Genomic DNA, 42872 nt, shown 5'->3' with positions numbered 1-42872 from the left:
AATCCACCTCAGAACTCCGTTCATCCACCTTTGAACTGGATGAATCCACCTCAGATACTCGTTCATCCACCTTTGAACTGGATGAATCCACCTCAGATACTCGTTCATCCACCTTTGAACTGGATGAATCCACCTCAGAACTCCGTTCATCCACCTCTGAACTGGATGAATCCGCCTTAAAGACTGGTTTTGTAAAAGTAGACCATCGGTGCGTTAGCCTCCCGCGTAACACACCCTACGAAAATTGTTAGCAAGGATGCAGTTAAAGCTTTGGTGTCAGCTTAGTGCTGGAAAATGAAACTTGTATGATCGTTGTTAAAGTTCCTCTTTCGCAATATTATGAGCGAATTACAGACTCAACTAGCAACCGATAGCTGGATAACAGCAACTTGGGATGAATATATCCAAATAATTGAAAATCCTGACTACGAAAAAGCCAAGGGCTACTACCACAATGGACAGATGAGGATTGAAATGCCGCCAATCGGGAATGACCATGCCAGCGACCATACAATTATTATCTTTGCTGTTAACTTGTTTGCGAGCATTAAAGGCATTGCTCTAAATGGCAAGGATAATTGTACATATCGGAAAACAGGCTTTAAGGAAGCTCAACCTGATGTGTCTTATTATATTGGTGAAAATGCTGGTGTTATTCCTTACGGCACTTCTATCATCAACCTAGATATCTATCCACCACCAGATTTAGTTATTGAAGTGGCTAATACCTCACTTGCTGACGATCAAGGTGAAAAACGACTTTTATACGAAGATTTAGGAGTGAAAGAATACTGGATTTTAAATGTCCAGAATGTCCAAGTTATGGCTTTTGCTATTGAAAACCAAGGTAGTAGGCGGATTACAGAATCTCAGGTATTACCAAGATTAGCTATTTCTTTATTAAACGATGCATTACGGCAAACTCGTCAAATAAATCAAAGTCAAGTTGGTGCTTGGTTGTCAACCCAATTTCAGCAATAATTACAAACTGCTTTGCGGTAGAGAATGGGGAGCAGGGAAAAAGAAAAGGATACAGAGCAACTAAAGCGCGATCACACTATAGCAATCCTATCTGATTTGTGAGAATTGCCAGCCGTAGATTCCCAACTTCTCAAAAAAGTCGGGGATCTTGTTTCTCACGAATGGTTCAAGATTGCACGAATATACTGTGGCTAAAGTCACCCTTTCAGGTGAAGACATACAGAAATACGAATGCCTAGTATTAAGGAAGATTAAGCAACTGTGAAGTTTATTAGGCGTCTAATTGTTAGTTAACTTATACAAATTTAATCCCAAAGCTTTAACAACTCCGTACTCTCCGCTTGTCCTCTAACTAAAAAATATTCTTATACAGCAAGATTTACAGGTTTCTATAATATGGCTACGCACATAGAAATTCCAGTTATTGGCAAAGTTAAGTATCCATTGCGCTGGCTGATAGGGCTAATGGCGGGGAGTGCTTTGGTTGTGGGTACTATAACAACTTACACCTTGGTAAATCAAGGGACAAACAAAGAAGATATTGCTCAACTAACTGTGCCAGTTGCAGCCCAAAACGTCACGTTGCGGATTACAGCTAGTGGCAAAGTCGTGCCAGTTCAGAGCGTAAATATTAGTCCAAAGAATCCCGGAGTGCTGTCGCAATTATACGTGGAACAAGGCGATCGCATTCAACAAGGGCAAATTCTCGCCCGCATGGATAGTGCCGGTATTGAGGCTCAAAGGAGCCAGTACCGTGCTAACTTAGCCCAAAGTCAAGCACAGCTAGCCCAAGCTCTTGCTGGTAGTCGTCCTCAAGAAATCGCTCAAGCGAGGGCCCGATTAGCCCAAGCTCAAGCCCAATTAGCTGCGGCTAAGGCTGGTAATCGTCCCCAAGAAATTGCTCAAGCTCAATCTCAAGTGGATGCGGCTCAAGCAAGGGTGAATTACACCAGCGAACAAGTTAATCGTTACCAATATCTATATAAAGAAGGAGCAGAGAAAAAACAATTACTCGATCAAGCCATCAGCGACGACAAAAGTGCTAGAGCCAATTTAGAAGAAGCGAAAAAACGATTGTCGTTAGTCCAAAGTGGGACTCGGAGTGAAGAAATTGAGCAACGCCAAGCCGCTGTTAACGAAGCACGGGCAGCATTGGTACTGTTAGAAGATGGCACCCGTTCTGAAGAAATTGTCCAGCGTCAAGCGGCTGTTGCATCCGCTGAGGCTCAGTTAAAGGGTGTACAAGTGCAGTTAGAAGATACTATTATTCGCGCTCCTTTGTCGGGAATTGTCACCCAAAAGTATGCCGAACCAGGTGCGTTTGTCACACCCACTACCTCTGCTTCTACTAGTGCGTCGGCAACTTCTAGTTCAATTGTCGCTGTAGCAAGGGGTTTAGAAATTTTAGCTCAAGTTCCCGAAGCCGATCTTGGCAGAATAAAACAGGGACAGCAGGTGGAAATTGTCGCCGATGCCTATCCCGATCGAGTTTTTAAAGGTCATGTGCGTCTGATTGCTCCAGAAGCAGTGGTGGAACAAGGTGTGACATCCTTTCAGGTGCGGGTTGCTATCGATACTGGCATAGATAAACTGCGTTCTGGCTTAAATGTGGATCTGACTTTTTTAGGCGATCGCGTTAATAATGCCTTGGTGTTACCAACGGTGTCAATCGTCACCGAAAAGGGTAAAACTGGCGTACTCGTACCAGATGCAAAGAATAAACCCCAGTTCCGCGAAGTTACAGTTGGGGCACAAATCCAAAACCAAACTCAGATTTTAGGGGGAGTTAAAGAAGGCGATCGCATTTTTGTTAACCCACCCAAAGACTACAAAATTGAAAAGGCCAAAGAACAAAATAATTCGTAATTCGTAATTTAAGATATGAATTTCCTCGAAAGCATGAATATGGCGGGGAAAACCCTGCTATCAAATAAGCTGCGTAGCGCTCTCACGATGTTGGGTATAGTTATTGGCAATGCCTCAGTGATTGCCATGATTGGCATTGGTGAAGGTGGGCAAAAATACGTTAATAAACAGTTGCAGTCATTAGGGCCAAATGTGCTATTTGTACTGCCAGGTAATCAAGAAACTCAACGGATATCCTTTGAAGTGCCAAAAACTCTAGTGTTGCAAGATGCTGAAGCGATCGCTTCTCAAGTCCCAACAGTAGTAGGAGTTGCACCAGAGTTAAACAGAAGACAGGTAGTTACATACCGCAACAGAAACACCGATGTCAACATCATTGGCACAACTCCCAGTTTTCTATCTGTGCGGGATTTTGAAACTGCTAAAGGCAGGTTTTTCTCTGAGGTAGACATCAAGCGAAGCAACCAAGTGGTAGTGCTGGGTGGAGACTTGGCAGAAAAACTATTCGGTAATAGTAATCCTGTAGGACAGCAATTGCGAGTTGGAAATACCAGCTTTCAAGTGATTGGAACGTTAACAGCCAAAGGTTCCAGCGTGGGAGCAGATTATGATGATGCTGCCTTAATACCAATCACCACATCAGCGAACCGACTTGTGGGCAAGAATTCTCCTTATGGTATCGCCTTAGATTATCTCGTTGCTGCCGCTCGTGATTCCGAAAGTGTGGATGCAGCAGAATTTCAAATTACTAATTTGCTGCGTTTACGGCACAAAATTAATGGTGAAGATGACTTTACTCTTCGCACCCAGAAAGATGCTTTGCAAACTGTCGGTCAAATTACAGGTGCATTGACAATTATGCTAGCTGCGATCGCAGGTATATCCCTGTTCGTCGGCGGCATTGGCATCATGAATATTATGCTAGTCTCCGTCACCGAACGCACCCAAGAAATCGGATTGCGAAAAGCGATCGGGGCAACTGAGCAAGATATTTTGCTACAGTTCATCATTGAGGCAGTGATTGTTTCTGCGGCTGGCGGCTTAGTTGGGACTGCGGTTGGTGTCAGTGGCATCCTATTAGTGGGAGTCTTGACTCCTTTGGAAGCGAGTCTTTCTCCTGTAGCGATTACTATGGCTGTTGGTGTCTCTGGGGCTATTGGTTTATTCTTTGGCGTTGTTCCTGCACGTCGAGCTGCTAAACTCGACCCCATTGTGGCTTTGAGAAGTGCTTAGTAGGTATTGAGCCGAGAGACAAGTAAAAACCTGCAAGATGGTCTGGAGACTGTTAATATACATACCTTTCAGAAATTTTTAAGTAAAATTTGCAGGAGAGCGCAAATCTTGGGTTTACGTAAATTTAGCCAAGTTATTTATAAAAATATAATAAGTAGTTAATTATTAAAAGTTGGATGAAACTGACATAAGAATAGAGACAATTGTATAGAAATAGACCACGCGGTAGGGGTGCAAGACCTTGCGCCCCTACGACAGGTGTGGTTCAAATACATAAAAACTGCTGTAATCTTCCTGATTAGGTTGAGTTAGGGAGATGTCTGCTAAATAATTTACTAAATCACTTTAACTGTTGAAATCCAACAGCACCTCAGCTAACTCTTCTAGTTAGAGCGATCAATAAAGGCTTCGATGCGCGATCGCAACAACCCATTGAAGTAATTTTGCTGAAAAACGGGAAGACTATGGTTAATCCCTAATGGGGAAATTTCTATAAAAATCCTGAACAGCAAAATGCTCAAAAAATCTCTACTTAACTATTTAATTTTACCTTTCTCTCTAGTGCCCTGGCTCTGTGTAGGAACGCTTTTTGATTCCCAAGCCAATGCTTTACCAGGACAAAGTACAGAAGAGGTAGGCACTTGGATTAAAGCACATCCGACACTCCGCCCCAGGAGAGGGGAACAATTATTTGTGCAAAAGACTGATACTGCTGCCCAACGATTTACTTTTCAAGCGTCGGTATTGCCTCCTGGTAGGGTGGAGTTTTCTAAAGACCGTGGCACAATTCGGACTGAACGCATTACTATGTATGATGCTATTAACGGCATGACATTTACGCGTCTCCAAGAATCCTTGCGGGTGATTTATGGTTTGGAGATTTATCAAGACTACGATCGCGCCCAAGTCGTGTATCAATATCCCAACCAGAAGGTAGTTAATTCGGCGCGTCTGGCTAAAACTCCGATTCGGGAAGCCTTAAAGGGAGAATTACGAGTAGGCGATCGCTATGTATATTGGGTGGAAGTTGCCCAACCCAAGAATGGCAAAGCTTTTACCGGTCAAATGACAGTTTTGCTCAAAACTGACCTAGACAAGTTAGAAAATGAACTGCAAATTCGTTAATGGGCATCTGAGTGCTGAGTGCTGAGTGCTGAGTTAGAAGTGAAGTAAGCAATTATTTTCCTTGCCCTCTCTGCTCCTCTGCTCCCCTGCTCCCTCATCTCTTCCCCAACTCCATCTGAGCTAAGGTTTGCCATATACCCGAAAAGATACTTTCAGCTGCTAAGGAAATTCGTAGTAAATCTTCTTTGAGTAGTGGTGGCCAATCAACTCCGGCTTTACGCCCTGCACCAAATAGCTGTTGCGCCTTAATGCTTAACTGATAAAGGGCTAAAGCCAGTTCTCGATCTAGGCTCTTTGCATCTTTGAGGGCTTCAAACACCACTTTCAATGCCAACAAAATCGAAGTGATCTGACCGGGTATCGGCGGCTTGCCCTGTTTCATACGCGTTAACAGCGCATCTGGGTTTTCCTCGGTTGTGATTGTCTGATCTATGAGGAGTTTCCTAGCTGTTTCGTAATTCATGTAGTCAGTTTAGCGTACATTTTGTTTCAGCAGTAATACTTAATTAAAAAGTAATAAAACGGCTTTCTAGTTATTTATAGCAATCTCTGATGATTTATGAAATGATAGGCGTGGGGAAAATGATCGGCAATTGACGATGCTCTAGGTTAACCAGATAGACTGAATATAATATCTTTGAAAAATACACCTTATTAGGAATTACAAGTCAAATGATCTCACCGAATTTACTAGAACTTGAGCGCTCCATCCTTGCCTTGTCTATGGAAGAACAACTTTGGCTGTTAGAAAGTATTGTTCGACAAATCCGCGAAAGGGAGTATGTAAAAGATGAATTGGCTGATGCTAACAATCTAGAACAACTGCAAGTGAAAACTATCGAGCCAAATATTCAAACACAAATTTCTACTATAAATGATGAATTTGCAATTTCAGAAATACTCTGATATGTATGAGTAAAAATTTTGAAATTGTCAAAGTTAAAAAGTTAAATATACAAGTTATCAGTGAGCGATCGCAAAAAAATTGCTGAGTGCGATCGCAGTCTCTAAATTAATCATTTACATCGCGTTCAGCAATTTTATTCCGTAATAATAACAAGTTTTTGCGTAATCTAGATTGCCAAAATGTTTTAGTTTACACGGAGATGTAGCGATCACAAAATCAAATTATTAACCAAAATCCCCATAATTAAAATTATGGAGATATCCCTATTTACTTTTAATTTTGTTTCATCTACCTTTACGATTCAACCCTATTATGGTATATAACTGTGGGAAATACGCTCTGATGATGTTGCTAATTATCAGTCAATAGGGACAATCTCGCAAAAGCGAATTTTAACGGTGCTTATTACATTGTTTAAAGTTATGTAGCCTTTTGATTACGGCCTATCAACCACTGCGGTAGACTATGCGTTGATTATGATTCTTTCGCAGAGAAGAACACTCGAAAGGAGCCGTTTTTTCAATGTCTCATACCGTAAAAATCTACGATACCTGCATTGGCTGCACCCAATGCGTCCGCGCTTGCCCTACTGATGTACTTGAGATGGTTCCTTGGGATGGCTGTAAAGCTGCTCAAATTGCCTCTTCACCCCGTACAGAAGACTGCGTGGGCTGTAAGCGTTGCGAAACTGCTTGTCCCACCGACTTTTTGAGCATCCGGGTTTACCTGGGCGCTGAAACAACTCGCAGTATGGGTCTAGCTTACTAAAAAGCTGAGTGCTGATCGGAGTGCTGAGTGCTGAGTGCTGAGTGCTGAGATAAAAAGAAGTAAATCAAAAATACAATTTTTTGGTTCTTCACTCGGAACTTGGAACTCGGAACTCAGCACTCTTGATGAAATCGCAATTTTAGATTGGGGATATAATCTCTGGGTATCTAAATCCTAGAAGCTGTATTTGTACCGTCAGGTCAAAAGCTGACAGGTAATCCACTGTAAAAAAACTTAAAATCCATAACAATACCTAGTGATAGAGGGAGTATTTTACTCCCTTTTTTCTTTGCAAAACGTCCACTTTATACTGCCTACTATACTGGATTTAATCATCCTGAAAAAAAGTGGCGTGAAGAATGTGCGGAATTGTTGGATATATAGGCACTCAAGCGGCGACAGACATTTTACTAGCTGGACTGGAAAAACTAGAGTACAGGGGCTACGATTCGGCTGGAATCGCCACTGTTTGGGAAGGTGAGGTAAATTGTGTGCGGGCAAAGGGCAAACTCCATAACCTGCGTTCTAAACTGGAACAAATAGAAACCCCTGCCCAAATTGGTATTGGTCATACACGCTGGGCAACTCATGGTAAACCAGAAGAGTATAATGCTCATCCCCATTTGGATACAGCAAAGCGAGTGGCAGTGGTGCAAAATGGCATTATTGAAAACTACCGCGAGTTACGCGAGGAACTCAAAGCAAAAGGACACGAATTTCGTTCTGAAACCGATACCGAAGTCATTCCCCATCTGATAGGCGAATTTTTAAAGAATCTTCCCCCCTCATCTCCCTTCCTAGAGGCAGTTCGCCAAGCCGTTAACCATTTGCGCGGGGCGTTTGCACTTGCAGTTATTTCTGCTGATTTCCCCGATGAATTGATTGTTGTTCGCCAACAAGCACCTTTAGTAATTGGTTTTGGGCAAGGGGAGTTATTTTGTGCGTCTGACACGCCTGCGATCGTTGCCTACACCCGTGCCGTACTACCTCTGGAAAATGGCGAAATTGCTCGCCTCACACCTTTGGGCGTTGAGATTTACAATTTTGCTGGCGACAGGTTGAAAAAACAACCACGCCTGCTCAACTTCAATCCGGCAATGGTAGAAAAGCAGGGATTCAAACACTTCATGCTCAAAGAAATCCATGAGCAACCAGGAGTAGTAAGAGCTAGTTTAGACGCTTACTTTAATCCAGCCGAATCTACCGAATCCCCAATCAATCTTGGTTTACCTGCGGATTTATATACCGATTTAGAACAAATTCAGATCCTCGCTTGTGGTACCAGTTGGCACGCAGCATTAATCGGAAAATATTTACTCGAACAACTAGCAGGAATTTCCACTCAAGTACATTACGCTTCTGAGTATCGCTATGCACCATCACCCGTGACGGCTAACACCTTGATTGTTGGCGTTACTCAATCAGGTGAAACAGCCGATACCCTAGCAGCTTTGACGATGGAAAAAGAACGTCGCCAGGGGAAAGAACCTAAATATCAAGCGCGACTACTGGGTATTACCAATCGTCCAGAAAGTAGCCTTGGTCATCTGGTACCGCATGTTATCAGTACCCTAGCGGGAATTGAAATTGGCGTAGCAGCGACAAAAACTTTCACTGCCCAACTGATGGCGTTTTATGCATTGGCATTGGATTTAGCAGCTCGTCGTCAGACAGTTTCAAAAGATATTTTAGAGAAAATTATTAATGGGTTGCGGCAAATTCCTAAAGAAATTGAGGCAACTTTAGAAAGTCAGGAACGTTTAACCGAACAGCTAGCCCACGAATTCGCTGAAACTCAAGATTTCATTTTTGTGGGTAGAGGAATTAACTTTCCTATTGCTTTGGAAGGGGCTTTGAAATTAAAAGAAATCAGCTACATTCACGCCGAAGGGTATCCGGCTGGAGAGATGAAACATGGCCCGATCGCACTTTTAGATGCGAAAGTACCAGTAGTTGCGATCGCAATACCTGGTAGCGTTTACGAAAAGGTTATTTCTAATGCCCAAGAAGCCAAAGCCAGAGATTCTCGGTTAATTGGCGTGACTCCCGTCAATGATGGCGAAGCTGCGGAAATCTTTAACGATCTTCTTCCCGTCTCTCATGTAGAAGAGTTACTTTCTCCAATTCTGACAGTTGTTCCTTTGCAATTATTGGCTTATCATATTGCCGCCCGTCGTGGTTTGGATGTCGATCAGCCTCGTAACCTTGCTAAAAGTGTCACTGTAGAATAGTATAATTTTATACTTTAAATAAAGGTATAATGGCTTCTGAAGAAGTTCTATGGCTTGCAGAAGCCATTTTTATGGCAATGATTATAAGTATAATATATTTATTAATTACTTAAGTAGGTATTCGCTGGATTTGCAGTAAAGGATAAAATTATCCAAATGCGATCGCAAAAACCTGAATGTATATTTTTACAACGTCTTTATCAGACAAGTCTGTAAAAACTTGACCGATAACATCCAAGTTATACCAATTTAATGTGAAGCTGCATAGAAAAGAGTTTCTAGGATAAAATTATAAGAAGAGACAGAAATCACCTGCTCAAAAGTAAGTTGGTCGAATAATTCTTGGATGCGATCGCATAAAGCGTGTAAAGAAGAGAAAAGTTGATTTTTGAGGGGTTTTTTCCGGAATTGCCAAAGTCTCTCAATGGGGTTGAGTTCAGGGGCTGACGGTGGTTGAAACAGAGGAATAATATTCTCTGGCCAACGAATCTTTGAACTTGTATGAGCAGGTGCTTGATCAATCTGTAAAATTGCATAATCCGAGCCTAATTGCACAGATAGCCAGTCTAAGAACTGTTGAAAACACTCACCATTGAGTTTTGGGTATTCATAGAGGACAGGACTTACGTAACTGGCACAGCGCGATCGCAATTTTATAGTACTTAAGTACTATGTCAAAGTGGCGTACCCAAAGGACATTGCTGAAATTAATAACAGTAATTGGCTGTGTTAAGTATTTTTCAAATTATGAGAAAATGAGTTGAGTATTCATAAAATAAATCTTGTAGTTTATGAGATTTACAAAACTTAATTATTGCCAGTATTTGTTAAGTAGTCAGATTAATTATACTCTCACAAACTTGGCAGATTATTTAGAGCAGATTAGTCATGATAAAATTAACCGTTATCTCAAGAATGAAAAGTTAACACCACGTTTGCTAAATAATTCGTCGCTCTACAGCATTGATTAAAATCTATGTTAGGCGCTCGCAACCATTAAATTATCAACATTTATGTACCTGTACTACCTGGTACTCCTTCACCACCTGTACCTGAAAAACCAAAATTATTCTCGTTAAACCATTCTGACTTGAGCAACGACCACCAAGCAGAGGTTAATCCAGCTAATACATAATCGTAAGGAAGCCACCCGTAACCTTCTACACCCCATTCAGTTCCCCAAGAATTCCTAACTAAAAATGCACCTTTTGAATATTGCTGACTATTAGCACATTTAACAAACTGAAAATCATCATAACCAACTGCTACAAGTGTATGTCCGCCAACAATCTTATCTTCTTGATAATTTGGAAACGGAATGTGACCTTTTTCGTTTGAGCTTTTGTAGATAGAGCTATAAAGCGTAAGTCCAAAAATACAAGGGAAACCTGCGGACAGAACTGCTTTTATTTGAAATAAAAGCGTTTCTGGAGTAATACCTGCATAATCTAAAAGAAAATACTTGAGCGTTTTGTAATTCTGAGCATAAGCATAGCAGTATGGTAGTGGTTCTTCATCTACTTGATTTTCATCATAAGGCCAATAATCTTCTGGTGGAACTCCGAACAAAGCTAATGCTTTCATTGTCTCTCTGATTGACGAACCTACATCTCCTTTAACTTTCATTTTGTTACGTGCAGCTTTGTAGAGAAACATAGGAGACGGTTCAATTTTATCTTTAGAGTTTTTGTTGGCAAAGTACTCTAATAATGAAACAGCCGCAAATGCAGTACACGATTTTAAAGAACCTTGGTCTTTCACTGAAGAAAACCAATAACTCAAATCGACTACGCTAGGAAGTTGAAAAAATGGTTTTTTATCTTTATCTGTGTCTTCTTGCGGCTCTTCTAAATATTTAATAGTTTTATTGCTGAATATGGGAATATATAAATTTAAAGATAGGAATAGTTCTTCTTGTTGCTGAGTAAAGCTAACAAAAGAATTACTATTGACACCCTTAGTACTTTCCTCTGTTACAATTTCAAACAGTTCTTGCTTATCAAAAGGATTGTAACGAGGTGGCACTGTAACATCTGAGTTTCCAATAACAGCAACTTCTTTCTCAATTTCTTTAACAGCCTCTTGTGTATACTCAAATTTATTTAAATATTTTTTGATAAAGAAACATAGGACAAAAGAATTAATAAATTCATTTGTAAATTCTTTCTTGTTTATTTGTCTTTCTTGATTTTCTTGCTCAAGCGATTGAATCTCATAGTAAAGTGTATACAAAATTTTACGAATTGAGTATTTAACTAATTCATTATTGGAGTATCCAAACTTTGGCTTCTGCTGTTCATTAAAATTTTCTGGTTTTTGTTTAATAAGATTTTCAAGGTTATCAATCCCTTGCTCTATTAATTCTTCAATAGTCTGGTGTCTGAGTTGAGCTAGTGGATAAATACTTCTAAGAGCTATTGAAATCAAAGGATCAAACAAGGGAGAATTTTTAAAAAATTCTAAATTAGATTTAATGTCAGATTTATTTTTATTAACAGCGTTAGGAGATTGAGCTGGTTTAGTTAAGCCTTCTTCTAAAATTCTTAATAAACAATTACTATTTTTAATACTAGTATCTGTATTTATTTCTGCTAAAACTTTTTGAAAAAAGTCTGAGTTTACTTTAATACTATTCAGGAAATCTTCTTCAAGAAAATTTTTAGTTTTTATTTCTTGTGAAATTTGTTTACTTACTTTTAAACATAAGTTATAGATAATTTGATTTAAAGCCTTATCTGGTATCAGTGAAGTAACTGAAAAATATCTAATTCTTTTTAATGGCTTCCTTTTAGAATTATCATCTTTACATTTATTATTTGCATCAACTAATTTACTTTTTTTAGGGTTTAATAAGTATTCATTTAACTGAATAAAAGTCTCAAGCCCAACAATTCCATCTTGCTTAATATCTGTTAAACATTGAAAAAATTCAATAATTTCTTTTGTACGAAAATCATAAGTTTCATCATTCATCCACTGAATTACATCCAATGGATTTTCAAGGTCTAAACTCTTATCAGTATCATAATTAGACTTTGAATTTATTTTTTTAGGGATGTTTAAATATTTAGTTAACAATAAAACACCAAGATATTTTTTGAGTTGAATAACTTGTCTCGATAAAATACTGTCATATTTAACTTTATTAATACTAAATTGACCAGTTTTTTCATTGTCTTCCAAAAAACCTGGATATCGCAAAAGTTTATGAACTCTTACCTTTTTAAATATAACATTGCCTAAGATTTTATTTTTTAGTTCATTAATGTTACTTTTTTGAATATTTTCTCCATCTTCATTTAATAATTGAAGTACTTCTCCGATAATATTTTCTATCCAACCTGTTGTCTCTTCTACTTTCAAACGTTGCTGATTTTTCAGATCCTCATCATCTAAATTATAGTCGCGTAAATCTGGATAATCAGGCACCCAACCTAAGCCTTTACTCTTCCAATCATAGCTTTGATTACGATTTTCAGGTTGATTTAGCATAAATGTATTCCTAAGATAAATCTAACTTTACTATTAGTTAATTTGATTAAATGTAGACTAATTTTTTGCATTTATTCTTTATTTTATTTGCACACATTTTTTAAATCATCTCGCTCGTCATGAGTTTTTAGATAATCACTCAACCAATTACATCCACGCTCTATGTATTTGTCGAAATTCATATCTTGTACATCCCACACCAAAATTTTTTTATCAGAACTGGCGGTAGCAAGCTTTTTACTGTCAGGTGTAAATTTAACAGAGTTTACGCTACCCTTGTGACCTGTAAGAGTTGTAATCAATTTCCCATCCATAGTCCATATTTTTACAGTACGGTCATCGCTACCACTAGCAATCATTTGACCGTCGCGGCTAACATCCAATCCCCAAACCCCAGCCGTATGACTTTTCAAAGACTTGATAACACCACTATTTGGACTCAATAACTTTACAGTATTATCTTCGTTAGAAGTAATAATTGTGCTTCCAATCGGACTATATATAACTTTATAAATAGTTGTATTTAAAGTTGATTTATTAAGAGGTGATTCATCTACATTCCACGTGTATAGAGGACTTCCATTACGCTTCCAAAATTGAATTTTTTTATCTCGTCCAGCTGCGGCAATGGTCTCACCATTTCGACTAAAGTTAACACTGAAAAACTGTGTATTACCTGGCAAACTTTTCAAAGGTTTTCCTTCTCTATTCCAAAGTTTCACAGTTCTGTCAAGACTAGCAGAAGCAATAATTTCTCCATTAGGGCTAAAGCTAATACTATTAACAGAGTCTTTATGTCCTCTAAGTGTTGGATTTAGTTCTTGTCCTAGTAAATTGAATCTCCTAACAGTCGTATCTGGGCTACTACTAGCAATGGTATTACCATCTGGACTAAAAGTAACGCTAGCGATACCCGATTTCTGAGCTTTAATAGTTTTTAGTGGTTCTCCTTGGAAATTCCATAGGTTTATAACTCCATCTCCGCTACCAGTCGCAATAATATCTTTCTTGGGATTAATATCAATGCTATAAATGGCATCATGTTCATTCAAAGTTATTCGCAAAGGATTTATACGCCAAAGCCTAACTGTTTTGTCATCACCAGCAGATGCTAAAATATGTCCTTGAGGGTGGAAACTAATACCATTAACGGGACCTCTATGTCCTTCTAAAGTGTTTAGTAATGGGCTAATACCATTAACGGAACCTTTATGTCCTTCTAAAGTGTCTAGCACTTGGTAATTACGGCTACTCCATAATTTCACAGTTCCATCATCACTAGAAGTGGCAATAGTTTTACCATCGGGGCTGAAGGCAACATTTTTCACTGGTTTTGTATGCCCTTGCAGTTGAGCTAGCTGAGTTTTCTTGTTTACATCCCAAATAATAGCTGTATTATCACTACTGGTAGAAACGAGAGTTTGACCATTAGGGCTAAAACTTACATTTAAAACTGGTTTTCCTTTATGACCATTTAATGTATCAATTAAATTACCTTGGATGTCCCAAAGTTTAACTGTACCATCAGGGCTAGCGGAGGCAATCTTTTGACCATCAGGACTGAAGCTAACATTCCGGACTTCTTTTTTATGCCCATTTGTATCGTCCTTTAAAGTTTTCCAAAGACTACCATCTAGCTTCCAAAGCTTGATTGTTGTGTCGCCACCTGTTGTAGCAATTATCTGACCATCTTGACTAAAGTTAACGCTCCAGAGAATATCTTCATTTTTATTGGAAGTAACAACAGTATGTTTAAAAGTTGAAATATACTTACCTTCACTATCCCAAATGTTTACAATTCCGTCTCGACTAGCAGTAGCAATCCTCCGATCATTAGGACTAAAGCTGACATCAACAACATGACTTTTATAGGTTTTTAATGTCAAAGGTTCTTTCTCACCTAACCTCCAAAGCTTGGCAGTATTATCATAGCTAGCAGTCACAAAGCTTTTACCATCTGGACTGAACTTGATACGTCTAATTAGGTCTTGATGTTTTTCTAGACGGTTACTTTCTCTAACTCCATAAACTGCATTGCTAACTGCTTCCATTACTTGCATTTGAAGTTCAGGCTCATTTTTGACAAAGATAGAATGCTGGAGTAGTCTTGCTGCTTTTAAGGCATCTATTAATGCATCAAATGAATATTGATTTATAGTAAATTGAATTTTAGAGGAAGTTGTGAGTGCCTGAATCTGACCTATCTTAGCTTCTCTCCATTGAAAACCAGCAAATATAGCCATTATTGCAATAACAACAGCAGACGCGATCGCTAATCGAGTTCTCTGCGTTTGAGCTTTAATTCCTGCTTTGTATTCTTCGACTTTTGCTGCTGCCAGTTTTTCTTGAAGCTCGCGTTGTTGTTGCTCTTGACTAGCAGTCAAAAAATCATAGTCTTGATTGCTCAAACTTTTGCCTTCTCTCCAATTTAAAGCGTCTTCTAATGCTTTACCCCGCAAAAGGCGCGATTCATCTTGACAATTAGAATCTAACCACGCCTGAAAAGCTTCAGAGTATGGGCGCAATTTAGCTAATTGTTCCTTTACCCATTCTTGATTAAAAATAGACTGATAAATGCGATTATAAATTTTAAAATTACTGTCGTGTTTTACTACTAATCCAGATAATCTTAATTCTATTTGCTCATCACTATCATTACCAGACAATTCTCCTTTATTTAAAATTTCTTGAACCAACCCTAGCAACATATTTGCTTGAGTTTGATTACGCATAATTCGGTCACGTACTGTACGTAAATGTTCTGGTTCATCTTGAAATTCCCAATTATTAATGATTTTGTCATTTATGATCTTTTCTACCCACTCATGAATATTGATTTTGTTTATTGATGAGCTTGAAATATTTAATGAATTAGCTAAATCGTTCGCTAGAAGTTGGCATACTTTTTGAGTGAGAAATGGTTGCCCACCTGTCCAATTTAAAATTTCTTTTAATACCAACTGTGGATTATCTATCTTGTTTACAAATCCATATCCTAGTGGTTTTGCTTCTTCTAAAGTAAAGCCATTTAATTCAACTGCTTTACCAATATTAAAGGGCGTGAGCTTTTTATCTTCTATTAAATCTGAAGGTGTTGCTACTCCCAAGAGGGTAAACGTAATACGTCTGTATTGTGGTTGATCAGCACGTTGGTTATAACAGTTGCGGATAAAAGCAAAAAAATCATCAGTTCCAACGATGTTTTTCAGATTGAGAACACAATCAATTTCATCTATAAAAATGACAATAGGTTGAGCAATTTCTACCAGCAGTATCTCTTCGATAAAATCGCTTAACCTATGCACTGGGGAAAGATGATCGTTGTTGCGCCACCAACTCCGCAAATTAAACTTTTCCGACAGATCAAAGCTTCTAACAAAAATGCGGACAATTCCGGCGTACCATTGATCTGCTGTTACTTGTTGGTTGCCAATTTTAGTTAAGTCAATTACTGCACAGGCAATACCTTCAGCTTTTAGTCGTTGCATTACTTGGACTCGCAAGCTAGACTTACCCATTTGCCGCGAGTTCAGCACATAGCAAAACTCCCCTGCTTTCAAGCCATCATAGAGGTCTTGATCTGCTTGCCGCACTACATAAGTGGGAGCATTACTTGGTAAATTGCCTCCAACTTGATATTCATAAGCGGGGTTTTGTTCTGCGTTCATCAATGAAATGTAGATGTATGAAATTTCGATTACAGAGAAGCCGCGCGATCGCGGAAATATTGCCGATATAAATTAAATCTAGGTATTACATAATTATTTTCCAGCTCGACTAAACCCATACTTTTTAATTTAAAGGCTTCTATTGGCTCCAGCTGTATTGGTGTGTTTTTTGCAACAATTTGTTTCATTGCTCTTGCTAGCTCAGGATGTTGTTTTAGATTCCACCAATGTCGGTGCAAATGGTCGCCAAAAGGCCCGGCATCTGTAGGAGCAACTTGTAATAACTGCTCCAGTGCGATCTCTTGGCGCGCAATGCGATAGAGTGCTACTCGCACCAAATAAGGATGACCTCCCACCATATTCATCAATTGTTCAATTTCTGAAGACCTCCAATTTAGCCCATGCCTACGTGCCAAATCTTGGGCTTGTTCAGCATTAAACTCTGGCAACTCAATCGAAAGTCCCACATTGAATGGTGATTGATTGATATTCATTGGGATATAAACTTCTGTTGAATGCACCACTACCAATCGCAATTTCTTCCAGATATCCCGATTTTTTGCATCTTCATGCCAAGCACGCAGGAGTCCAAAAAAGTCGGCGGCAATTTCAGGGTGTTGATATACTAAATCGACTTCATCCAAACCCAATGCTAGGGGTTGATCGATTTCTGCTAGAAGATACTCCTCAAAATAAGCTGTACAGTTATCTTTGCTACCAAAAATCTCGTCCCAGTAATCCGCTAATCGATTTGGTATTCTTAGCTTCCGGGTAACGCTAGCACAGAACCAGCGTAAAAATTTATCTAAGTCTGGGAACACTTTACTATCTGCTAATTGAAAACTCAAAGATACGGCTAGAGAGTTTTGTTGTGAAGCTTGATGAAGAATCCGTGCCATTAAGGAAGTTTTACCCATCTGTCGAGGCGCTTTAATCCGAATCAGAGAACCAGGCTTTAAAATAGCCTCGTAGCAGTGTTCTTCAATAAGAGGGCGTTCTATATAAAAAGCAGAAGCCATATCTACCTGACCCTCTGGTAATTCTGGTTCTGCTACTGGCAAAGGAGGTTCTTCCAAATTTTCTACCGCAACTGCTGTTGTCAACTCATCCTCTGTATAGCTAGCCTCATGACCTTCGGCTAGAATTGTCAAAATTTCTTGCGAAATCTTGACTGTATCAGCAGATGATTTCCACTCTCGTTGTTGAATTCTTTGCAAATAACCCCGTAAATCATAATTTAATGGCGAATCCAAAGGAAAGTTCACACGGATAGGTAAAATTATAGGTTTCTTTTCGGGATTTAAATCTTGCAACTGCTTGGCACGCCTGACTTCTTCTGTGACCATTTCACTAGTTGCAGATTTAGGAGATAAGAGCAGCAGAAAGTAATCAGACTGTTCCAATTCTCTATCTATGCGTTCGGGCCAGTTTTCGCCTAACCGTATACTCTCTCCCGCCATAAATGCTTCATGCCCAGCCGCTTTTATTGCTTCATAAAACTGCTGGGCCAACGTTAAATCTGGATCTTGGCTGCGATAGCTAATAAAAACTCTAGCACTGTCATTGGCTCGTTTCACTTTTGGCTGTTGCTGCATTTTTTCTAAAGAAAGAGCTTGCTCAACCAAGTCTGACCATGCTGTAATCAGCACTTGTGTGGGAATAATAAACGCTGCTTTAGCTGCTGTTCGCTCCATTTCCGCCGCTACTGCTATGCCTGCTACACCCTGTAACTGCTCATCCCATATCGGCGCACCACTGAAACCAGGCTCTAATGCATAACCTTGTTGTTTCACATCCTCCAGTTGTACCCAACCATTTGCAAGTCCAGCCCTGATTTGTCCAGTAGCCCAAACCCCATTGGGTTGGTTTTTTGGAAAACCCAAAACTCGGAAAGAATGCCCCCATAATTCCTCTGATGCTACCAATCGTGCTGGATGAGCCGCACCAGGAAGAGAGCTTTCTAACTCCAGCCCCGCAATATCTTCCGCAAACTCATTAGGGTTAACAGGCCGCCAGAATACTACCCTGGCGGTCAAAAACTCTTTAGCTGCCAATAAAGGAAAATCCAAACGGACTTCTGCATTGATTATTTCGGCAGTATTTCTAGCAATTCCTAAAGCATCTGCTACCACATGGGCACATGTAAGGATATATTTTGGGGTAACCAAGAAGCCAGCACCAACAACTTTGCCGTTGTTTGAGTAAATCCTAACTACTGATGACTCCAGGGGTGTGGCCATCTTATGGCTCCCGTTTCCACTTCAAAGTCACTTCATAATTAACTTCGCCATTGCCAGAAGCGATAACTGCCCCAAGTTCTGCACTCATTTTGATGCCAAACTTGATTTCCACCTCATCCGCAGGCTGATTGAGACTATTTACTTTAGTCATAATGACATTTGCTATGGGCTTAACTTGTTCCAGAGCAGATTCAAAAGTTTTTTGAGCTTTTTGAATAATCTCATCTCGCAGACCAATACGATCATCAGTTAGCCCAGGCTCATCTACTTCTACAAGAATTGAGTCTCCGTTTTCGAGAGGAAATTCGACGATACGCTTCACAAGTTAATTTTCTACCTCATTTTTCAGAGAATAAAGTTATTTTACCTGTTAGCCACGAATAAACTTTATATGGGAGCAACGCGATTTTGTGAGAGTGGACAAAAAACGAGTGATTGCGCTCTTGCGCACTGCCCTATGGGCAATCCTTAAAAACTAACTTCAGTACATTAGTAAAAGATATACATTGAAAAGAGTCTTACTACTTGCTGTTTACCAGAGTAGTATTAGTTTAGTTGGCGTAGAGCTGGCGAAGCTGTCACCAAGTGCAAACTAAACAGTTTAGTTTAGAAATAGAGTATAACTATAAACATTTCTCTTTGAGTCAGGCGATCGCTAATAGCTTGAGTTGATTACACCTATGGCGTTAATATATCTTAATGTATTTAGTATTGCTTTTTTAGCGCCCCAATGGAGTTAACTTCAAAAGAATTTAAGTCAGAACTGATATTAGAAGTCCAAGCTTGCTTGCAATTAGCAGTTCCTTTGATAATTACTCAAATATTAGAAGCGGGCATTCCTTTATTGGATGGGGTAATGATGGGCTTACTTAACAGTCAAGCTTTAGCTGCGGGTGCTTTAGGCGCTGTTACCTTTTCTACTTTAGCTTCCGTTTGTCGTTCTGTTCTTTCAGCCGCGGGTGTAAGTGTCGCCAATGCTTTTGGTGCAGGAAAGATAGACCAAGTGAGCCGTGCTACCGGTCAAGGAATTTGGTTAGCCGTGACAATGTGCTTACCTATGATGTTTATCATTTGGCACTTTGACTATATCCTGCTACTAACTGGTCAAGAAGAAAGCAATGTGTTATTAGCTCAAACTTATTTGCGGTCTATTGTTTGGGGTTTTCCGGCTGCACTCGGTTTTTGTATCTTAAAAGAAGTTAGCTCTGCCCTTAATCGCCCCCAATTTTTAACAGTAATTACGGTGACGGGACTATTATTAAATGCAGTTGCTAATTACGTGCTAATGTTCGGTAAATTTGGTTTACCAGCCCTTGGTTTAGCCGGTATCGGTTGGGGAAGCACACTCATTTTTTGGTTGAATTTTATTGCCGCCGCCAGTTGGATTTGCTTTGATAACTACTTTAAAAAATACCAACTTAATAGCGCTTTAGATAAATTTGATAGGAAGATGTTTATAGATATCTTCCAAACTGGGTGGTTTTTGGGGTTGCAGTATGGAGCAGAAATTGGAGTATTCACTGCCACTGCTTTACTGATGGGGTGGTTTGGAACAGAGACGTTAGCAGCACATGAAATTACTGTCGAGACAGAAAGTTTTGTCGAAACGGTATCTATAGGTATTTCCTATGCCGTCACAATGAGAGTAGGACAGTTGAGGGGACAAAACGATCTCAAAGGTGCAAGCACAGCGGGATTAGTCTGCATTGCGCTTGTTACTCCTTTTGTAAGTATTGTGGCACTAATTTTTTGGCTGTTTCCCAACTATATTATGGCAATGTATTTGGACACCAGTAATCTAGATAATATCGAGATAGTTAAAACGGCAACTTCTTTCCTGGCTGCGGGGGCAATAGTCCAAATATTTTATTCTATTCAGACTATTGCTGCTGGTGCTTTAATCGGGTTGGAAGACACTAAAGTGCCAGCGTTAATTACTATATTTGCTTACTGGGCAGTAGGTCTAGGTGGGGGCTATTTGATGGCATTCACTTTCGGCTGGGGTGCTATAGGTTTATGGTTGGGTTTAGTACTAGGGCTACTTATGGGTGCAGTACTTTTAACTGGGCGTTTTTATCTTTTGACTTCTGAGATTGAGTCTGATTGACTAAAGACGACTTAAGGACAACGAGAATTGGGGACAAGGGGAAAGACTTGTTGTAAGTTTGACTTAAGTCACCTTGTCACCTTGTCCCCTTGTTTCCCCTGCTCCCCTGCTGCCCTGCTCCCTACCAAGTCGTGCATAGTCTCAACAATGCCCACTTCTCATTACTGGTTAGAAGGTCTAAGTCTATCCCGCCAAGATGGTTGTGACGATGAAGAACCTGAAGAACCAGAACTGTTTGCGGGAGGCAACTCTCGCCGACTTCTTCTAGACCGGGGTGAATCAGATTCTACTCTTCTATAACGTCGCCGTGGAGTAGATGATTCTGAGGAGGAGTTACTAGAACTTGATTCGCTGCGATCGCGCCTTCTCCGTCTTGGAGTATAATCGCTGGATTGCTGTGTTTCTTGAGAATAGCTCCTCCTTCTTCTACGTCTCCTATATGAACCACTATCATCAGAATTTCTCGCACTTTCCCCTTCTGAGTCATCATCTTTAGAGGCAATAGAACGATTCAGCACTTGTTTAGGCTTGATGGACTGGGCTTTGATAGTGCCTTTGCGACCGTCTAACTTGGGTCGTTGGGGAAACTTTTCTACAGGCATTCCCTCTACCGCTTTTTCCATAAATTCGCGCCAAGTGTAAGCGGCAGTACTACTACTGCCATAAGTAGGGCGGTTGTCATCGTTACCTAGCCATACCCCTGTCACCATCTGAGGAATGTAGCCAATAAACCATAAATCGCGGGCTTCGTCGGAGGTGCCGGTTTTGCCTGCAACTTGTCTATTAGATAATTGGGCAGCACCACCAGTTCCCGCTTGGACGACATTGCGTAGCATCCAAGTCATGATGGCGGCACTGTCAGCGTCAAGGGCGCGTTTTGACTTGAAATTAGCTGACCAGATGACTTTGCCTTGGCGGTTGAGGATGCGGGTAATACCATGAGGTTCTGCGTGCAATCCCTGAGTCGCAAAACTGCCATAGGCGCTCGTCAACTCTAGCAGATTGACTTCATTTGAACCAAGAGCCAAGGAGTAGGTGGGCTTGAGTTCAGATTTTATGCCCATATCATGGGCTAGTTTAATCGTTGGTGTAAATCCCACATCAATCAACACCTTGACCGCAACAATATTAACAGAGCGGGTGAGGGCATCTCGGATGTTCATTGAACCCCGGAAGTTTTCACTATAGTTTTTCGGTTCATAGCCGTCTACGACAAAGGGTGCATCCTCGTAGCTATCGTAGGGGCTTTTGCCAGTAGCGATCGCAGTTGCATATACAAACCCTTTAAATGTCGATCCTGGCTGCCGTTGTGCCTGGGTAACTCGATTAAACTGATTTTTACCAAAGTCTTTTCCCCCAACCATGGCCTTAATTTCACCGTTTCGGGGGTCTATGGCCACCATTGCTGCTTGCTTAAAGTTTTCCCAGCGTCCTTGATTTCGCAATGTTTTTGCAACTGCCTCTTCTGCCACCTTCTGCCAACTTGGGTTTAGCGTGGTTTCTACTACCAGACCCCCACTTTTTAGCACATTAGGAGAAACATACTTGGGCAATTCTTTTTGGATGTAGCTGGTAAAGTAGGGTGATTCTACTTGGACTCGCTTGGGTGAACTGCTTTTGAGGGCTAATGGCTCCTGAACAGCTGCTTGCCTTTGCTCTGACGTAATTATTTTATCTTCTTGCATCCGTAGCAATACTAGGTTTCGCCGCCGTTTTGCCGCTTCGGGATTTTTGTCTGGGGCGTATAAGCTAGGAGCAGGAGCTAATCCAGCAATCGTTGCCATTTCCGCCAAAGAAAGTTGATCTGGCGACTTACTAAAGTATACCCAGGCGGCATCTGCCACACCGTAAGCTCCACCTCCCAAATAAACCAGATTTAGGTAACGCTCTAAAATCTGATCTTTGGTTAATTCTTGCTCCATTTTTTGAGCTAGGCGGACTTCTTTGAGTTTGCGCCAGATTGTCTGCTCTTGTTTTAAAAAGAGAATCCGCGTTAGCTGTTGGGTGATGGTGCTACCACCTTCTACCACACCTTGCGATCGCAAATTATTCAAACCCGCTCTGACAATCCCTTGCAGATCGACTCCGTTGTGTTGCCTAAACCTTCTATCTTCTGAGGCGATGAAAGCTTTTTTTAAATTATCTGGTATTTGTTCTAGCTTTAGCTGTTCTCTGGTCGCTTCACCTTGTTGTTGTAATATAGTGCCATCAGCAGCTTTAATGGTCAGTGTTTGCTCTCGAAACACAGCATTCAGCTCGGACTGATCTGGCAAAGTCCGATCTATTAAACTGATGCCATAGATCGAGGCAACTATCCCACCACTAACACCTAAACCTGCCCAAAACCATAAGCGGCGATGGAGTGGTTTAGCGCCAGTTGCCCGATTGACCCTGATCTTAGATGGTAAAATTTTCATTTTGCTCAGTAACTGCCTCGTCTGCGCCAGATGTTTTGGTGGTAAGCTCTCATCCGTTCCTCCTTGTCCAGAGTCACTCAAATTAGTTGGTCTTCGCTTGAACCAGGAGGTAAGCTTCCCCACGTCAGTTCCTCGCTCAAATTAGTAAGCAACTATATAACCACCATCAATTAACTTTGGGGTTATAGCACTACCATTGTGTTAGTATAATATCCTATCAATAATTAACTAAATTCACTATAAATAATGTTTTTTAAATTTGGTTAATTTAGTTTTGTAAAAAATGCCGCAATTTTGATAACTACTGCGAAGATCAAAGCTATTAACAAGTATCCGCAAAGACAGCCCGAAAACGGCTTATTTCAGGAAAGTATAATGTCTACACAGCGCTACGACAAAGCAGAGCTAAGACGAAGCGCCGTTGCTCTTGGTAGTAATATCGGCGATTCCCAGACAATTTTAGAAGCAGCTATAGAAACTTTAGCCCAAACGCCAGGTATTGTTTTAGAAGCCAGATCCCATTGGTATCAAACCAAAGCTGTCGGCCCACCACAGCCAGATTACCTCAATGGCTGCGTGACATTACAGGTAGAAATACTCCCCCAACAGTTATTAGAAATTTTGTTAGGAATTGAACAACAATTTGGGCGCGTGCGTCAGGAACGTTGGGGACCACGAATTCTAGATTTGGATTTGTTATTATATGATGACATTACTTTAGATACACTAAATCTCCAGATTCCCCATCCACGAATGCGGGATCGCGCCTTTGTATTAGTCCCACTGGCAGAAATTGCCCCAGATTGGATAGAACCAGTTTCCGGGTGTGTCATTAAAGAGCTGCTGAAAGAGGTAGACTGTTCTGATGTACATTTATGGATGGACAATTAAAATTACCATCCTTAAAAGCAGAAGAACACTGATTTTGCCTCTGTATTCACAGATAATCAGATTTAACTATGCCATTAGGTAGAGAATTACCACAACTGCTAAGACAACGCCTGTTTCATAAAGGACGCAAGTTTGATTTTGAAGTTAATCGCTTGCGTTTGCCGAACAAATCGGAAGGAGAATGGGAATGTATTCGTCACCCTGGCGGTGCCCTAGCTGTACCAGTGACAGCGGAAGGTAAACTTATATTGGTGCGCCAGTACCGTTTTGCGATTCAGGGACGGATATTAGAATTTCCGGCGGGGACATTGGAAGGAAAGGAAGAGCCTTTAGAAACAATACAGCGTGAAATTGCCGAAGAAACTGGCTATAGTGCCCATAAATGGGATAAGTTAGGCGAATTTTTCTTAGCTCCTGGCTATTCTGATGAAATTATCTATGCTTTTCTGGCGCGAGATTTAGAAAAGCTGGAGACACCACCCCCACAAGATGGAGACGAAGATATCGAAACTGTATTTATGACTCCTGAAGAATTAGAAAAAGCTATTCTAGAGGGAGAGCCGGTAGATGCTAAATCAGTTTCTAGCTTTTTTCTGGCGCGTCCGTTTTTAGTTTAATATCCTTATGCTGCTAGAGTTAGCGATTGCAGATGCCTACGGTGCAGGCTTTGAATATGCAGACGAAACCATCGCTAACAACGATTTGAGTCGATACGTCGAACATCCGCGGTTTCGACTCAATCCTGGCAGCTACACCGACGACACCCAGATGAGTATTGCCATTGCGGAAGTGATTGTCGCTCAAGCACCGTGGACACCAGAAGTTTTAGCCGATAGTTTTGTTAGAGCTTTTAAACACGATCAAAGAGAAGGTTATGCTCGAAACTTCTACCATTTTCTACTAGAAAATGCTGATTTATCATACAAAGCTGGAAACATTGCAAAATAAATAAAGTTTTATAATCAAGTAAGAGATAAATTTATAGAGATTGAAGCTATATTAGGTCTACAAAAAAGTATAGCCGAACATCAAACAAAATGGTGGATACATTTTCGCCATAGACAGAAACTTAAAGTTATATATTACCTATTTTTGCAACATTTAAAACCTTTGGGTTTAACTTATTTAGTTATAGCTCTACAACTAACATATTATATGTTGAATATCGGCAAAGGTCATAATTTGCGCGATATAGAAGTAACTCAAGAAAATGCTACAAAATATTGGATGCAATTATTGAAATATAATATTACCAAATATCCATATTTAGGTTATTTTGGTGTTTTTTAAAATATTTAAAGAAGCAACGCTTAGCATCTTATAAAGAAAGTGATTTGAGAAATTAAGCTTTTTAGTGAATTGCGCATAAATCGTAGTTTTGTTTGTATCGTTGCAGTTGATAACCACCTTTTTAAGGTTCTTACTCATTCCCTACGTAGTCAATCAAGCTGAAAATTACTGTAATCCTCAAAGATTCAGCTAGTTTTAGTGTCAAATAGCTATTTGTTTAGTATTTAGCCGTCTTTCTATATTTGCAGATATATATCGAGATAAACACTCTTATACATAGAAACATATATCTCTTATATAGCTTAGTTTAAATATCAATTTATACCTTGTGTTCTTTAACAAAAAGCTTCATGATTGATTGAGAAAGCCCATAGTTATAGATTGGTTAGTTAATAATGATGTCGATATAGTTCATAAATATAGCGGTCTTCGAATGGAAGCAATACAGTTTGACCTCACTTCCATTTCTCTCTTCTAAAAGTAGAGAGGCTTTGAATCTTTCTCCCCAACACTAGTAGGGAGGGGCTGAGGGTTAGGTCTGTATTGCACTGAACTGATAATCGCTATAATTTAGATTCATAACAAGAAAATATCTGAGATTAATCTCAAATTTAGTTAGTTGGAGTTTTATTAACTCCTACTAAAAAAATGGATTCAAATGGGATTAACGATAGTAATTGCTATTACAATTACTCCTGTTTTTGGGCGCTATATGGTTTCAATTCTACATATTATTAGACAAATGAACATTTTTCAAAGAAAGGCAGAAGGCAGTTCGAGCTTGCGGCAAGACTAAGAAGATATATTTTTGGCTCCTGCCTCCTGCCTCTTTAACTTTACTGAATCCGAGTTCGACTAACTAAAGGTTTTTAATATGCATACTTCGGAGCTTTTCCGACTTTATGTATCCGCCCAGAAAAGCGTTCATCAGTCTACCCTGATTGAAGCCAACCTGTCAAAGGCAACACATACTGACACAAAACCACATAACGGGGACATTCCCTTTGTAGCAGTGTTTTTGGCTCACATTTCCTTCATGATTGTTTGGGCAATTGTCGTTTTTCTTGTTTCATCTGTCTGCAAAGCACTAGAAGATCCCCCAGAAAATGCGGCACAAGATAAAGACGAAATAGTAAGCATCAAAGATTTAGAGCAACATACCTGCAAAAAATGCCAATTTTTTAACAATAACTATTTTCTAAAGTGTGCAGTACATCCTACCACTGCTCTAACGAAACAAGCACTCAATTGCTCTGACTACAGCCCTAAATAGGTGAGTTTATGCCTATGGTGCTAATCTCCAGTATGCAAATTTACAGTGGCAGATATTCTGGAAGCAGCTAGCCTGAGAACTTTCAAACTTTGTTTAAAGGGTAGAAAGTTCATTTGAAAAACCCAAACAAATTTTATGAAACAAAAAGAAACAGTATTTGTTATTCCGACTCATAGACTGAGAGATGTAGCACAGACCATCGAAAAGTATGATGAGAATTTCTGGGCAAATGGTCATGCTTTAAAAATTATCGTTTTTGATGATTCTAGTATTGCCAACCACGAGAAATATTATCCACTTTTAGAGCAGACTAAGACAGTCAATGACGTGTTTTATGTCGGTCCCCAGCAGAAAGAGCAATTTATTACATTTTTAAACGAAAGACTGCGCGATCGCAAGCTAGAATCACTAGTCAAAAACTTATTCCGACCTAGTTATGGAGGAAATCGCAACTTCACACTCATGTATACGCTTGGTCATTTAATGGTTAGTGCAGATGACGATATGCGTCCAGATGCATTAATTGAAACTAGCCCAGAATCTTTATCTGGTGATGAAATATGCCGAGGAAAATTAATCAAGTCCAACCAACAAGGCGGCTACGTTCATAAATCTTTTGACTTACTCACGGCTTTTGGTGATGTTTTAGGTCAAAAAGCCAGCCATGTACCAGAAAACTTCGAGGCTGGAGAATTGGTGCTTGATACAGCCATGGATTTAGAAACCAATACAACTAAAGGTTACTTTCGAGAAAACAGCCTTTTATTACAACAGGGGAGAGTATTGAATAATGCAATCGTTAAGATTGCCCAAACTTTTCGCACAGGAACTAATGATATCGATACACTTGATTTTATTCACATGTATCTCAATGATGAAAACCAAATTAGTCCCAATGACCTAAATGATTTTTATATTCTTACCAATTTTAGACCCGTTATTACTAACAAAAACTGGAGAATGGATTGTGGAGTTGCTGGATATGATAATCAGCTAGGTTTACCACCCTTTTTTCCCACTCGGCTCAGGTTTGAGGATTATATCTACAGGATTTGGATACAGCAAGAGGGAATTGCCTCTGCACACGTTGATGCCGTCCAAAACCATATTAGAAATAACTATATGCGTAATCCTCTGGCTAGCGAACTCTTTAACGAAGAAATATGTAGCTTGCTAAAAAGGAAGATTAAAAGTAGTGTTTATCATCTTGACGATTTGGGAATCAAATTTGATTACTCTGGCGAAGTCACCTTACAAGATTCTGAGGAAATACTGGAAAAAATATCTGCTATTCATAGGCAGATAGTCAAAGCCTCAATGTCTACTCAGAATGAAGAGCGTAAGCAGTCACTTCAATTATTTGCTGAGAATTTATCGAGAGTATTTTATGGATTTGAACCAGACTTTTTTCAGCAAAATGTTTCCAGAATTATCGATGATGTTATTAGCCAATTTCACGGGTCTCTAGAAATATGGCCAACTCTAGTGGAAATCTGTTACTTTTATAAAGACAAAAAATACCTACCACAAATCAGAGTTAAAAACAAGAAGTTAAAGTCTAAAAATGGCACAAGATCGAGCGAAATTATCGTATAAATGCGACCTTTGGCAAACAAGCCATCATTCATCCAAGAAAATATTCTGAAACCCTTTATTTTTGAAAATGCGCCTATAGAACTTAAGCCAAATTACAACATCTAGGGGCAATTCCTGAATAGCCTCTAGATGAATAAAGCACAGTTTCACATAGAATTGGTATGATCTAGGTGCTATTCTAGATGCAAAAACCTTCTATGTGCTAGCTAATTGACTATGTATGCAAACGTTAATTATTGATAACTATGACTCTTATACATTTAATCTCTACCAGATGATTGCTGAGGTAAATGGTAAACTACCTCTAGTAATTTATAACGATCGCCTTAACTGGGATGAATTGAAAGAAATTGCATTTGACAACATTGTGATTTCACCTGGCCCCGGTCGTCCAGAAAGGTCAGAAGATTTTGGAGTCTGCCGACAGATAATTGAGAATGTGGATGTGCCCTTGCTGGGAGTCTGTCTGGGGCATCAAGGACTTGGCTATCTACATGGTGCAAGAGTGATTCATGCACCGGAAGTTCGACACGGTAGACTCAGTAAAATTTATCATAATAATTCGGAATTATTTCAAGGTATTCCTAGTAATTTTTCTGTAGTGCGCTATCACTCGTTATTAGTTGCTAATGAACTACCTGAGTGTTTAGAAAAAATTGCTTGGACTGAAGCAGGACTGGTGATGGGATTGCGTCATCGCCATCTACCTTTTTGGGGCGTACAGTTTCACCCAGAGTCTATCTGTACAGAATATGGACAAAAATTACTAGCAAACTTTCGAGATATTACGCTGCAATTTACAGAGAAATCCTCAAGGAGGCAGGTGGTCACTGAGCGGCTTGCCTTGAGCGAAGTCGAAAGGAGTCGAAGTGAGGCAGGAGGGGCGGGGCTTGAAAGCCTCTTGGCAGAGTCAATAAGTCCCCAAAAGCAATATTGGATTGGATATGGATCTGTTACTCCTGTTATGGATAAACCCCGCCAAAAACAGGAAGAGAAGTTTGAATTACATACACGTAAATTAGATATCTGCACAGATACAGAACAAATATTTGTACAGTTGTTTGGAGATAGAGCAAACGCTTTTTGGCTAGATAGCAGCCGTGTAGAACTTGGTCTATCTCGCTTCTCGTTTATGGGTGATGGCAGCGGAGCAAACAGTCTATTGGTGCGATATCATACCCAAACGCAAGAACTCATCATCACACAGTCAGATACCGTGACTCATCGCACTGAAAGTATTTTTGAGTATTTGAAGCGGGAAATAGACTGTCGATTTTGTCAATCTGATGAGTTACCTTTTGATTTTAACTGTGGTTTTGTTGGCTATTTTGGCTATGAACTTAAGGCGGAATGTGGAGCGTCATTGGTGCATTCTTCACCATTACCTGATGCAATTTTTTTGCTTGCCGATCGCATGATTGCGATCGATCATCAAGAACAGTGTATTTATTTGCTGCAATTAATCAAAAAAGGACAAACAGAACAAGTAGAAACTTGGTTTGATAATATCCAGCAACAACTCGAAACTCTAGATCCTCTTTTTTCTCTTGTACCCCAAGAAAATTGTCAGCCTGTTAAGTTCCGCTTGAGTCGCACTTACCAAAATTACATTCAAGATATTCAGCAATGCTTAGACGAAATTCACGAAGGCGAAACCTATCAAGTTTGCCTGACTAATCAGCTGTACACCGATGCTACCCCCGATCCATTGACCTTCTACCGTACATTACGTAAAATTAATCCGGCTCCTTACGCTGCATTTTTGCGCTTTGGTGAAATTGCGATGCCTGCGGCGAGCGTAGCTATCGCTTGCTCATCTCCAGAAAGGTTTCTAAGAATCGATCGCCAAGGATGGGTAGAAACTAAGCCTATTAAGGGAACACTACCACGAGGAGAAACCCCCGAAGCCGATTTCGTCCTCCGTGAGAAGCTACGCAACAGCGAAAAAGACCGAGCTGAAAATCTGATGATTGTCGATCTGTTACGCAATGATTTGGGACGAGTCTGTGAAGTTGGTAGCATCCACGTACCAAAATTAATGGATGTGGAAACATATCCAACAGTACATCAATTGGTGACAACGATACGCGGGCGGTTACGTTCAGATTTACAAGCTGTAGATTGCGTGCAAGCTGCATTTCCCGGAGGATCGATGACTGGTGCGCCGAAAATCCGCACCATGCAAATTATCGATCGCTTGGAACAAGAAGCGCGGGGAGTGTATTCAGGTGCGATCGGTTTTTTAGGCTTGAATGGTTCAGCCGATTTGAATATTGTGATTCGGACTGCTGTTTTGACTCCCAGTCAAACCTCCATTGGTATCGGTGGCGGAATTATAGCCCTTTCTGAGCCAGAGATGGAGTTTCAGGAAACGCTGCTTAAAGCTAAAGCCTTAATCGACGCTTTGCTTCTGACGATGCACGGAACATCTGAACCAGACGTGTATTCCATTCTGGGCTTAGAAGCAACAACTGTTGATAGTTATGAAAAATTATCTGCCTAAATCAGGGGCTTAAAGAAGGATGGAAATGTGTTTGGGGGTAGCCTATCCCGACACACAACTGGCTACTATTAAAGATTACTAATTTATAATCAAAACTTCATATATAAATACACTTTCTTGATTTAGGAATAAATTTCAAGATAAAAAGCAACTACCGCAAATCAGGGTTAAAAATAAGAAGCTAAAGTCCGAAAATAGCACAAAAACGACTGAAATCCCTTTATTATAAACTCAATCTTTAGCAAATAATTTATCTGCAAAACTTGACAATTCCTTATCTGTAAAAATTTTCTTCGATATATAGCTTACGTAACAGCAATCTGATAAGATTCCCAAGAAGCAGAATAATTACTTATTCTCTTTTTCTTGAACCAACTGATTTTGGTTATTTTTTGGGAAAGGAAAATGAAAATGTCTCATCTATTGTGGAAAACTCTGGTACTAAGTCCAGTAGTTTTGGGAGTGACGGTGTTGGTTTCCGCTAAGGCTATGGCTGCTGCTGAAGTAGCAAGTTCTTCTGAAGATATAAAGGCAAAAACTGCTCAGACAGAAGCACCAATAGCTGCTCATGCTTCAATATTCAGTCAAACAGAGCAACCAAAAGTTAATCAGCAATTGGTTGCCCAAAAAACTGATGAAAATAAGGTTTTAGAAGAGGTTAATCGCTACAGCAACGAAGGCAAAAATCAGAATTCAGTGTCTCAAGTCACATCAGTTTCTCAGTTTTCTGATGTACAGCCGACTGATTGGGCATTTCAAGCTTTGCAATCCTTGGTTGAGCGCTATGGTTGTATTGCAGGATACCCCAATAGTACTTACCGTGGCAATCGGGCACTGACTCGTTATGAGTTTGCCGCAGGTTTGAATGCTTGTTTAGATCGAGTTAATGAACTGATTGCCACAGCAACTGCTGACTTGGTGACAAAACAGGATTTGGCGACTCTCCAGCGTTTGCAGGAGGAATTCTCGGCAGAATTGGCAACTCTGCGTGGTCGAGTAGATTCTCTAGAAGCACGGACTGCTGAACTTGAAGCTAATCAGTTTTCCACTACCACAAAATTGGTGGGTGAAGCTATTTTTGCCGTCACTGATATTTTTGGCAATAACACTGGCGATGCGAATAATACTGTCTTCCAAGATAGGGTACGTTTAGACTTGCAAACCAGCTTCACAGGTAAAGACGTTTTACACACCCGTCTTGCAGCCGGGAACGCACTAGCCTTTACACAAGTAGGGGATAATGGTGTTGCGATCGATACTGCTGAAGGTACGCAAACATTTCAACTCGGCAGTACTAGTAACAACAGTGTGATTATCGACTGGCTAGCGTATTACGTACCCATAGGCCCTGCCCAAGCTTACTTTGCGGGTACTGGGGGTATTCATAGCGATTATGTTGCCACTAACAATCCTTACTTTGAAGACTTTGATGGCGGTAATGGTGCTTTGTCTACCTTTGCTTCCGAAAGTCCGATTTATCGTATTGGTGGTGGTGCAGGTGCGGCACTGACTTTACCTTTTGGTAAGGGTGGCAGTTTTTTCAAACCAAGTTCACTGACTATAGGCTACTTGGCATCAAATGCTAATAATCCTGGGGCAAATCAAGGTTTGTTAGAGGGTAATTATGCGGCTCTCGGACAATTGAACTTTAGTGTTGGCGATCGCTTATCTATAGGTGCTACCTACGTTCACGGTTATCATGGTGCTGGAGGTGGTAATTTATTCGATCTAGGTGGTGGTTTGGGTAGTACTAACCGCGTCGTAGGTACTGGTCAAGCTAACACTCTAACTACCCTAAACGGATCTTCCAGTAATTCTTATGGGATATCGGCAGCTTTCAGACCCAGCGATAAACTGTCAGTCAGTGGCTTCGTTTCTTACCACGATGTCACAGGCTTTGGTGCTGATGATGATTATCAAGCTTGGAGCTATGGTCTTGGGGTAGCTTTACCTGACTTCGGTAAAAAGGGTAACGTTTTAGGGATTTTTGCTGGTGCAGAACCTTATGCGTTTAACCGAGGAGGAGTTTTTGCTGGTACTGGTAATGATATACCTTATCACTTTGAAGGCTTTTACAAGTATCGCTTGTCAGATAACATCTCAATTACCCCCGGTGTAATCTGGTTGACCTCTCCTGGTCAAAACAGCAATAACGATGATGCAATTATCGGTACGCTGAGAACAACTTTCACCTTCTAAAGGTTTACCAACTCAGTGGTGAGTGCTGAGTGCTGAGTGCTGAGTGCTGAGTGCTGAGTGCTGAGTAAATTTAAGAAGTACTCAGTATTTCCGCACTGAGGTAAAAGCCCCGTCTGCAAGTGCGCGGAATCTTCTTATAGAGAAAAGGTTGATATCCCGCAAGAGTGTGGGCGGTCTTTTTACTCTAAGCCGAGGAACTCTGCACCCAGCACTTTTCATAGCAATTTGCTTTAGGGATGCATAAGTATGCGTCCCTTTTGACTTCCGCCTTGCGGTACTGGGGATCTTTTTCAAAGCCAATTACCGATCGCAACCATTGGTGCCCAATATGCAGGATGATCGTACATGATATTGACACCTTCAGATGGCGGTAATTTCTTAGCATGAATCATTCTAATTTGAGCCTTTTGCAAAGCCTCTGCAATACTCATGCCAGTGTTGCGATAGTTGGCGTAAAATGTTTTGACTAGTTCAGATGTCGATTGATCCGTAACACTCCACAAAGATGCGATCGCAGTTTTAACCCCAACTTGTAATGCAACTCCAGCTAATCCTAGTGTGGCACGGTCATCACCAACTGCGGTTTCACAGGCCGTGAGTGTGAGTAGTTCGACATTATCTGATTTGCTGTTAAGGTTTCGCAGTGAGTTTTCTAATTGGCTTATGGTAAGTTTTTGGTTTTTCCCGGTGACAATGAAGGTGTCTTCAGGAATGATCCCAAATTGAGCGTGACTAGCAATGTGAACAATGGGATATGTGGTTTTATCAAGTTTGTCTTGAAAACTTTCGGGGAGAAAATTATCGTCAATCAGGGGGGTATGATTGGGGAATATACTTTGAACTGCATTGACTTCATTGGGAACCGCAAAAAGCTGTTCAAAAGTCTTGCCGTCGATGGTGGCTTCTTTTGTCAAACCCAAAATTAACGCCTTTTGCGTACTGCGATCGCGTAGTTTAGGTGTGGTTAGTCGTAAACTGGGAGTTGTCGCAACTGCATAAGTTTCGACTAAATATTTCTTTTGTTGGCTGTCATAAAGTGCCGCCATTGGAACGCTACGCAAGAAGCCATCTTGAATAAATACCAGAGTTTTGACTTTCTCCGGTTTGATATCCTCTGCAAAGGGGCGAATTATCCAATCATAAAGCTGTGATGCAATTGTTGGATCGTAGTTAATTTCTTCTCTTTTAACTAATCCGGTGCGAAACTCGGCAATTTTTTTCTGTAGGGTATTGCTGCTAACTATTTTCTCACCTTGTTGATTGGGGTCTTCAATCCACTTAAATTTAGTTGCCTGATTGGGTAACTGCAATAATATCCCGGTTTTGCCATCTAAAATTATTGAACTCAAAAAGCCAGTATTCTTAAACGCTACACTATTATCTTCGAGGAGTTCGCCCACCTGTTTAGGATTCAACCCACTCAAAATGCAATCATTGCCAAAATAATTCTGTAATTCTGCGAGTTTCAACGCATCAATGGTGTTAACTACTTTCGATAGTTCCTTCGCACGTCCTTCGTCTGCAATTGCCCCAACTCCTAGCAAATTGAGCCGCGACTGTGCCAATGTCCGGTATAGTGGGCGAACAACATCGCGGAAGTCAAATTGTACATCCCGTTCGGCAGTCAAAATATCCTGGCGGATATCTTCTAAGGTATCAAATGCTCGTTGATAAGATGCGATCGCTTCTTCTTGTCGATTCTGTTTATCTAAAATGCGTCCGGCTTGCCACTCCCACAAATACAAGCTATCTTTTGCGCTTAACTTACTGTCTGCTGCAATGATAGCAGCTTGGGTATATTTTAATGCCTTCTCATTATCGAATGTTTTTTGACTATTTAATGCTTTTTCATTATCTGAATTACATTCCCAGAAATGACCCAAAGCACCATTAGAATAAGAAATTAAGCGATCATCTTGTAATTTTCTACTTGTTAATACTGAGTTTTCGAGCAAATTTAATGCTTCATTGTCACCAGATAAAACCAGCCCCGTTGGACAGTAAGTAAAGGGTGAAGTTCCTTTCGCATCGCGCTGCAAGTATGCTAAATCAATTGCGCCATAGACTTTTGTGGCAGAATCGGGCAAAGCTTCGAGAACTTTTAAAGCATCCTTAAGGGCTTTGTTAAACTCCTCATCATTAATAAATTTGCTCTTATTTGTCTGGGAAACCAACTGAATGAAATTTAATAATCCCCGCATCTCTGCTAAAGGTTGTTTTTCGTTACGGGCGAATTTTATACTATCTTGAAAATATTGATAAGCTCTGTCATAGTCTTCTTGTGACTTTTGCGTAAATTCTTGTTCTTTACTAAAAATACCAGCCTTATTTGCCGAATCGGCTTGTAACTCTCGTAATTGACCGCGACTTTTGTAAGCATTACCCAAACTATTAAACACCAAAAATTTAGATTCGGGACTAACTTGTTGGGCTGTGTCTAAATACTTAATTGCTTGGTCGTAACTTCCGATTAAGCGATATGCTTCACCGAGAATACCCAAAGCCGCAACCTGACCGGGTTTGTCGTTGTATTTGGTGGCGATTTGTGCAGCACTTTCTGGAGTGCATTTTATTTCCTGACTTGGCTGATTTTCAGAGTTTTTCGACTTATCTACTAGTTGACCACATAAAAGTGCGATCGCTTTACGAGGTTGTCCCAAATTGCTGTAAACTTGCGCAAGTTCTGACTTCATACGTCCAACTTGCTGGATATTATTCACCGCATTATAGTCATTAATTGCTGCCGATAACGATGCGATCGCTGCTTTATTTTCTCCTATTTTTTGGTAAGCGCGCGCCAAATTTTCATTCACAACCCCCGTAACTGACGGATTATTTTTATCCTGATTTAATGCCTCTTGCCAATGTTTGAGCGCATTAACAAAATTTCCGGTATTATAGTCTTGAATTCCTTGCTCAACTAGTGTTGTGATATTTGGAGTTTGTGCAGATACAACTTGTCCAAACAATAAACAAATTACGAGACTCGCCAAAAATAATACTTTAATTAATCGATGGCGATTTAGTTTTTGGTAATACTCGGTGAAGAGGCGAATTCGCCTTGTAAATAAAAAAAATCGAGTGGCGGAATCTGCTGCTCGAAACTTCTTTCCTTGGGAGAAGCGAAAGGCGAATGGTGGTCGTAAAGGTTTAGAGAGTAAGAGTTTAAGATATTTTTTTGGGGATTTCATATTTTAATTCAGCAATGTCTGGATCTGGTATTGAATTTTAAAAAGTTATCTTTTATACAGCTTTTTTAATTACAATTAATTGATAGAGGAAATACTTGTATGAATTTTATTTTTAAATTACCAGAAATAGTAATCGAAAACTGAGTTTTGGGAAAGTATGCAGTTTTATGCAATTTTTATTGCATTTTGTGACTAGAAGTGCAAGTTAAATAGACAAAACTTAAAATACTTGATTTTGGGTTAGGCTTAGTTGTCTTAGCCTCAGACTAAGCACATTTTATATGCATTATATGCAAGCATAAATTGTGCGATCGCACCATACAGAATCATGTAATTATATTTGCATAAAAGGTAAATGCATTACCTTGCTGTTTACCTGATTGTGGATTTTATCTAATTTATCCAAGGTAAATTATTTATGAATCAACCATATCATCCTCAAAAAGCCAGTATTAAAAGCATTCTTTCTTTATGCTTAATATCCACTGCATTCAGCCAAGCAATGCCCGCCCATGCACAAATCACACCTGATAATACTCTGGGTGCAGAAGCTTCTCAACTCAAGCAAAATCTGATAATTAATGGCGCAGTAAGCGACGAAATTGAGGGTGGTGCAACACGTGGCAGCAATCTTTTTCATAGTTTCAGCGAGTTTAATATCGAAAATGGGCAACAAGTGTATTTTGCTAACCCCACTGGAATAGAAAATATATTGACGCGTGTAACAGGTGGGAATGCATCGAATATTTTCGGGACATTGGGAGTTGCTGGTGCAGCAAATTTGTTTTTGATTAATCCCAATGGAATTTTATTTGGGCAGAATGCGCGGTTAGATGTGCAGGGGAGTTTTGTCGGGACAACAGCCAATGGAGTGCAGTTTGGCAATCAGGGTATTTTCAGTGCCACCAATCCTCAAGCACCACCATTGTTGACGGTAAATCCTTCGGCGTTGTTCTTTAATCAGATTAATCAAGGTGCAGGAATTCAAAATAACTCAATTGCACGAGCCGGAACAGACCCAGCAGGTTTTAATGCATCTGGTTTACGAGTAGCAGATGGTAAAAGTTTGCTGCTAGTGGGCGGTAATGTCAGCATGGATGGCGGGGAATTAAATGCTTATGGTGGGAGAGTTGAATTAGGAGGGTTAGCAGCACCTGGAAATGTCAATCTTCTTTTTAATGGGGATAATTTCAGCTTGAAATTTCCTGAGAATGTAACTCGTGCAGATGTATCACTTACCAATGAAGCGTTTGTGTATGTAGAAGCTGCTGGTGGCGGTGATATTGCGATTAATGCCCGCAATATATATATTTTGGGAGGGAGTTTGTTGAATGCTGGTATCGCTGAAGGTTTGGGGAAACCAGAGGTGACTGCGGGGGATATTACCCTTAATGCTACCGGAGAAATCAAAGTTGCTGACTCCGGGAGTAGGATTCGCAATCTTGTGCGTGAAGATTCAAAAGGCAATGGTGGTAACATTACTATCGATGCTGGTTCATTCTCTCTAAGTGATGACGCTCAACTTGATGCCTCAACTTATGGAGTGGGGAATGCAGGCAATGTGACAGTGGGTGCAAAAGATACTATTTCCCTTGCAAATGGTGACATTCTCAGTGCAGTAGAAGCAGGAGGCGTAGGGAAAGGAGGCAATATCGACATCAATGCAGCAACACTGTCACTGACTGATGGCGCTCAACTGCTAACCATTACTCGTGGTGCATCTGCTACCCAACCAGCAGGACAGGGGGATGCTGGCAATGTCAATGTTTTAGTAACAGGTGCTGTTGATATTGCTGGGGAGAAAAACGGTTTTCCCAGTGGGATTCGCAGCAATGTGGGAACGGGGACTGTTGGGAATGGGGGTAACATTACCATCGATTCTGGTTCGTTCTTTCTAAGTGATGGCGCTCAACTTAGTGCCTCAACTTCTGGAGTAGGAAATGCAGGGAATGTGACAGTGGGTGCAAAAAATGCTGTTTCCCTTGCAGGTAACGCTTACATTTTCAGCACTGTGCAAGCAGGAGGCGTAGGTCAGGGTGGCAATATCGACATCAATGCAGCCACCCTCTCACTGACTGATGGCGCTCAACTGCTAACTGCTACTCTTGAAGCATCTGCTACTCAACCAGCAGGACAAGGGAATGCAGGCAATGTAAATGTTTTGGTAACAGGCGCTGTTGATATTGCTGGGCAGAAAAACGATTTTCCCAGTGCAATTTTCACCGATGTAGAAACGGGAGCAAGAGGTAATGGGGGAAATATAAACATCTCAAGTGGCTCGTTCTTTCTAACTGATGGCGCTCGACTGGTTGCTAGCACTAATGGACAAGGTTTAGATTCACCTAACAGTCAGGCAGGAAATATTACCCTCAATACCATAGGAAAAGTAGAAGTGGCGGGGGCAGACAGTGCTATCCGCAGTACTTTGCTCACGGGAGGAGTTGGGAATGGCGGTAACATTACCATCGATTCTGGTGACTTCTCATTACAAGATGGCGGTCAACTTTCTGCTTCAACTTCTGGACAGGGAAATGCAGGGAATGTAACAGTGGGTGCAAAAAATGCTATTTTCCTTGTAGGTAACGCTTATATTTTCAGCACGGTGTCAGCAGGAGGCGTAGGTAAAGGAGGCAATATCGACATCAATGCTACAACACTGTCACTGACTGATGGCGCTCAACTGCTAACTGCTACTCGTGAAGCATCTGCTACTCAACCAGCAGGACGGGGGGATGCAGGCAATGTCAATGTTTTGGTAACAGGTGCTGTTGATATTGCTGGGGAGAAAAACGATTTTCCTAGTGGTATTCGTAGCAATGTGGAAACAGGGACTGTTGGCAATGGGGGTAACATTTTTATCGATTCTGGTTCATTCTCATTACGAGATGGCGCTGAACTTGAAGCCTCAACTTCAGGAGTGGGAAATGCAGGGAATGTGACAGTGGGTGCAAAAGATACTGTTTCCCTTGCAGGTGGTGACATCTTCAGTGATGTGGAAACGGGAGGTGTAGGCAACAGTGGAGGTATCAACATCAGAGGTAGTTCCCTTTCCCTCACTGATGAGGCTAAACTTTCTGCCTCAATTTTGGGACAGGGAAATGCAGGGAATGTCATTATTTTAGCAAAAGACAAAGTTTCATTTTCAGGAACTAACAGTGGAGTACTTAGTGCTGTTGGTTCTCTAGGTATAGGAAATGGGGCTAATATCAATATTAGAATGCGATCGCTTTCTCTACAAGATGGCGCTCTAATCGCTACAAGCACTCTTGGCAAAGGTAACGCCGGAAATATTCAAATTAATGCTGATGACTCTGTTTTTGTCAGCAATGGTTCTGTGATAGTTCCTGGAACCTTTGGACAAGGTAATGCAGGAACTATCACTATTGAAGCCGGAAATACAATTTCCTTCGATGGAGTAGGAAGTAATAATATTTCTAGTGGAGGATATAGCGTTGTCGGGCCCTTCGCAATACCTTCACCGGAATTTACAGGGAAACGCTCTGGAGGAGATATTACTATCACAGCTCAGAGAGTTTCTCTGACCAATGGCGCTAAACTTTCTGCCTCAACTTCTGGAGTGGGAAATGCAGGGAATGTGACAGTGAGTGCAAAAGATGCTATTTACCTTGCAAATGCTGATATTTTCAGCACCGTGGAAGCAGGAGGTATAGGTAAGGGTGGCAATATCGATATCAATGCAGCCACCCTGTCACTTACTGATGGCGCTCAACTACTAACTGCTACTCGTGGTGCATCTGCTACCCAGCCAGCAGGACAGGGGAATGCAGGCAATGTCAATGTTTTGGTAACAGGTGCTGTTGATATTGCTGGGGAGAAAAACGATTTTCCCAGTGCAATTTTTACCAATGTGGGAACCGGAGCAAGAGGTAATGGGGGAAATATCAACATTTCCAGTGGCTCGTTCTTCCTAACTGATGGCGCTCGACTGATTGCTAGCACTAGTGGACAAGGTTTAGATTCACCTAACAGTCAGGCAGGAAATATTACCCTCAATTCCACAGGAAAAGTAGAAGTTGCGGGGACAGACAGTGCTATCCGCAGTACTTTGCTCACCGGAGGAGTTGGAAATGGGGGTAACATTTTTATCGATTCTGGTTCATTCTCTCTAAGTGATGGCGCTAAACTTTCTGCCTCAACTTCTGGAGTGGGAAACGCAGGAAATGTGACAGTGGGTGCAAAAGATGCTGTTGACCTTGCAGGTAACGCTTACATTTTCAGTACGGTGGAAGCAGGAGGCGTAGGTAAAGGAGGCAATATCGACATCAATGCTACAACACTGTCACTGACTGATGGCGCTCAACTGCTAACTGCTACTCGTGAAGCATCTGCTACTCAACCAGCAGGACGGGGGGATGCAGGCAATGTCAATGTTTTGGTAACAGGTGCTGTTGATATTGCTGGGGAGAAAAACGATTTTCCTAGTGGGATTCGTAGCAATGTGGAAATGGGGACTGTTGGCAATGGGGGTAACATTTTTATCGATTCTGGTGACTTCTCATTAGTAGATGGCGCTCAACTTGTTGCCTCAACTTCAGGAGTGGGAAATGCAGGAAATGTCAATGTTTTGGTAACAGGTGCTGTTGATATTGCTGGGGAGAAAAACGATTTTCTCAGTGGGATTCGCAGCATTGTGGGAACGGGGACTGTTGGCAATGGGGGTAACATTTTTATTGATTCTGGTGACTTCTCTCTAAGTGATGGCGCTCAACTTGAAGCCTCAACTTATGGACAGGGAAATGCAGGAAATGTGACAGTGGGTGCAAAAAATGCTGTTGACCTTACAGGTAACGCTTATATTTTCAGCACGGTGGAAGCAGGAGGCGTAGGTAAAGGAGGCAATATCGACATCAATGCAGCCACCCTGTCACTCAGTGATGGCGCTTTACTGGTAACTATTACTCGTGGAGCATCTGCTACTCAACCAGCAGGACAGGGGAATGCAGGCAATGTCAATATTTTGGTAACAGGTACTGTTGATATTGCTGGGGAGAAAAACGGTTTTCTCAGTGGGATTCGCAGCAATGTGGAAATGGGGACTGTTGGCAATGGGGGTAATATTTTTATCGATTCTGGTGACTTCTCATTAGTAGATGGCGCTCAACTTGTTGCCTCAACTTCAGGAGTGGGAAATGCAGGGAATATTCGGATCAATGCAAAAGATGCGATAACTGTTTCTGGAACCAATCAAGAGAAAGCATTTTCTAGTGCTTTATTCACATTTACTGATTCTACTTCCACAGGCAAAGGTGGCGATATTACTGTAAACACTAATATCTTTCGCGTATCAGACGGCGCTTTACTGGATGCACGCACTAGAAATAATGTCAAGGGTGGCGATATTACGGTAAATGCAAATGTGTTTGAAGCACTCAACGGCGGACAACTCACCACCACTACCTCAAGCAATGGACGTGCAGGTAAAATTACTGTCAACGCTGATGATAAACTAATAATTAGCGGTAGTGACTCTAATTACAGCGATCGCATTACTAATTTTCCTGACAACGTAGTAAATATTGGTGCTAACAGTGGCTTATTTGTCAGTTCCACAGGTTCAGGAATCACAGGCGATATCGAAATCAACTCACCCAAAATTACCTTAGACAACCAAGGTAAACTCAACGCCGAATCTGCATCAGGTAACGGTGGTAATATCAAGGTCAACAGCGACTTACTCTTACTCCGTCGTGGCGCTCAAATCTCCACCAACGCAGGTACAGAAAAATTAGGTGGCAATGGCGGTAATATTAATATCAACTCAAGATTTATCGTTGCAGTTCCCGAAGAAAATAGCGATATCAGCGCTAATGCTTTTACAGGAAGTGGTGGAAACATCCAAATCAACTCGCAAGGTATCTTTGGTATTGAATCGCGTCCAAAACTAACCGAAAAAAGTGATATTACCGCCAGTTCGGAATTAGGCGTTTCCGGCGTAACAAATATCAATACACCCGATAACAGTTCTATTCAAAATAGCTTTACCGGATTATCACCAAATGTCATCGATACCAACGCACTCATTGCCAATAGCTGCATTTCACGCGGCAGTAAGCGACAAGAAAACTCTTTTACCATTACAGGTTCTGGTGCTTTACGCTATACTCCTGGAGATGTGTTAACTTCAGCCTACACAACTGGTGATGTACGTAGTGTTGAACCAACATCACGTCCTTGGAAAAAAGGCGACCCAATAGTTGAACCACAAGGATTGTATCGATTGCCCAATGGGCAATTAATCTTGAGTCGAAGTTGTTCAAAATAAATATTGCACATATCAGAAAAATTGCATACACAGTTTTCTGCAAAATGGTATGCACCATTGTGCGATCGCACCATCCAAATCATGCAACTATATATGCATAAATGGTGAATGAATTACTTAGTCATATCCCTTAATCTGAGTATTAAAGAAACGGTTAATAAATCGAAAAACAACAAAAATCATCAATATATCAACCGTTGCTGATGAAATTATCGTTATTTTTTTAACTCAGATTGAGAGGTTGATTATGTTTTCTAAACTATTCTGTAAGACAGTTTTAGCATCATCTTTGGCATTACCGAATTTCAAACAAACTACTTCCATTGCAATTTTAGTAGCTGGAATTGGATTGTTTGGTATTAAGTCAGCAGATGCGAGAAATGCCTTAGTACAAACACCAGATGTTTCTCAATCTTCATCTTATGCGATCGCGCAACTGGTAGATGCAAATTCTCCGATTTACGGAAGCTGGCAGCTAAAATATAGCGTTGATGGAGTTGTCCATACAAGCGTACTGGTGATGAACGGATATTCGGGAGTGATGAGAACTAGATATTTTAGTTCTAATAAAAGGCAGGTTGTAGACCAAAAAATTAGACTTAAGTCTTCTC

The 42872-nt window shown here is 40.6% G+C and carries 27 protein-coding genes and 1 pseudogene (1 of these 28 only partly in view); 19 read left to right on the top strand and 9 right to left on the bottom strand.

Annotated elements, in window-relative coordinates:
- The 4 genes from RMY16_RS12430 to RMY16_RS12415 form a co-directional block, all read left to right on the top strand.
- On the top strand, positions 1 to 251 hold a 251-nt coding region (locus RMY16_RS12430), incomplete at its 5' end, for a hypothetical protein (RefSeq protein WP_322736613.1).
- Positions 252 to 339: 88 nt separating this feature from the next.
- Complete coding sequence (locus RMY16_RS12425; RefSeq protein ID WP_322736612.1) at positions 340 to 981, top strand: Uma2 family endonuclease; 642 nt, start codon at positions 340 to 342, stop codon at positions 979 to 981.
- A gap of 396 nt (positions 982 to 1377) precedes the next feature.
- The gene (locus RMY16_RS12420; RefSeq protein ID WP_322736611.1) at positions 1378 to 2847 is read left to right on the top strand and encodes an efflux RND transporter periplasmic adaptor subunit; all 1470 of its coding nucleotides are present in this window, start codon (positions 1378 to 1380) and stop codon (positions 2845 to 2847) included.
- A gap of 15 nt (positions 2848 to 2862) precedes the next feature.
- Positions 2863 to 4080 carry an ABC transporter permease gene (locus tag RMY16_RS12415; protein WP_322736610.1) on the top strand — a complete coding sequence of 406 codons (1218 nt, stop codon included), beginning with the start codon at positions 2863 to 2865 and terminating at the stop codon, positions 4078 to 4080.
- Positions 4081 to 4463: 383 nt separating this feature from the next.
- On the opposite strand, the gene RMY16_RS12410 is transcribed toward RMY16_RS12415, so the two are convergent.
- Positions 4464 to 4601 carry a hypothetical protein gene (locus tag RMY16_RS12410; RefSeq protein WP_322667395.1) on the bottom strand — a complete coding sequence of 46 codons (138 nt, stop codon included), beginning with the start codon at positions 4599 to 4601 and terminating at the stop codon, positions 4464 to 4466.
- On the opposite strand from RMY16_RS12410, the gene RMY16_RS12405 reads away from it, so the two are divergent.
- On the top strand, positions 4594 to 5205 hold the full coding sequence (locus RMY16_RS12405; RefSeq protein WP_322736609.1) for a hypothetical protein: 612 nt from the start codon (positions 4594 to 4596) through the stop codon (positions 5203 to 5205). The genes RMY16_RS12410 and RMY16_RS12405 overlap by 8 nt on opposite strands.
- A 94-nt stretch (positions 5206 to 5299) precedes the next feature.
- Here RMY16_RS12405 and RMY16_RS12400 read toward each other — a convergent pair whose 3' ends face one another.
- Entirely contained in the window at positions 5300 to 5668 is a 369-nt protein-coding gene (locus RMY16_RS12400; RefSeq protein ID WP_322736608.1) for a Dethiobiotin synthetase, read from the bottom strand.
- 209 nt (positions 5669 to 5877) lie between these two features.
- Between RMY16_RS12400 and RMY16_RS12395 the strand changes: the two genes are divergently transcribed.
- The 3 genes from RMY16_RS12395 (at position 5878) to glmS (ending at position 9111) form a co-directional block, all read left to right on the top strand.
- Positions 5878 to 6111 carry a hypothetical protein gene (locus RMY16_RS12395; protein ID WP_322736607.1) on the top strand — a complete coding sequence of 78 codons (234 nt, stop codon included), beginning with the start codon at positions 5878 to 5880 and terminating at the stop codon, positions 6109 to 6111.
- Between the two features lie 523 nt (positions 6112 to 6634).
- The gene (psaC, locus tag RMY16_RS12390) at positions 6635 to 6880 is read left to right on the top strand and encodes a photosystem I iron-sulfur center protein PsaC (protein WP_012411495.1); all 246 of its coding nucleotides are present in this window, start codon (positions 6635 to 6637) and stop codon (positions 6878 to 6880) included.
- A gap of 359 nt (positions 6881 to 7239) precedes the next feature.
- Entirely contained in the window at positions 7240 to 9111 is a 1872-nt protein-coding gene (glmS, locus tag RMY16_RS12385) for a glutamine--fructose-6-phosphate transaminase (isomerizing) (RefSeq protein WP_322736606.1), read from the top strand.
- Positions 9112 to 9360: 249 nt separating this feature from the next.
- Here glmS and RMY16_RS12380 read toward each other — a convergent pair whose 3' ends face one another.
- Complete coding sequence (locus RMY16_RS12380; RefSeq protein ID WP_322736605.1) at positions 9361 to 9762, bottom strand: transposase; 402 nt, start codon at positions 9760 to 9762, stop codon at positions 9361 to 9363.
- Between the two features lie 140 nt (positions 9763 to 9902).
- Here RMY16_RS12380 and RMY16_RS12375 point away from each other — a divergent pair.
- Positions 9903 to 10052: pseudogene (locus RMY16_RS12375) on the top strand (transposase); the annotation flags it as partial.
- Between the two features lie 70 nt (positions 10053 to 10122).
- Here RMY16_RS12375 and RMY16_RS12370 read toward each other — a convergent pair.
- From RMY16_RS12370 to RMY16_RS12355, 4 genes are all read right to left on the bottom strand, one after another.
- Positions 10123 to 12603: a C1 family peptidase gene (locus RMY16_RS12370; protein ID WP_322736604.1), complete on the bottom strand. Its 2481-nt coding sequence runs from the start codon at positions 12601 to 12603 to the stop codon at positions 10123 to 10125.
- An 83-nt stretch (positions 12604 to 12686) separates the two neighbouring features.
- Entirely contained in the window at positions 12687 to 16271 is a 3585-nt protein-coding gene (locus RMY16_RS12365; RefSeq protein WP_322736603.1) for an AAA-like domain-containing protein, read from the bottom strand.
- 29 nt (positions 16272 to 16300) lie between these two features.
- The gene (locus tag RMY16_RS12360; RefSeq protein ID WP_322736602.1) at positions 16301 to 18511 is read right to left on the bottom strand and encodes an AAA-like domain-containing protein; all 2211 of its coding nucleotides are present in this window, start codon (positions 18509 to 18511) and stop codon (positions 16301 to 16303) included.
- A 1-nt stretch (position 18512) separates the two neighbouring features.
- Positions 18513 to 18833, bottom strand: coding sequence for a CU044_2847 family protein (locus RMY16_RS12355; protein ID WP_322736601.1), 321 nt, complete (start codon positions 18831 to 18833; stop codon positions 18513 to 18515).
- 408 nt (positions 18834 to 19241) lie between these two features.
- Here RMY16_RS12355 and RMY16_RS12350 point away from each other — a divergent pair, with 408 nt between their 5' ends.
- Positions 19242 to 20618 (top strand): MATE family efflux transporter, encoded by a 1377-nt coding sequence (locus RMY16_RS12350; RefSeq protein WP_322736600.1) that lies wholly within the window; start codon positions 19242 to 19244, stop codon positions 20616 to 20618.
- A gap of 161 nt (positions 20619 to 20779) precedes the next feature.
- Here the strand turns inward: RMY16_RS12350 and RMY16_RS12345 are convergent, their stop codons facing one another.
- A complete protein-coding gene (locus RMY16_RS12345; protein WP_322736599.1) occupies positions 20780 to 23158 on the bottom strand; it encodes a penicillin-binding protein 1A in 2379 nt (792 codons plus the stop codon).
- Between the two features lie 252 nt (positions 23159 to 23410).
- Between RMY16_RS12345 and folK the strand changes: the two genes are divergently transcribed.
- The 7 genes from folK (at position 23411) to RMY16_RS12310 (ending at position 32787) form a co-directional block, all read left to right on the top strand.
- Positions 23411 to 23926, top strand: a complete 516-nt coding sequence (gene folK / locus RMY16_RS12340) for a 2-amino-4-hydroxy-6-hydroxymethyldihydropteridine diphosphokinase (protein ID WP_322736598.1) — start codon at positions 23411 to 23413, stop codon at positions 23924 to 23926.
- Between the two features lie 68 nt (positions 23927 to 23994).
- Positions 23995 to 24543, top strand: coding sequence for an NUDIX hydrolase (locus RMY16_RS12335; protein WP_322667855.1), 549 nt, complete (start codon positions 23995 to 23997; stop codon positions 24541 to 24543).
- Between the two features lie 7 nt (positions 24544 to 24550).
- On the top strand, positions 24551 to 24874 hold the full coding sequence (locus RMY16_RS12330; protein WP_322736597.1) for an ADP-ribosylglycohydrolase family protein: 324 nt from the start codon (positions 24551 to 24553) through the stop codon (positions 24872 to 24874).
- 1216 nt (positions 24875 to 26090) lie between these two features.
- Positions 26091 to 26489: a hypothetical protein gene (locus tag RMY16_RS12325; RefSeq protein WP_322736596.1), complete on the top strand. Its 399-nt coding sequence runs from the start codon at positions 26091 to 26093 to the stop codon at positions 26487 to 26489.
- A gap of 135 nt (positions 26490 to 26624) precedes the next feature.
- Positions 26625 to 28085: a hypothetical protein gene (locus RMY16_RS12320; protein ID WP_322736595.1), complete on the top strand. Its 1461-nt coding sequence runs from the start codon at positions 26625 to 26627 to the stop codon at positions 28083 to 28085.
- 220 nt (positions 28086 to 28305) lie between these two features.
- Positions 28306 to 30588, top strand: a complete 2283-nt coding sequence (gene pabB / locus RMY16_RS12315; protein WP_322736594.1) for an aminodeoxychorismate synthase component I — start codon at positions 28306 to 28308, stop codon at positions 30586 to 30588.
- Positions 30589 to 30999: 411 nt separating this feature from the next.
- Positions 31000 to 32787 (top strand): iron uptake porin, encoded by a 1788-nt coding sequence (locus RMY16_RS12310; RefSeq protein WP_322736593.1) that lies wholly within the window; start codon positions 31000 to 31002, stop codon positions 32785 to 32787.
- Positions 32788 to 33077: 290 nt separating this feature from the next.
- On the opposite strand, the gene RMY16_RS12305 is transcribed toward RMY16_RS12310, so the two are convergent.
- A complete protein-coding gene (locus RMY16_RS12305; protein ID WP_322736592.1) occupies positions 33078 to 35978 on the bottom strand; it encodes a CHAT domain-containing protein in 2901 nt (966 codons plus the stop codon).
- A gap of 418 nt (positions 35979 to 36396) precedes the next feature.
- Between RMY16_RS12305 and RMY16_RS12300 the strand changes: the two genes are divergently transcribed.
- Together RMY16_RS12300 and RMY16_RS12295 are read left to right on the top strand one after the other, a co-directional pair.
- Entirely contained in the window at positions 36397 to 42261 is a 5865-nt protein-coding gene (locus RMY16_RS12300; protein ID WP_322736591.1) for a filamentous hemagglutinin N-terminal domain-containing protein, read from the top strand.
- A 247-nt stretch (positions 42262 to 42508) separates the two neighbouring features.
- A protein-coding gene (locus RMY16_RS12295; protein ID WP_322736590.1) for a hypothetical protein crosses the window boundary here: on the top strand, positions 42509 to 42872 show its 5' portion. Its footprint extends 185 nt past the window's final position; the window shows 364 of its 549 coding nt (coding positions 1-364); its start codon is at positions 42509 to 42511; its stop codon lies off the right edge, out of view.

Source organism: Nostoc sp. DedQUE12b (assembly GCF_034530835.1).
In the GTDB taxonomy this organism is placed as follows: domain Bacteria; phylum Cyanobacteriota; class Cyanobacteriia; order Cyanobacteriales; family Nostocaceae; genus Nostoc.
The sequence above is the reverse complement of the archived record's forward strand: the minus strand, read 5'-3'. Positions and strand labels throughout refer to the sequence as shown.

Coding starts and splice junctions, on each gene's coding strand:
- RMY16_RS12425 (WP_322736612.1), top strand. CDS start 340: ATGAGCGAATTACAGACTCAACTAGCAACCGATAGCTGGATAACAGCA.
- RMY16_RS12420 (WP_322736611.1), top strand. CDS start 1,378: ATGGCTACGCACATAGAAATTCCAGTTATTGGCAAAGTTAAGTATCCA.
- RMY16_RS12415 (WP_322736610.1), top strand. CDS start 2,863: ATGAATTTCCTCGAAAGCATGAATATGGCGGGGAAAACCCTGCTATCA.
- RMY16_RS12405 (WP_322736609.1), top strand. CDS start 4,594: ATGCTCAAAAAATCTCTACTTAACTATTTAATTTTACCTTTCTCTCTA.
- RMY16_RS12400 (WP_322736608.1), bottom strand. CDS start 5,668: ATGAATTACGAAACAGCTAGGAAACTCCTCATAGATCAGACAATCACA.
- RMY16_RS12395 (WP_322736607.1), top strand. CDS start 5,878: ATGATCTCACCGAATTTACTAGAACTTGAGCGCTCCATCCTTGCCTTG.
- psaC (WP_012411495.1), top strand. CDS start 6,635: ATGTCTCATACCGTAAAAATCTACGATACCTGCATTGGCTGCACCCAA.
- glmS (WP_322736606.1), top strand. CDS start 7,240: ATGTGCGGAATTGTTGGATATATAGGCACTCAAGCGGCGACAGACATT.
- RMY16_RS12370 (WP_322736604.1), bottom strand. CDS start 12,603: ATGCTAAATCAACCTGAAAATCGTAATCAAAGCTATGATTGGAAGAGT.
- RMY16_RS12365 (WP_322736603.1), bottom strand. CDS start 16,271: ATGAACGCAGAACAAAACCCCGCTTATGAATATCAAGTTGGAGGCAAT.
- RMY16_RS12360 (WP_322736602.1), bottom strand. CDS start 18,511: ATGGCCACACCCCTGGAGTCATCAGTAGTTAGGATTTACTCAAACAAC.
- RMY16_RS12350 (WP_322736600.1), top strand. CDS start 19,242: ATGGAGTTAACTTCAAAAGAATTTAAGTCAGAACTGATATTAGAAGTC.
- folK (WP_322736598.1), top strand. CDS start 23,411: ATGTCTACACAGCGCTACGACAAAGCAGAGCTAAGACGAAGCGCCGTT.
- RMY16_RS12335 (WP_322667855.1), top strand. CDS start 23,995: ATGCCATTAGGTAGAGAATTACCACAACTGCTAAGACAACGCCTGTTT.
- RMY16_RS12330 (WP_322736597.1), top strand. CDS start 24,551: ATGCTGCTAGAGTTAGCGATTGCAGATGCCTACGGTGCAGGCTTTGAA.
- RMY16_RS12325 (WP_322736596.1), top strand. CDS start 26,091: ATGCATACTTCGGAGCTTTTCCGACTTTATGTATCCGCCCAGAAAAGC.
- RMY16_RS12320 (WP_322736595.1), top strand. CDS start 26,625: ATGAAACAAAAAGAAACAGTATTTGTTATTCCGACTCATAGACTGAGA.
- pabB (WP_322736594.1), top strand. CDS start 28,306: ATGCAAACGTTAATTATTGATAACTATGACTCTTATACATTTAATCTC.
- RMY16_RS12310 (WP_322736593.1), top strand. CDS start 31,000: ATGTCTCATCTATTGTGGAAAACTCTGGTACTAAGTCCAGTAGTTTTG.
- RMY16_RS12305 (WP_322736592.1), bottom strand. CDS start 35,978: ATGAAATCCCCAAAAAAATATCTTAAACTCTTACTCTCTAAACCTTTA.
- RMY16_RS12300 (WP_322736591.1), top strand. CDS start 36,397: ATGAATCAACCATATCATCCTCAAAAAGCCAGTATTAAAAGCATTCTT.